This window comes from Nocardiopsis flavescens, assembly GCF_900141985.1.
Classification (GTDB): domain Bacteria; phylum Actinomycetota; class Actinomycetes; order Streptosporangiales; family Streptosporangiaceae; genus Nocardiopsis; species Nocardiopsis flavescens.
Genome location: NZ_FQZK01000024.1, coordinates 1 through 57671 on the forward strand (window position 1 = coordinate 1; position 57671 = coordinate 57671).

A 57671-nucleotide genomic window follows, 5' to 3' on the forward strand; every position below is an offset into this window, starting at 1 on the left:
CGCAAGCCGTTCTCGGTGGTCCTGTTCGACGAGATCGAGAAGGCCCACAACGACATCTTCAACTCGCTCCTCCAGGTGCTGGAGGAGGGACGTCTCACCGACGCCCAGGGTCGCAACGTCGACTTCAAGAACACGGTCATCATCATGACGACCAACCTGGGCACCCGGGACATCTCCAAGGGCGTGGCCATGGGCTTCGCCAAGGAGGACGACGCCCAGACCAACTACGAGCGGATGAAGGCCAAGGTCGGCGAGGAGCTCAAGCAGAACTTCCGGCCGGAGTTCCTCAACCGCGTGGACGACATCATCGTCTTCCACCAGCTGACCGAGGGCGAGATCTTCCAGATCGTGGATCTGATGATCACCAGCCTCGACAACCGCCTCAAGGAGCGGGACATGGGCATCGAGCTCCGTCCCGCGGCCAAGAAGCTGCTGTCGGAGCGGGGCTTCGACCCGGTCCTGGGCGCCCGGCCGCTGCGCCGGACGATCCAGCGGGAGATCGAGGACCAGCTCTCGGAGAAGATCCTGTTCGGCGACCTCAAGGCCGGCCAGATCGTCGTGATCGACGCCGAGGGCGAGGGCACCGACGCCAAGCTCACCTTCAAGGGTGTGCCCAAGCCGGCGGCCGTCCCGGACACCCCCGAGGTCGAGGAGTCGGCCGCGGGCAAGGCCGAGTGACGCACGCGGTGTAACGCACTCCGTCAGCGGGGGCGCCCTTCGGGGCGCCCCCGCCGCCGTTCCCGGCCCCGGGCCCGGTGCGGGGGACCGGCTAGGGTGCGAGGGTGACTCAGCCGCATGATCCCCGCCACGACCCCCACGACCAGGGCCCGCAGCCGCAGCAGGGTCCGCCGCCGGGCCAGGGCCCCTACGCCGCGGGCCCGCCCGGCCCGCCGCCGGGACCTCCGGGACCGCCGGGCCCGCCCCTGGGCGGGCCGCCCGGGTACGGTCCCGCACCGCAGCAGCCGGGCTACGGGCCGCCCCCCGGCCACGGCCCCTACCCCGGGTACCCGCCGCAGCCCGGCGGGTACCCGCCCCCCGCGAAGAAGTCCTCGGCCGGACTCGTCATCGGCCTCGTCGCCGGCGCCCTGGTCCTGGTGCTGGTCATCGCGGGCGGCGGGCTGTGGCTCTACGCCTCCTCGCGCACCGCGCCCCCGTCCGACGCGGCCTCGGGCGGGGACGTGCTCACCTTCGAGGGCCTGTCCGCCGACCACGTCGAGGTGGGCGAGACCGTCGAGTACGACGTCTTCCCGCCGGCGGGCGGACCGCACTACCCCACCTGGCAGGACTGCGGCGTGTACACCGAGCCGCTGCGCGCGGAGTTCGCCGTGCACTCGCTGGAGCACGGCGCGGTGTGGATCACCTACGACGCGTCGCTCTCGCCCGACGAGGTCGCGGTCCTGGAGGGGCTCTACACCTCCGGCGACTACCTGCTGATCAGCCCGATGGACGGGCTGCCCTCCCGCGTGGTGGCCTCCGCCTGGGGCTCGCAGCTCCGGCTGGAGGACCCCGCCGACCCGGCGCTGGCGGGCTACCTGCGCGAGTACGTGCAGGGCCCGGCCACCCCGGAGCCCGGAGCGCCGTGCAGCGGAGGGGTCTCCGAGAGCGGGGACGCCGCGGAGGCGCTCGCCACCACGGGGACCGCCGCCTGAGGCCTCAGGAGGGCAGGGCGTAGCGGCCGTCCTCCAGCGGGTCCACGAGGCCGTCGGCGACCAGGCCGTCCAGGGCGCGCTCGCGCTGGACGCCGTCGTCCCAGACGGCGTCCAGCGCGGGCTTGGCCACCGGTTCCGCCGAGTCGCGCAGCACCGCCAGCAGGCGGCCGCGCGCCTGGCGGTCGGTGCCCGCGTAGGTCTGGCCGCGCCGGGGCGGTCCGCTGTACGCGGGCCGCCCCGCAGCCGTCCAGGCGCACTGGACGGCGATGGGGCAGTCGGCGCACGCGGGGGAGCGGGCGGTGCACACCAGGGCCCCGAGCTCCATCACGGCCACGCCCCAGCGGGCCGCCACGGACGGCTCGGGCGGCAGCAGGGACTCGGCGAGGGTGACCTCGGCCTTGGTCTGGGTTTTCGGCGGGTACTCGACGCCTGTTTCGGCCCTGGCCAGGACCCGGCGCACGTTGGTGTCCAGAATGGCGTGGCGCTGGCCGAAAGCGAAGCTCGCCACGGCCGCCGCCGTGTACGCGCCGACACCGGGCAGCGACAGCAGGGTGGCGTGGTCGTCGGGCACCACCCCGCCGTGCTCCCCCGTGATGGCCGTCGCGCAGGCGTGCAGGCGCAGCGCCCGGCGCGGGTAGCCGAGCCGGTTCCACATGCGGACCGCCTCGCCCGGGGAGTCCTCTGCCAGGTGGGCGGGGGTGGGCCAGCGCTCCATCCAGGCCCGCCAGGCGGGCAGCACCCGCACGACGGGGGTCTGCTGGAGCATGATCTCGCTGACCAGGATCGACCAGGGGGATGCCCCGGGGGCCCGCCAGGGAAGATCGCGGGCGTTGGCCTCGTACCAGGCCAGAACGGCGGTGCTGTAAGGGTTATCGCTCATCTTTAAACCGGGGATCGGCGGGTTGACTAGGTGGCGCGCCCGCAAAACCGCAATACTACGGCCCATGGCGTCAAGTACCGGACATCCCGTCAGTCCCGAGACCTACTGGAAGCGGCGCGCACTCGTGCTGGCCGGGGTCATGTTGGTGCTCACCCTCATCGTCTTCGCCTGCCGGCCGGGTGGCGGGGACGAGGGGGAGACGACCCGGTCCGACGCGAGCATGGGCGAGGACGCCTCCCCCAGTGTGGCACCCGAGGACGCCTCCGCGTCCCCGGAACCGGAAGAGGAGCCCTCCGAGGGCGAGGCATCTCCGAGCGCGGACCCCTCCGCCTCCGACGACCCCTCCGACGCCGAGGCGTCCGAGGGCGGGGAGGGCGGCTCCGGCGGGGAGGGCGGTTCCGGCGGCGGTGGCGTCGCGGCGCCCGAGAAGCCCGAGGACCGGTGCCGGCCCCAGGACGTGGTGGTCAGCCTCGACTTCGCGGAGTCCGACAAGGAGGTCTACGGCGCCGGCCAGAACCCCGCCTTCAAGGTCACCGTCGTGAACACCGCCGAGCAGACCTGCACCGTGGACGTGGGCAGCGAGGCCATGGAGCTGCGCATCCACTCCGGGGACGACCGCATCTTCTCCACCGCGGACTGCGTCGAGGGCGAGAGCCGGGTGGACCGCCAGGTCAGCCGGGGCGTCCCGCACGAGTTCGAGATCTCCTGGGACCGGGTGCGCTCCTTCAGCGACTGCCGCGGCGGCCGGTCCGACGCCAGGCCGGGCTGGTACCGCGCCAACCTCCACGGGGACTACGCGGGCTCGACCGAGCAGCAGGTGTTCCAGCTGAAGTCCTGAGCGGGACCGCGCGAACGCGGACACGGACGGCACTCATGTGATTACGATGAGTGTCGTCCGTGTTTTTCCGACCGGGAGTGAAATCCACCGTGAAACGCCTTGCCGCCTGCGGCCTCGCCCTGCTCACCGCCCTCGCGCTCACCCCGGGGACGGCCTCGGCCGAGCGCTACTCCGCCCGGTACGTCCTCGCCGTCACCGACGACTCCACCGGTGAGCGCTCCGTCACCACGCTGAACTGCGCGCCGGCGGGCGGCGCGCACCCCGGGGCCCGGGCGGCGTGCGACGCCATCGCCGAAGCCGGGTCGATCGAGGCGATCGCCCCCGCCGACGGCGTCTGCACCATGGAGTACCGCCCGGTCACCGCCACGGCCCACGGGCACGAGCAGTTCGAGGCGACCTTCGGCAACCCCTGCGTCCTGCGCCTGGCCAAGGGCGAGGTCTTCGCGTTCTAGCCGCTCCGGCGGCGTGCGCGGACGGCCCGGGAGGGGCGCGCGGTACCGGCAGACCCGGTGCGGCCACCCGTCGTCCACGACGCGGCGGCCCGGCCCGGCGCCCGGCGGGTGCCGGGGTGGCGCCGGGGACTTCCCTGCGGACGGCCCGGGAGACGGCCGCGGCCACGGGGCTCCCGCCGCGTGCGCACCGGGCCGCCGCCGCGGGCCCGGCGGGCCCCGGAGCGCGGTGGCGGGTCCGGGAGGGGGCGGGTCCGGTCCCCGGAGCGCCCTGCCGCGCCACCGGGGGCCGGTCCGGCGCCCGGTGGGTGCGAGGGAGGCGGCGGGGCGCTTCGGGGGTCCCTGGGACCGGCGCGGATGCCGCCGGGCACCGCGGCCGGCTAGCCGCGCCGGCGGGCCACGCGGACGAGGGCCTCGCTGAGCTCCTCCACCTCGTGGAGGCGGATGCCCGGCACCGGGTCGCCGAAGTGCTTGGGCACGATCGCCTCGGTGAAGCCCAGGCGCTGCGCCTCGGACACCCGGCGGCGGGCGCCGGTGACCGTGCGCACGTCCCCGGCCAGGCCGACCTCGCCGACCACCACCAGGCCCCGGGGCAGGGCGACGTCGTTGTGCGAGCTGCCCGCCGCCATCGCCAGCGCCAGGTCGATCGCGGGCTCGGTCAGGCGCACGCCGCCCACCGTGGAGGCGTAGACGTCCAGGCTGGCGAGCTTCATGCCGGTGCGCTTCTCCAGCACCGCCAGGATCATGTTCACCCGCGAGGTGTCCAGCCCCGAGGTGGCCCGGCGGGGCGCGGGCAGCGGGGTGGGCGCCACCAGCGCCTGCACCTCGGCGATGATGGGCCGCCGCCCCTCCAGCGCCACGGTGATGCAGGTGCCCGGGACCGGGTCGCTGCGCTCGGTCAGGAACAGGCCGCTGGGGTCGGCCAGGCCCACGATGCCGCTCTCGGTCAGCTCGAAGCAGCCGATCTCGTCGGTGGGGCCGTAGCGGTTCTTGACCGCGCGCAGCAGCCGCAGCTGGGAGTGGCGCTCGCCCTCGAAGTGCAGCACCACGTCCACCAGGTGCTCCAGCAGCCGCGGACCCGCGATGGAGCCGTCCTTGGTCACGTGGCCCACCAGGACCGTGGCGATGCCGCGCTCCTTGGCGATCTGGATGAGCGCGCCGGTCACCTGCCGTACCTGCGTGACGCCGCCCGGAACGCCGCTGGTGTCGGGGGACATCATGGTCTGCACGGAGTCGACGATGATCAGGCCCGGGGACACCGCGTCCACGTGCGAGGCCACGGTGGCGATGGAGGTCTCCGCCGCCAGGTACAGCTTGTCCGACAGCGCCCCCAGGCGCTCGGCGCGCAGCCGGACCTGCCCGGCGGACTCCTCGCCCGTCACGTACAGGACGGGGCCGGCCTGGGCGCGCTTGGCGGCCACCTCCAGCAGCAGGGTGGACTTGCCGACACCGGGCTCCCCGGCGAGCAGGACCACGCCGCCGGGGACGGCGCCGCCGCCCAGCACCCGGTCGAGCTCGTCGATGCCGGTGGGGACGGCCTCCGCGCTCTCCACGCTGATCTCCGTGATGGGCCTGGCCCGGGAGGTCACCGCGGCGGGGGCCACCGCCATGGGCGCCGGGGCCCCGGCCTCCTCGACCGTCCCCCACGCCTGGCACTCCCCGCAGCGGCCGACCCACTTGAGGCTGGTCCAGCCGCATTCGGCGCACCGGAACGTCGTCTTCGCTTTGGCCATGTCCGACACGCTAACGCGTACCGGGGACGCTCGGCCCGGGCCCGGGGCCCGCCGGGAACGACACAGGAAAGTTACCTACGAGTCAGCTATCCGCGGGCGTAGGTTCTGTTACACAATGGCCTTGGTCCGTAACGCAGCGGTACGCCGCCGCGCCCGCGGGCCCGACCAGCTCTTCCGGCCCCCGCTCCTCGGAGAGGAACCCCCCTGTGACCTCTGCTCCCCTGCGCGGCCTCGCGCTCCGCGCCGCGTCCCTGCTCGCCGTCGCCCTCGGCGCCTCGGCCGTCCTGCCCGCGACCGCCTCGGCCGACGAGGCCTCGGCCGCGGCCTACGACCACTACGTCTCCATCGGCGACTCCTTCGTGGCGGGCCCCCTCGTCACCTCCGAGCGGGTGACCACGTCCGTGCCGCTGTTCGGCTGCATGCGGTCCTCGTCCAACTACCCGGCGATGCTCGCCGAGCGGCTGGGCGTGACGGAGTTCACCGACGCCAGCTGTTCGGGGGCGGTGATCGAGGACCTCTACGAGCCGCAGTTCTCCGACGTGCTGCCCCAGCTCGACGCGCTGACCCCGGAGACGGACCTGGTCACGGTGGGCATCTCCGGGAACGACTTCGGGTTCTCCAGCGTGTTCGTCGAGTGCGCCAAGCAGAGCCTGAGCAACCCCCTGGGCAACCCGTGCGAGCGCCACTACGGCGACGAGCTGTCGCAGCGGGTCGAGAACCTGCGCGGCGAGGTGGCGACCGTGTACGCGGACATCGCCCAGCGCAGCCCGAACGCCACGGTCCTGTCCGTCGGCTACCTCCAGATCCTCCCCGAGAGCGGCGGCTGCTGGCCGAGCACCCCGGTCGCCCGGGGCGACGTTCCCTTCCTGGACCGGGTCCAGACGGAGCTGAACACGATGATCGCCCAGGAGGCCGCCGCCCAGGGGGCGGTGTTCGTCGACGTCATGGAGCGCGGGCACGACGTCTGCAAGGGTTCCGGCACCCGCTGGGTCGAGGGCCTGATCCCCGAGAACGGGGCGCCGATCCACCCCAACCGCCTGGGGATGGAGGCCACCGCGGACTTCGTCGCGCAGGAGCTGGGCGTGCCGGTCCAGGACGCCGCCTGAGGCGCGTCCGGCCGGCTTCTCCGGCCGGTCGGTGACCGGCGGTGACCCGTTCCGGCCGCCGGTCCCGGAGGCCGGCGGGCAGAAGTGAGGGCGCCGGGGGCAATCGCCCCCGGCGCCCTTTTCGTCCGCGGGGGTAAAGCCAATCTTTACCGGTTTCCCTGCCGTGTTGCATTACTGAGAGTGACAATTGGAAGACTTTGTGTGACGAATGAAACGTGTGTCGTGGCGGACCCATCCGCGTCGCGGTGACGCGGACGCCACGGCGGACCGATATCCGGTATGTGGAGGACCAGTGCTTCTACCGCGACACCGTGAGAAAACGCAGGCCTGCCGTCCCGTGGAACAGGGGCGACAGGCCTCACCCTTGTGCCGGCCCCGGTCGGGGGTGCGCGCCCTCGCGGTCGCCGCCCTCGCCGCGGTGCTGGCCCTGGGCGCCGCACCCGGACCGGCGCAGGCGGCCCCCGCCGCCCGCGCGGTCCAGGGGGAGCGCGTCCACCAGCTCTCCTCCTCCGCCGCGGAGAAGGCGATCGAGGCCGCCGAGGGACAGAAGGGGACCCCCTACTCCTGGGGCGGCAGCAAGCCCGGCGGGTTCGACTGCTCCGGGCTCGTCCAGTGGTCGTTCAAGCAGGCCGGCGTGAGCCTGCCCCGCGTCGCCCAGGACCAGGTCTCCGCCGGGACCAGGGTGAGCTACTCCAACGCCAGGCGGGGCGACCTCCTCTACTGGGCCGACAGCGGGGGCTACGCCTACCACGTGGCCATCTACCTCGGCGACGGCCGCATGATCGACGCGCCCCGGTCGGGCGACAAGGTCCGGGAGCGGGACGTCACCAGCTACAACCTCGCCGGAGCCGTGCGGCTGTGACGCCGCCCCCGCGGGCCGCGCGCCGGACGCCGACGGCCGCGGGCCCACGCTCTCCCGGGGGGTGACCCCGGCGGCCCGCACCCCTGAACGGGTGCTCAGTACCTCCGCCACCAGAGATTGACCGCGTAGTCCACCGCGGTCCCCGGGTGCGCCGCGATGATCTCCGCGGCCAGGGCCGGAGGGAACTCGATCCCCACCACCGCCTCGAAGGAGCGGCGGTCGGTGAAGTCCCAGCGCATCGTCAGGGCTTCGCGCTCGAAACCGTGGGAGGACCAGAACCTTTCGACGGCGGCCGGGTCGTAGGACGGCAGCGACCGTCGGAACCAGCCGCCGAACGTGGACCGGGTCGCGTCGTTGTCGATCACGAACGCGACCCCGCCGCGCCGCATCACCCGGTCGAGTTCGACCAGCCCGGGTTCGCACCCGGGGCCGAAGAAGTAGGCCCAGCGCGCGTGCGCGACCTCGACGACGGAGTCGGGGACGGGCAGCCGCTGGGCCGCTCCGGCCAGTACCTCGGCGTTGGCCAGCCCCGCCACCCGGGCCCGGGCCCGGGCCGCCAGCGCGGGGTGGGGCTCCACCCCGGTCACCCGGGCCGCGCTCCGCGCGAACCGGGGCAGGTGGAACCCGGTGCCGCAGCCGATGTCCAGCACCCGGGCGCCCGCCGTCGGGCGGATGCGCCCCATCGCCGCCTCGATCACCCCGTCCGGGTCCGCGGCGAGGTTCTCCAGCTCATAGACGTCGGGGTGGCGCCAGATGTTCGGGCTGGGAACGGCCTCCCTGGGGATCATGACCGCAGAGCCTACCGGCGGCACGCCACGTTCACACCGCGGCTACGCACGGGGGCGGTCGGAGCGCATACCCTGTCCACGTGAGCGCTATCCAGGTACCAGACGCGCCCGTCGTGCTCTCGACGGCGTCGGTCTACCCTGAGAAGACCCCGGCCGCCTTCGAGATCGCCGCGAAACTGGGGTACGACGGCATCGAGGTCCTCGTCTCCTCCGACCCCGCCAGCCAGGACGTCGACCTGCTGCGACGTCTCTCCGACTACCATCAGATCCCGGTCACCGCGGTCCACTCCCCGTGCCTCGTCCTCACCCAGCGGGTGTGGGGGCGCGAGCCCTGGGGCAAGCTCGTCCGCTCCAAGGAGATGGCCGAGGCCCTGGGCGCCACGACCATCGTGGTCCACCCCGCCTTCCGCTGGCAGCGCGACTACGCCCGCGAGTTCGAGATCGGCGTCGCCCGCATGCAGGAGGAGACCGACGTGGTCTTCGCGGTCGAGAACATGTACCCGGTGCGCGTGCGCGACCGCGAGGTCGTGCCCTACGCGCCGAGCTGGAACCCCCTCGACCGCGACTACGCCGACGTCACCCTCGACATGTCGCACACCGCGATGTCCGGCTCCGACGCCATGGACATGGCCAAGCGGCTGGGCGACCGCCTCTCCCACATCCACGTCGCCGACGGCTTCGGCGGGCAGAACCTCGACGAGCACCTCATCCCGGGCCGCGGCCGGCAGCCGGTCGCGGAGGTCCTGGAGTACCTGGCGGGCGGAGGGTTCGAGGGCCAGCTGGTGCTGGAGGTGAGCACCCGCAAGGCGCCCGACCGCGCGGCCCGGATGCGGGAGCTGGCCGAGGCGCTGGCCTTCACCCGGCTGCACTTCGCCCGCCCGGCCGAGCCCGCGGCGGCGGGGCGGCCCCGCGACCGGCGCGAGCGGATCGCCCTGCTGCGCCGCCGTGCGCCCTCCCCGCCCCGCCTGTTCGAGGTGGACTCCACGGGGACGGTCGAGGGCGGCGACGACGACTGACCCGGTCCCGCGTACCACGTGGTGAGACGCCGTGTCCGCCCCGGCTCCCCGGGGCGGCTAGCGTTGCGGGGGACCGCAGAGAGGACCCTTTTCATGATCGCGATCATCGGTGCCGGGAAGATGGGCGAGGCGCTGCTCGCCGGGATGCTGGCCAAGGGCCACGCCCCGGAGGGCGTCCTCGTCACCGAGCCGCGCTCGGAGCACGCGGCCGAGCTGCGCGGGCGCTACGGCGTGGAGGTCGTCCCCGCCGACGAGGCCGCCAAGCGCGCCGGGACGCTGCTGCTCGCGCTGAAGCCGCAGGACATGGTCTCCCTGCTGGACGACCTCGCCCCGCACCTGTCGCCGGACCGGCTCGTCATCTCCGTGGCCGCCGGCCTCACCACCGCCGTGCTGGAGGAGCACCTGCCCGCGGGCACCCCGGTGGTGCGGGCCATGCCCAACACCCCGGCCCTGATGGGCCAGGGGATGACGGCCGTCGCAGGCGGCGCCCACGCCGGCGCCGGGCACCTGGAGCGCGCGGAGGCGCTGCTGGGCACGGTCGGCGAGGTGATCCGGGTCGGCGAGCAGCACATGGACACCGTCACCGCCATCTCCGGCAGCGGGCCCGCCTACTTCTACTTCATCGCCGAGACGATGATCGAGGCGGGCGTGGCGATGGGCATGCCGCGCGCCACCGCCCAGAAGCTGGTGGGGCAGACCATCACCGGCGCCGCCGCCATGCTCAACGGCTCGGGGGAGCACCCGGTGGTCCTGCGCGAGGCGGTCACCTCGCCGGGCGGCACCACCGCGGCGGCGCTGCGCGAGCTGGAGCGGCACGGGGTGCGCGCCGCGTTCACGGACGCGATCGAGGCCGCGCGGGACCGCAGCAGCGCGCTCTCGGGGAGCTGAGCGCCCGGGGTTCGGGCGTCCGAGGTGCTGAGACGCACCGGAGGGGCTGCCGGTTCCCCGTTGAAGTGGCCGAAAACGGTCGGACTGCACGAAGGTCCTGAACGGGTACATAGGTAGTGTTCAGAGGGAGGGTGGAAACGCCCTCCACCAGGTCCTGCCGTCTCCCAGGAGGCCGGGCCGTCTCCCCCGTCACCCGACCCAGGGCCATTCCATGAGTCTTCCCCCTTCCTCCCCAGACCCGTCCCGGCCTCCGGGCGGGCCCGTGCCCCCGCCGGGCGGTCCGCCGCCCGGCGGCGACCAGGGCACGCCCCCCGGGCAAGCCCCGTCCGGCCCGCAGCCGGGTGGCGACCCGGCCCACGGTGCCGTGCCCGCCGCGGGTGCCCCCTCGGGTCCGCAGCCGGGCGGGAACCCGTCCTACGGTGGTGTGCCCTCGGGTCCGCAGTCGGGCGGGAACCCGTCCTACGGTGGTGTGCCCTCGGGTCCGCAGTCGGGCGGGAACCCGTCCTACGGTGGTGTGCCCTCGGGTCCGCAGTCGGGCGGGAACCCGTCCTACGGTGGTGTGCCCTCGGGTCCGCAGTCGGGCGGGAACCCGTCCTACGGTGGTGTGCCCTCGGGTCCGCAGTCGGGCGGGAATCCGTCCTACGGTGGTGTGCCCTCGGGTCCGCAGTCGGGCGGGAATCCCTCGTACGGTGGTGCTCCCTCGGGCCCCCAGACCGGCGGGAACCCGCCCTACGGCGGCGCGCCCACGGGCGGCGCGTACTCCGGCGGCGTCCCGGGCGGCCCCGGTGTCCCCCCGGGCCCCGGCGGCCCGGCCGGACCGGGCGGGCCCTTCGGTCCCCCCGGCGGCCCCGGCGCGCCCTTCGGCCCGCCCCCGCCCCCGCCGCCCCGGCGGCTGGGCCTGTTCTCCTCGCCCACCGCGCTGCACACCGCCGCCCTCAACGCCACCGGCACGGGCGCGGGCTACCTCCGCATCAAGCGGTGGCCGTTCTTCGCCGCGGCCCTGGCCGTCACCCTCGTCCTGCTGGTCGCGGCGGCCGTCCTGGGCGCCGCCGACAACCTGCTGCTGTGGACCCCGCTCCTCCTGGTCTGGTTCCTCGCCGCCGCGGTGCACGGCCTCTTCGCCGGCCGCGCCCACGACGAGCGGATCCTCGCCCAGGGCGGCACCCCGCCCCGGAGCGCGCTGCCCTACCTGACCGCCGGCGGCCTGGCCGTCGCCCTGGTCGTCTCCCTGACCGGCGTGTGGCAGCTCGGCGAGTGGCGGCTGCGCGTCGCCGACGCCGCCCACGCGCGCGGTGACTGCGGCCCCTCCGAGGCGGTCGCCGCGTACGAGTCCGTCGAGGACTTCTTCCAGCTGTCCTTCTCCTCCTCCCTGATGGACCGCGCCCGCGCGGGGATCGCCGCCTGCGGGCTGCTGGAGCGGGCCCAGGGCGACGTCGACGCCGAGGACTACGAGCAGGCGCTGGACTCCTACGCGACCTACTTCGAGCACCCGGCCGCCCGCTGGCAGGACACCGACGGCGAGGTCGCCGACATCCACTTCTCCTACGCCGCGGACCTGCTGGAGAACGCCGACGCCGCCTTCGGTGGCGAGGTCACCCCCGAGTACACCGAGGACGTCCGGCGGGCCCACGAGGTCTTCGCCATCATCCCCGTCGACTACGAGGGCACCGAGGCCGCCGGCCGGGTCCCCGAGGCCCTCGTCGACCTCTACGACACGGGCACCAACCGCCTGGGCTCGCAGTGGTGCGTGGGGCTGGACCAGATCGACCTGCTGGCCGACCTGGACTGGGCCGCCGCCCCCGACATCCCCGACCGGATCGCCGAGGAGCGGCCCGAGGCCGCCCTGGAGTGCGGCTGGGAGTCCGTCGACTCCCAGGAGTTCGACCAGGCCGACGCCATGGTCGAGATCCTGGAGGCGGAGTACGCCGACTACGAGGCGGACGACGTCGAGAAGATGGTCACCCACATCGGCGCCGGGCGCATCGAGCAGGAGATGGACCTGCTCACCGTCGTGGGCGACACGTCCCTGGACACCACGCCCACCGGCGGCTCCGGCAACGACAAGTTCGTCTTCGAGATCGTCAACCACTCGCCGCACGAGCTGCGCTTCCTCTACGTCGGACCGGACAAGGTCCACGGCGAGGTCACCGCCGCCCCGTGCGACGACTGCGACTCCTACCCGCCGGACTCGCCGCCCTCCTACGACTCGTGCTTCGGCGAGGGCGAGACCCTCAAGGTCGAGCTCGACCCGGGCGAGTACCGCATCGTGGTCGCCAACAGCGACTCGCTGTTCACCCGTCCCATGCACGGAACGGTGAAGCTGGGCGGCGGCGACCTGTCCGAGAGCTGCTACTACGTCACCACGGGCCTCTAGCGCGCGTGCGGGGGCCGGGCCGGTGCGGACATCCGTACCGGCCCGCGCCGTGTCCGCCCCCCGGGGTTCCGGGTACACCCCGCCCTTGCGTACTGTGTGCTTCGGAACACGCACACCTGAAACGGGGGTCACCGACATGGGAGGGCGTACGTCCTGCTCGCTCCGGGTGGCATGGGATGACGGGCTGACCGCCTACGACTTCGGGCCGATGCACCCGATGGCGCCGATCCGGGTCGAGCTGACCATGGCGCTCGCCCGGGAACTGGAGGTCCTGGGAGCCCCCGGGGTCTCCCTCCTGGACGTGGAGCCCGCTTCCGACGACCTCCTGTCCCTGGTGCACGACCGCTCCTACATCGAGGCGGTCAAGCGCGCCGGCCGCACGCTGGAGCCGGACGACGCGCACATGCTCGGCACCACCGACAACCCGGTGTTCAAGGACATGCACGACGCCGCCGCGCTCATCTGCGGCGCCTCGGTCGCCGCCGCGCGGGCGGTGTGGACGGGGGAGTCGGTGCACGCCGCCAACATCGCGGGCGGGCTGCACCACGCCATGCGCGGCAACGCCTGGGGCTTCTGCGTCTACAACGACCCGGCCCTGGCCATCGCCTGGCTGCTGGAGCAGGGCGCCAAGCGCATCGCCTACGTCGACGTCGACGTCCACCACGGGGACGGCGTCCAGCGCGCCTTCTACAACGACCCCCGGGTGCTCACCATCAGCCTGCACGAGTCGCCGGTCACCCTGTTCCCGGGCACCGGCCAGGCGGGGGAGACCGGCGGGCCCGACGCGGAGGGCTACTCGGTCAACGTCGCCCTGCCCGCCGGGACCGGCGACAGCGGCTGGCACCGGGCCTTCGACGCGGTGGTCCCGCCGCTGCTGCACGAGTTCCAGCCCGAGATCCTGGTGACCCAACAGGGCTGCGACACGCACGCCCTCGACCCGCTCGCCAACCTGACGCTCAGCGTCGACGGCCAGCGGCGCGCCTACGCCGAGCTGCACAAGCTCGCCCAGCGCACGGCCGGCGGACGCTGGCTGCTGTTCGGCGGCGGCGGGTACGGGCTGGTGCACGTGGTGCCCCGCGCCTGGACGCACCTGCTCGCCGAGGCGGCCGGCCGTCCGGTGGACCCTGACACCGAGACGCCGCAGCGCTGGCGCGACTTCGTCCGGGAGCGCACCGGGGAACTGGCGCCGCTGTACATGACCGACGGCCGCGACGTGGCGTTCGCGCGTTTCGAGGAGGGGTACGACCCCGGCAATCCGGTGGACCGCGCCATTAACGCGACCCGGACCGCGGTGTTCCCGAGCCACGGCATAGACCCCAGCCTCTGACCTCCGAAGACCCCGGTCTCCGGGGTCTTCGGACCGTCTTCTGATGAAGACACCCTTTCGTTCCGATCTCTTCTATTTTCTAACCGGATGTCCGTGATCCCGGTATCGTTTCCCGGTGAGCGATGTCGCCCGGTGAGCGCTGGGGTGAATTCCCGTCCACGGGGCGTGGCGCGCGTCCAGCGGGTAGGAAGAGGTTGAATACCGGGCGAACGGGAGCAGGCGCCGTGGTGGCCGCACGGCGCGTCACGTGTTCGCCCCGACGAGGAAGGGGAACACCTGGTGACGCCGCCGACACGTGCTGAACTCATCTCCCATCTGGTACGGACGGGGATCGCCGGACACGTCGATACCTCGCGCCAGAACAACCTTCGGCACTACCGGCGCCTGGTCCAGAAGGACCCCTACCACCAGTTCGGCCTCACCTTCTCCCACGACTGGACCTTCTCCGAGGTCCTCGCGCTGATGAGCAAGCGCTGCGGTGTCGTCGGCGACGAGGAGTACGTCTGGGGCATCGACACCATCGACCCCGACCTCACCGTCGACGCGCTGGAGGCCTTCGCCGACCGGCTGGCGCTGGCCGCCGAGCGCGGGGAGCGGGTCATGTTCGCCACCGGGCACCCCGACAAGCTCCAGGGGACCTACCGGGTCTGGAAGGACGCCCTCGCGGCCCAGGGCTGCCCCATCGTCACCGCTGCGGGCGGCTACACCTACGAAGTGACCACCGAGCGGCCACCCAACCGCCGTTTCGTGGTCTGGCGGGACGAAGTGGCCATCGTCATGGACGGCCACCTGGCCCGGCACAGCCACCACCCGTTCGCCATGCGGGCGATCCTGGGGGACCTCTCGGACCGCGGGCAGGCATGGCCGCAGTTGGTCATCGCGGACCACGGGTTCGCGGGTGCGGCAGGGGAGGCGGGAGTGCCGACACTGGGCTTCGCCGACTGCAACGACCCCGCCCTCTTCCTCGCGGAGCACGAGGGGAAACTACTGGTCACCGTCCCTTTGGACGACGGTTATCTGACGGAGGACTACGCCCCGCTACGCGATTACGTTCTCGCCCGAGCGGGCCTCGGTTGAGCGGTGGCGGCCATTTATACCCACCGTTAAACCTCACCCGGCGCGCCTTCCGGGTATTACTCGGAAGACAGCACGAACGACCTTTCGCAGACGGGAACTCCGCTCTACTCTGAAAACGGACGTGTCAGTAGTGACAGCATGACACGCCGGCGTGGCGTTGGGACGGGGCACATACCGGGGTCGCCCCCTACCGGCACCGCGTTGGGCCGAACCATTGGCAATACTCACGTCCGGGAATGAGGGCGTCGGAAGATGAACGGGAGCAAACCGCCTCTTGAAGAGGTCAGGTTCCTGACCGTGGCGGAGGTCGCCACGATCATGCGAGTGTCCAAGATGACCGTGTACCGCATGGTGCACTCGGGAGTTCTCCCCGCGATCCGCGTGGGGCGTTCTTACCGGGTCCCCGAGAGGGCCGTCCACGACTATCTCCGTGAGGCGTTCGTCGAGGCGGGATGACCGGAGAACGGCCGGACCGGGCCGGGGCGTCGAGCCCCTCCCGGCCGGCCGCCGGAACGCGCAGGGCGGGACACCCGGGCCCCCACGGGTGATCCCGTCCTCGTGAGGTCCCGCCCCCTCACCAGGGGCGTACGGCTCTTGCGCCGGGGCGGCGGAACGGGTCCCAGGGTGTCTACTACACTTTGTCGTTGTCGTAGTCCGCCCAGTTCACACCCCGTTCGCGAGGTCTCCTCGATGCCCAGTGCCAGAATCGGCGCGCGGTCCCGCCGCGCTGTGACGCGCCTCGCCGCGGTCGCGGCGGTCTCCGTACTCGCCCTCACCGGATGCGCCGGCGGCAACGAGATCGAGGCCGGGGGCGAGGACGACCGCTTCATCTCCGGTGACGGCACCGCCACCTCCTTCCCCGCGGACGAGCGGGTCGAGGCGCCCGACTTCTCCGGAACCACCCTCGACGGCGACGCGATCGCCCTGGCCGACTACGCGGGACGCGTCGTCGTCCTCAACGTCTGGGCCAGCTGGTGCGGGCCCTGCCGCACGGAGCAGCCGGTCCTGGACGAGGTGCACGCCGAGTACACCGGCCTGGGCGTCGACTTCCTGGGCGTGAACATCAAGGACGACGACACCGCCGCCCGCACCTACCTGGAGACCAAGGGCGTCGAGTACCCGAGCCTGTACGACCAGCCCGGCGAGGTGCCCCAGGCGTTCCGCGGGACGGTGCCGCCCCGCGCCATCCCCAGCACCCTCGTCATCGACCCGGACGGGCGGATCGCCGCCCGGGTCATCGGCCCCACCACCTACGGGCAGCTGACCGGCCTGCTGGACCCGGTCGTCGTCGAGTTCGGCCTCGGCGACCCCGAGGAGCGGCCCCGGGTGGCCGAGGAGGAGATGCGGGAGCAGGAGTCCGCGGAGCCCGGGGAACCCGGGGAGTCCGCGGAGCCGACCGGGGCGCCGGGCCCCGACGGGGACGACGCCTGATGGACCCCGTCGGCACCACCGTCCTCACCGGATCCCTCCTCATGGCCGTCCCGCTGGCGGTCGCCGCCGGGCTGGTCTCCTTCCTCTCCCCGTGCGTGCTCCCCCTGGTCCCCGGCTACCTGTCGTACGTGACCGGGATGAGCGCCGCCGACGTGCGCAGGCGCACCGCGGTCGGCGGCGGCACCGCCACCATCGCCGACGTCGACGAGGAACTGGCCGCCCGCCGCTGGACCATGGTCACCGGCAGCGTCCTGTTCATCGCCGGGTTCACCCTGGTGTTCGTGGCCGTGGGCGGCTTCATCGGCTGGCTCGGCGACCTGCTGGTCGAGTACACCGACCCCATCACCCGGGTCCTGGGCGCGCTGACGATCGTCCTCGGCCTGGCCTTCATGGGCGCCCTGCCCGGGTTCGCCCGCGAGTTCCGCTTCCAGCGCCTGCCCCGCGCCGGGCTGCTCGGCGCGCCCCTGCTCGGCGTGCTGTTCGGACTCGGCTGGACCCCCTGCATCGGACCCACCCTGGCCGCGGTGCAGACGCTCGCGTTCGTCGAGGGCGGCGCCGGGCGCGGCATGCTGCTCTCCCTCGCCTACTGTGTGGGCCTGGGCCTGCCGTTCATCGCCGCCTCGCTCCTCTACCGGCGCGCGCTCACCGCCTTCGGGCGGCTCAAGCGCCACACCCGCACGGTCACCGTGATCGGCGGTGCCATGCTCGTCCTGGTCGGCCTGGCCATGGTGACCGGTCTGTGGACCCAGTGGACCATCGCCATGCAGGGCTGGGCCGCCGACTTCCAGACGGTGATCTGATGAGTACGACCACGACCGACACCGGCGCGGCCCCGGCGGAGGGCTCCCCGCGGGGTCCCAAGGGGCTCGGCGCCCTGGGGTGGGCGCGCTGGGCCTGGCGCGTCCTGACCTCGATGCGCACCGCGCTGATCCTGCTGTTCCTGCTGGCGGTCGGCGCCATCCCCGGGTCGATCCTGCCGCAGAACGTGGTGAGCGTCGACGAGGTGAACATCTACTTCCGGGAGAACCCCGAGCTGGCCCCCTGGCTGGACCGGTTCCACCTCTTCGACGTCTTCTCCTCGCCCTGGTACGCGGCGATCTACCTGCTGCTGTTCGTGTCCCTGGCCGGCTGCGTCTTCCCGCGCGCCCTGGTGCACGCCCGCGCGGTCCGCTCCCGGCCGGTGCGCACCCCCCGCAACCTGGGGCGCATGCCCTACTCCGCCAGGTTCACCACCGGCGCCTCCCCGGAGGCGGTGCTGGAGCAGGCCCGGGGCGTGCTCAAGGGGTACCGCGTGGAGCGCTACGGCGACTCCGTCTCCGCCGAGACCGGCTACCTGCGCGAGGCCGGCAACGTCCTGTTCCACCTGGCCCTGCTCGGGCTGCTCGTGGCGCTGGCCGCCGGGTCGTTCTTCGGCTACCGGGGCAACATGCTGGTCGTCGAGGAGGACGGGTTCGCCAACACGCTGCCCTCCTACGACGCGATCTACCCCGGGCACTGGACCGACATGGACTCCATCGCCCCCTTCACGATCCACCTCGACGACTTCGAGGCGGGCTTCATCGAGGAGGGGGACCTGCGCGGCCAGGCCGCGTCCTACGTCGCGGACCTCACCTACACGGAGGAGCCCGGCGGCCCGGAGATGACGCACCGGCTGGAGGTCAACCACCCGCTCAGCGTCTCCGGCGTGCAGGTCTACCTGCTCGGCCACGGGTACGCGCCCGAGTTCGTCGTGCGCAACGGCGACGGCGACGTGGTGTTCGACCAGGCCGTGCCGTTCCTGTACCGGGACACCATGAGCTTCGTGTCCGACGGTGTGGTCAAGGTCCCCGACACCGGGGCCGGGGACGACGCGCAGCTCGGCTTCGTCGGGGTCTTCCTGCCGACCGCCGCCCAGACCCCCGACGGCGAGCTGACCTCCAGCTTCCCCGGCGCGACCGAGCCGCGGGTGACCCTGGAGGGGTACACGGGCGACCTGGGCATGGTCGACCCGCAGTCGGTCTACCAGCTGCGCACCGAGGGCATGGAGTCCCTGGGCGAGTCCCCGGTGCTGGCGGCCGGCGACGTCTGGGAGCTGCCCGACGGCGCCGGATCCATCGAGTTCGCCGGCTACAAGGAGTACGTCAGCCTCCAGGCCAACCGGGACGGCGCCCGGCTGCCGGCGCTCCTCACCGCGGCCACCGCCGTCGGCGGCCTGCTGCTGACCCTGTTCATCCGTCCGCGCCGGGTGTGGGTGCGCGCCGCCCGCGGCGAGGACGGCCGGACCCGCGTGGAACTGGCCGGACTCGGCAAGACCGAGGTCGCGGGCAACAACGCCGAGTTCCACGAGATCACCACCGAGCTTGCCGCACGACTCCGGAACGAGTCGGACGACAACCCCCAGAACCCTTCCGACACGAGGAGTGACCGGTGACGTACACTCTCGCCGCGCCGGTGAACGAGACCATGGCGTCGGCCAGCGACACGCTGGTCATCGCCATGATCGTGACCTACGCCGCGGCCCTGTTCCTGTTCGCGATCGAGGCCGCCTACGGGCGTCGGACCAACCTGAAGGCGGGGCGGCTGATGCCCGTCTCCGCCGGTGCGGCCGGCGGGGGCGCCGACGGCATCGAGGTCGACGTCCGCACCACCGAGGGGGAGGCCAGGGCCTCCCAGAGCGTGCTCGGCGCGATCGCGCTGGGCGTCACCGCCCTCGGCTTCCTCATGGGCCTGGCCCAGATCATCACGCGGGGCGTGGCCGCCGGCCGCTGGCCCTGGGGCAACATGTTCGAGTTCGTGGTGGCGATGTGCCTGGTCGCGGTGGGCGTGCTGCTGTACGCCTCCTTCCGCTACCAGGCCCGCTTCCTGGGCGCCTTCGTGCTGGTCCCCGTGCTGATCCTGCTGGGCATCGGCGTCAAGTGGCTGTACGTCGACCCGGGCCCGCTGATCCCGGCGCTGCACTCCTACTGGGTGCCGATCCACGTCACCGCGGCCATCCTCGCGGGCGGCGCGTTCATGGTCTCCGGCGTCACCGGCGTCACCTACCTGGTCTCGCACCGCTCCGACGTCAAGCGGGCCCGGGGCGAGCAGGTCGCCGGCATCGCCGGCCGCCTGCCCAGCCCCGAGCTGCTGGACCGCATCTCCCACCGGCTCATCCTGTTCGCGTTCCCGCTGTGGACCTTCGGCATCATCGCCGGGTCGATCTGGGCGGACGAGGCCTGGGGCCGGTTCTGGGGCTGGGACCCCAAGGAGGTCTGGTCGTTCATCTCCTGGGTCATCTACGCCGCCTACCTGCACGCGCGGGCGACCGGCGGGTGGCGCGGACCCAAGGCCACGTGGATCAACGTGCTGGGCTTCGCGACCATCCTGTTCAACTTCTTCGCGGTGAACTACATGTTCAGCGGCCTGCACTCCTACGCCTGAGCGGGCCGGGAGGGCGCGGGTCCCGTCGACCCGCGCTCGACCAGGCGGGTGCCCAGGGTGACGGTCCCGGCGCCCGCGCCCCCCAGCAGCAGGTCCACGGCGGCCCGGCCCGCGTCCCCCGTCGGCATCGCCACGGTGGTCAGGGCGGGCCGGGTGTGGCGCGCGGCCGGGGTGTCGTCGACCCCCACGACGCTCAGCCGCCCCGGGACGGGGACGCCCCGATCGCGGGCCGCGGCCAGCAGGCCCAGCGCCACCAGGTCGTTGTGGGCCAGTACGGCGGTCGCCCCGACCGCGGCCACGGCGCCGAACGCGGCGGCCCCGCCCTCCTCGGTCGGCGGGTACGGGCCGACCCGGTGCACCCGCGGCCCGTGCTCCCGGGCGGCCGACGCGGCCGCCCGCGCCGCGCTCCGCCCCGTCCACGAGGCCGCGGGGCCCGACACCAGCGCGATGTCCCGGTGGCCCAGGCCGGCCAGCAGGGCGACCGCGCCGCCCACCCCGCGGCCGACGTCCATCAGCACGCAGGGCAGGCCGCGGAGCCGGCGGTTGACGATCACGAGCGGCACCTGGGCGGCCAGCTCCCTGATCCGCTGCTCGGGCGCGCGGGGGGAGACCAGGACGAGCCCGTCCACCTGGCCCGCGAGCGAGCGGACCGCCTCCTCCTCGACGTCGGCCTGCTCGTCGGTGTCGGCGATGAAGACGTGGTGGTCCCGCTCCCGCGCCCGCTCCTGGGCGGCCTTGACCAGCGGGGGGAAGAACGGGTTGGCGATGTCGGCGACGACCACGCCGAGGTTGCCCGTCCGGCGGGTGGACAGCGCCCGGGCCGCGCGGTTGGGGCGGTAGCCCAGGTCCCGGGCCAGGGCCAGCACCCGCTCCCGGGTCGCCGGGTTGACCAGGTGCGGCGCGGAGAACGCGCGCGAGACGGTCGACACGTGCACCCCGCCGATCCGGGCCACGTCCTTGAGCGTCACGGCCATCGCGCCACCTCTCCGCGGACGCCGGGGCGGACGGGGGCGGGGGAGCGCGTCCGCGGGTCCGGATCTTTCCCATCTTTCCACGGGCGGGGGTGTTGCTTCTTTCCGGCGTGTGGACGAGTTTGTTGCAAACGTTTGCAGTCTCATCCCCCAGGAGTGACCATGCGCCGGCACCTCGCCCCCGCACTCGCCCTCGCGCTGACCGCGGCGCTCACCGCGCCCCCGCCCGCGGCGGCGGACGACACCGGACGGGAGGTGCTGCCCGCCGGCGACGGCTGGGCCTGGGCGGGCGGCGGCACGACCGGAGGGGCGGCCGCCACCGCCGGGAACGTGTTCCGGGTGTCCACCCCGGCCGCGTTCCGGGCCGCCATCGCCGGGGACGAGCCCAAGATCGTGTACGTCGACGGCCTCATCGACGCCAACACCGCCCCCGACGGAACCCCGCTGGGCTGCGACGACTACGCCGTGGACGGGTACTCCCTCCAGGAGTACCTGGAAACCTACGACTCGCTGGTCTGGGGCCGGGAGGACCCCTCCGGCCCGCTGGAGGAGGCCCGGGACGCCTCGCGCGCGGTGCAGGCCGAGCGCATCCGCTACCGGGTCGGCTCCAACACGACGATCGTCGGCGCCGACGGCGGCGGCGAGCTCACCGGCATGAACCTGCTCGTCCAGGACGTGCGCAACGTCATCCTGCGCGACCTCACCTTCTCCGACACCCACGACTGCTTCCCCGGCTGGGACCCGGGCGACGGGGAGACCGGTAACTGGAACGCCGAGTACGACCACGTCGAGGTCTCCGGCTCCAGGAACGTGTGGATCGACCACAACACCTTCGACGACGGGGAGCGCCCCGGCGCGGCGCAGCCCGAGTACTTCGGCCGCAAGTACGAGGTGCACGACGGCCTGCTGGACATCGTGCGCGCCGCCGACCTCGTGACGGTGTCGTGGAACGACTTCGACGGCCGGGACAAGGCCCTGCTGCTGGGCAACAGCGACGGCCGCACCACCGACCGCGGGTACCTGCGGGTGACCTGGCACCACAACCACTTCGACGGGCTGGGCCAGCGCGCCCCGCGGGTGCGGTTCGGCCAGGTGCACGTCTACAACAACCTCTACACCGTGCGCGGGGACCTGCACCAGTACAGCCTCGGCGCGGGGGTCGAGTCGCAGCTCCACGTCGAGAACAACCTGTTCGACCTGCGTGACGGGCACACCGCCGACACCCTCCTGTACAACTGGGGCGGCACGGACGTGGCCGGCTCGGGCAACGCCCTCATGACCGGGGGAGGGGGCCGGATCTCGGGCGTCGACCTCGTCGCCGAGCACAACGCGGCCAATCCGGACCGACCGCTGGGGTCCGAGGCCGCCTGGGTCCCGCAGTACACGACGGGGGTCCAGCCCGTGCACGCCCTGCGCGGCCTGGAGAGGAAGGTGGGCGCGGGTCTGCTGTGACACAGGACGACACAGGGGGCCGCTCCGGGATACGGAGCGGCCCCCTGTGCCGCCGGACCCTTGCGGGCCCCGCTGTCGGGCGTCCTACTCGTCGGGGTCGATCCGGCGGTCGAGTCCGCGCAGGAAATCGGGGTCGTCGTCCGGGCCGAGCGGGTGCGGACTGTTGGAGGGCTCGGCGAAGTCCGACGGGTCGAGGTCGTCGATGGAGGCGGCGGCCTGGGCCGGGGAGGCCGCGGCGCCCCACACGGCCGCGGACTTGCGGGGACGTCCTAGGAACAGCCACAGGATCGAGCCCACGGGCATGAACAGCGCGATGACGACCAGCCAGAGGACCTTCGGAAGGTTCCGGGCATCCTGGGCCGGGGTGGTCAGCGCGTCGAAGAACGCGTACACCCAGAGAACGATCGACACGAGCGTGATCAGGCCACCAAGCCACACCATGATTCCAGCCTATCTCTCGCTGTCCACTCCCCATGGTCGGGCCGACTCCCACGGCCGACACACCGCCGCGCCGAGCGCGGCGAGGGGACCGCGGACACCGGGGGCTGCGACCCGGGTGCGGTGCGGTTCCGGCGCATCGGCGCGATGTCCCGGAACCGGAAAGGGGTGCGGCTCCCTTCCCCTGAGGCCCGTGCCGGACCTCGGGATGCCTCTCGGGATCGGGTCCCCTGGGGTCAGGAGGTGCTCTCGCTCGGCTCGCCGAGCAGGAGGGCGCGGACTTCGGACTCGCGGAAGCGGCGGTGGCCTCCCGGGGTCCTGATGCTGCTGATGCGCCCGGAGGCGGCCCAGCGTGTGACGGTCTTGGGATCAACCCGGAAGAGTGAGGCCACTTCCCCGGGGGTCAACAGGCGTTCGCTTGCTCGTTCCACCTTCACATTCCCCCAATCGTGCCCGCCTCGGACTGTGGGGGCGGCGGGCGTTTGATCCCCTAGTGTGCATGAGTTGGTCCGTTTCCTCCCTAGTTTTCGGAGAAATTGCGGTGTTGGGGGGAGGAGTACGGGATATGTGACCGGAACGTGATGTTCGGGCCCTGCTGTCGGGATTGGAAACATCCCATGACTATCTGAATCCATGGCAGGGGCCCGATCCCCCCGCAGGGAGGGACACGCGCCGACCCGGTGCGGGCTCCCGGGCACTCACCCTTAATCTGGAGGTGAGAGCACATGAGTGCGCCGACACCGGCCCCCGTTGAGAGGCCGAACCCCCCGGAAACCGCGAAAGCGGACCGGTCGTCTCGTGCGCTGATGGGCGTAGCGACCAATCTAGTCCAGGTAATCATCTGTTGTGAGGCTTTTCGATGCGTAGCTGGCTGCCCTATACCGCCGCCCGCGTAGGGCTGTTCCTGGCGGCGTTCGGAGTGGTGTACCTGTTCGGTGCCCGATCGTGGATGGCGCTCATCCTCGCCTGGCTGATCAGCGGCCTGGCCTCCTATGTTCTGCTGTCCTCCCTGCGCGACCGGATGTCGGCCTCCGTGGTCGACCGGATCGAGAAGAACCGCGGCTCCCTGGTGGGCGACCGCCTGGACGGCGGCGCCGCCCGCGAGGACCACCTCCAGGACGCCCCCGCGGACGCGCCCGCCGCCGGGGACGCTCCCGGCGACGCCCCCGCCGCGGACGGGACCGGCACGGACCCCGCCGGCACGGACGCGGCCGGCACGGCGGCGCAGGCCGCCCCCAAGGACTCCTAGGCCCCGCCGGCGGGCCGCCGCGCCCCGGGGCGCCTCCCGCCGCGTCCACGCCCGCGCCGATGCCCGGGGGCCCGTTGTGGGGCAGCGCCGGCCCGCCGGGCACCGCGCCCTCGGAGCGGCTTCACGCGCCGTCCGGCGCGGGCCCGGCGGGAAACCGCTCCCGCCCTTCGGCGCGGGGCCGCGCCCCGTCGGAGCACCTGCCACACGCGCCCCCGCCCGGCGCGGGGCCGCACCCGGTCCGTGCTCCGGTCGGACCGTCGCGACCCGCCCGGCCGGGCGGGCGGACGCGGGGGGCCTAGGCGGACGGCTCGGGTGCGGGATCGGGCCGGTCCAGCCCCCGCGCGGCCCGCCCGAACAGCGGTGCCAGCGCGGCGAGCAGGTAGATCCCGGCGCCCGCCAGCACCACCGGGGCGACGCCCGCCGCGGCCAGCGCCGCCCCCGCGACCGGCCCGCCCAGGGGCGAGGCCAGCCGCGTCAGGGCGCCGATCGTCGCGGTGCCCCGGCCGACCGCCCCCGGCGGCAGCCGCTCGAACAGCACCGCGCCCAGGACCGGGTTGAGCAGCCCGCCGAAGAGCCCGCTGACCGCGAAGACGGCCAGCACCGCCCCCAGCGGGACGTCCAGGGCCAGCACCGCGATGTGCGGCGGCCCCGCGAGCGCCAGGGCGACGAGGAACGTCGCCCGCCGGGGGAGCCGGTGCCCCACCGCGGTCGCCGCCAGCGAGCCCAGCACCGAGGCCGCGCCCAGCGACCCGGCGACCATCCCCACCACCTCGGGTCCCATCCCGTTCCCGTGGACCCAGACCGGCAGGACCAGCGAGGAAACCGCGGTGCCGATCGCGTTGGTCACCGCCAGCACCAGCACCACGGTCCGCAGGGTCGGGTCCCGCCAGACCACCCGGAAACCGGTGAACAGGCGGTCCAGGTACCCGGACCCGTCGTGCGCCCCCGGGGGCGCCACCCGGACCGCGCCCAGGACCAGCGCGGCCAGTGCCAGGAGCACCGCGTTGGCGTACAGCGCGGGCAGCGCGCCCACCGCCGCCACCGCGCCGCCCGCCGCGAGCGGTCCGACGGTCTGCGACAGCCGGTCCACGGTTCCGGCCAGCCCGGTCACCCGCTCGATCCGCACCCCGGCCGCCGCTGCCGCAGCGGGGGCCAGCGACACCTTGGCCGCCTCCGCGGGGCCGGTGGCCAGGCCGATGACCGTCACCAGCGCCAGCAGCAGGGGGAACGACAGCATTCCGGCGGCGTGCGCCAGCGGTACGCACAGGACCGCGGCGGACGCCGCCGCGTCCGCGCGCACGCTCACCGCGCGCTGTCCCCACCGGTCCAGCAGCGGCCCGCCCAGCAGCCGGGCCAGGGCGTAGGCGCCGACCTCGCAGAACAGGACCAGGCCCATGCGCGCTGGGCTGCCGGTGGTCTCCAGCACGAACCAGGGGACGGCGACCATCGCCAGCCGCGTCGCGGTGTAGCACAGCGCCTGGGACAGGACCAGCCCCGCGACGGGGTTCACCGACCGCCCGGGTCCGGGAAGGCGGCGAACCGGACGTGCACGGGCCGGGTGCCGGGGGCGGGGTCCTCGCACGCGTACCGGTCCAGCAGCGCGCGCACCTCCCGGCGCAGCCCCTCCAGCTGCTCCAGGGTGAGGTGCGCCGAGCGCCCCGCCATCACCTGGGCCTCGCGCCAGCCCTCCGGCTGGGCCGCCCACCCCTCGACCGCGGCCGCCAGGTCGCGGCCCCAGCTCGCGGCGAGCGCCGTGCGCACGGCGGTGCTCAGCTCCGGCTCGTCGGTGTCCAGGTGCTCGGGGAACCGGAAGCCCCGGTGGCTCGCCCGCCACCAGCGCTCCCGGGAGGTGCCCAGCTCCGGGTCCTCGTGGATGAACCCGTGCGCCTCCAGCCGGCGCAGGTGGTAGCTCGCCGACGCTGAGGAGATCTCCAGCCGCTCCGCGAGGGCCTTGCCGGTGGCCGGGCCGTGCGCCTGCAACAGGTCCAGGATGTGCATCCGGAGGGGGTGCGCCAGCCCGCGCAGCGAGTGCGCGTCCAGGTGCTTGGCGTTCTCGAAGGGGTCCCGGGGGGTCTCATCGCTCATGCCCGCACCCTAGACACCCAAGACCTCTTGGCCAAGAGGTGTTGGCCAAGAGGTCTTGGGCTTTTCCCGCGCCGGGTTCAGCCCAGGGGGAACATGCCCAGGCGCGCGTGGTACTCGCCCGCCAGGCGCTCGGTGTCACTGCCGACGTAGAGGCCGTCGGGCGTGGCGTGCAGCGCCTCCACGCCGTGCCCGCGGGAGCGGCCCGGGTTCCAGGCCAGGGCGCGGCCGGTGCGCGGGTCCAGGGCGGCGATGCCCTCCCGGGCGACCGAGCCCGGGCCCGGGTTGAGCGCGCCCTGCTCGTTGTCCATCCAGCGCTGGTGGCCGCCCGCGTACACCGCGGCCCCGGTCGCCTCGACCGCGTACAGCGAGTCGCCGCCGGTCTTGTTGACCCAGGTGGGCTCGGCGTTCGCCGTGTCGTTGTTCTCGAACCGCACCACCGACTTGCACAGTCCGGGCTTGACCTGCGGACCGCCCCCCGTCACCAGCACGAAGTAGGACCCGTCGGGCGCGAAGTCGATCTGGCGCATGTAGGTGTACACCCGCGAGTAGTCGCACTCCGGCTCGAAGGCCCGGGTGGACCACCGCGTCGGCTTCCCGGTCGCGGCGTCCAGCATCGCGATCTGGTACCGGTCCAGCCCGTCCACCTTGGTGAACGTCCCGTCGATCACCAGCCGCCGCCCGTCCGGGCTCAGCGCCAGGTCCTGCACCCGCAGGTTTCCGCGGCGCTGCTCGGCGACCTGCGGGGCGAACGCGGTGTCCACCGCACCGGTGACCGGGTCCAGCCTCGCCAGGGTCGGGCGCGCGGTCCCGCCGATCCCGGGGAAGGACCCGCCGACGTACAGCCGGGAGCCGTCGGTGGCCAGCCGGTTGGCGGACCCGCCGTCCAGCGTGGCCGTGAACGCCGCGACCCGCGAGCCGTCCGTCAGCCGCATCCGGGCCAGCCCGCGGGCGTCGGTGTCGTTGACCGTGCGGAAGGAGCCGCCGATGACCACGGTGCCGTCGGGGCCCGGGACCACGGAGTTGACGGTCCCGTCCACCCGGGGGGAGAACTCGCGCAGGATCCGCCCGGTGCCGTGCTCGAACGCGAAGATGTTGGGCAGCCGGTGGGTGCGCCCTCCGTCGGCCTCGGCGACGGAGTCGAACTCCCCGGCGACGACGACGGTGTTCCCGACGCGCAGGATGTCCTTGACCGCGCCGTCCAGGACGTGCGGCGTCCACTGGACCGGGCGCTCGCTGACCGCGGACCGGTGCGCGGTGTGGTCGGCGGCGGCGGGGGCCGCGGCCCCGAGCGGGACCAGCAGGGCCAGGCCCAGCGCCAGGGCGGTGAACTTCGGTTTCACAGGACGTTCTCCTCGGTCGCGCGATGGGAGGGGACACGACCGATTCTTGCAAAGAGTCGCACCCTAATCACATACAGTAACCAAGGTGGCGCGGAAGGGTGCCCTCCCCGCGGCGCGGCGGCGCCGGGGCGGCCGTACTCTGGTGGGCATGGCCCGCGCTGAACTCGACAAGAAGCCCCAGGACGTCGCGGCGATGTTCGACGGTATCGCCGACCGTTACGACCTCGTCAACGACGTCATCTCCCTCGGTCAGGACCGCGCCTGGCGCCGGGCGACCGTCAACGCCGTCGACGCCCACAGCGGTGAGCTGGTCCTGGACCTGGCCGCGGGCACCGGAACCTCCTCGGAGTCCTTCATCCGCAAGGGCGCCAGGGTGATCGCCTGCGACTTCTCGCTGGGCATGCTGTCCACGGGCGTGCGCCGCCGCGGGGGCGCGTCCCGGGGCGGGGTCACCTTCGTCGCGGGCGACGCGCTGCACCTGCCCTTCGCCGACGGGACCTTCGACGCGGTGACGGTCTCCTTCGGCCTGCGCAACGTGAACGACGTGGACCTGGCCCTGCGCGAGCTGCTGCGGGTCACCAAGGTCGGCGGCCGTGTGGTGATCTGCGAGTTCAGTCACATCCCGGTCGGGTTCGTCGACCGCCTGTACTCGACCTACCTGATGGCCGCCCTGCCCAAGATCGCGGGCGCGGTGTCCGGCAAGGGCGAGTCTTACGACTACCTGTCGGAGTCGATCATGGCCTGGCCCGCCCAGGCCGACCTGGCCCGGCACCTCCAGGACGCGGGCTGGTCCCGGGTGGCCTGGCGCAACCTGTCCTGCGGGATCGTCGCCCTCCATCGCGGCTTCCGCGAGCAGTAAAACCGACATAAGGCGCTTTGTGTCAACTTCTTCTTAAATAGCTTCAAAGCTCGCAAAACCCGGAGAACTCCTGTGTTCTCCGGGTTTTTGTTGTGCCCACTGTGGCGGGTGTGGTGATGAAAAGAGTGATGAGCTGCGTGCTTGTCGGCATGTGGTGTCTTTGGTGGCTCTCGTGTGCCTATGGGGCGATTGAGAATGTTTCGCTCCGTATACCCCCCGGGGCTCGCAACCCGACGCGCAGGGGGCTAGACTGCCGAAAAGAAGCTTGTGAAGTGCTTCACAAGGGCACGAGGGATGGGGCACATGACCCTATGTCCGACATGACATAGGTCCCCAACCGTACAAAGCACGTGGTCACGGCCCCCGCACACAGAGCCACGCGGCGGACCGTAACCCCGGACACCCCGTAACACCGAGAGAACACGACACAGGACAGCCCCCCGTGAGCGGGTCGGAACCCCGCACAGGCCCGCCACGGTGCACCCGCGCGAGCAGTCGAGGACACACCCGTGAGCGAGACAGCCACCTCCTCTCCCGACCTCAGAGGCCGAGGCCGGGACCGCATCGAGTACGACGCCGACGTCATCGTCGTCGGCGCCGGACCGTCCGGCTCCACCACCGCCTACTACCTGGCCCAGGCCGGGCTGGACGTCCTCCTGCTGGAGAAGACCGCCTTCCCCCGGGAGAAGGTCTGCGGCGACGGCCTCACCCCCCGGGCGGTCAAGCAGCTCACCTCCATGGGCGTCACCTTCGAGGACGAGGGCTGGGTCAAGAACCACGGCCTGCGCATCGTCGGCGCCGGCGCCCGCCTCGAACTCCCCTGGCCCGACCTGGCGGCCTACCCCGGGTTCGGGCTGGTGCGCACCCGCTTCGACTTCGACCAGATCCTGGTCGACCGCGCCGTGACCGCGGGCGCCAAGCTCCTGGAGCGCACCACCGTCACCGGCCCCCTCATGGACGAGCGCAGCAACCGCATCGTCGGGGTCCAGGCCAAGAACGCCGACCGCGAACCCGTGTCCTTCCGGGCGCCGCTGGTCGTCGCCGCCGACGGCAACTCCTCGCGCCTGTCCGTCGCCATGGGCATCCGCAAGCGCGACGACCGCCCCATGGGCGTGGCCGTGCGCACCTACTTCACCAGCCCCCGCCACGACGACGACTACCTGGAGTCCTGGCTGGAGCTGTGGGACAGGAGCGGCGACAAGGACGTGCTCCTGCCCGGCTACGGCTGGATCTTCGGCGTGGGCGACGGCACCAGCAACGTGGGCCTGGGCATCCTCAACTCCACCGCGTCCTTCCAGGACGTCGACTACCGCAAGCTGTTGCGGCGCTGGACCGACTCCATGCCGCCCGAGTGGGGCTTCACCGAGGAGAACCAGACCACCCCGATCCGCGGCGCCGCCCTGCCCATGGGCTTCAACCGCGTCCCGCACTACTCGCGCGGCCTCATGCTCGTCGGCGACGCGGGGGGCATGGTCAACCCCTTCAACGGCGAGGGCATCGCCTACGCCATGGAGGCGGGCAACATCGCCGCCGACGTGATCGTGCAGGCGCACGGGCGCACCACCCAGCAGACCCGCGAGCGCGCCCTGCTGCGCTACCCGCAGGTCCTCGCCGACACCTACGGCGGCTACTACACGCTGGGCCGCTACTTCGTGAAGATGATCGGCCAGCCCGAGTTCATGAAGTACGCCACCAAGTACGGCCTGCGCCAGCGCACCCTCATGAAGTTCGCGCTCAAGATGCTCGCCAACCTCACCGAACCCACGCAGGGCGACGCCATGGACCGGGTCATCAACGGCCTGTCCAAGATCGCCCCCGCGGCATAAGCGGCCCCGCACCCCGGTGCGGCCGCCCGCAGCCGTGACCGGGGCCGGGACGGATCAGAGAAGAGCCCGCACAAGTGAAAGCAATCACAAGCGCGACGCCCCGCGCCCGCGCCGACCAGCCGGAAGGAGGGTGACCGGTGGAGCTCTACACACCGATCTTCGTGCTCGGCGGAATCGGCGCCGCGTTCGTCGTGGTGTCCATGGTCGCCGGGGCGCTGCTGGGACCCAAGCGCTACAACCGAGCCAAGATGCAGGCCTACGAGTGCGGTATCGAGCCCACTCCGCAGCCCGCCGGCGGCGGCCGTTTCACCGTCAAGTACTACCTGACGGCGATGATGTTCATCGTCTTCGACATCGAGATCATCTTCCTCATCCCCTGGGCCGTGCACTTCGACGCCCTCGGCTGGTTCGGACTGGTCGCGATCGTCCTCTTCCTGGTGAACGTCTCCATCGCCTACGCCTACGAGTGGCGCCGCGGGGGCCTGGAATGGGACTGACCCCGCGACCCCCCGCACCCCGCGTCCGCACCCCGCAGCCCCGCCCGGAGGAGGTCCGCAGCTGATGGGACTCGAAGAGAAACTGCCCAGCGGTGTCCTGCTCGGAACCGTCGAACAGGTCGTCGGGCTCGCCCGCAAGAGCTCGATGTGGCCGGCCACCTTCGGCCTGGCCTGCTGCGCCATCGAGATGATGGCCGTCGGCGGCCCCCACTACGACCTGGCCCGGTTCGGCATGGAGAAGTTCGGCGCCACGCCGCGCCAGGCCGACCTCATGGTCGTCGCCGGGCGGGTGAGCCAGAAGATGGCCCCCGTCCTGCGCCAGATCTACGACCAGATGCCCGAGCCCAAGTGGGTCATCGCGATGGGCGTGTGCGCCTCCAGCGGCGGCATGTTCAACAACTACGCGATCGTGCAGGGCGTGGACCACATCGTCCCGGTCGACATCTACCTGCCGGGCTGCCCGCCCCGCCCCGAGATGTTCCTGGACGCGGTGCTCAAGCTGCACGACAAGGTGCAGAACACCAAGCTCGGCGCGCACCGCGAGCAGGAGATCACCGAGACCGAGGAGCGCATGCTCCGCCGGTCGCTTCCCCTGGTGAGCAAGGACTGACATGAGTACCGACAACGAGCGCGAACGCGACGAGGAGGCCGCGCGCCTCCCCGACCGGATGGGCGAGGAGCGCCTGGCCGCGCCGATCAAGCGCACCGGCATGTTCGGCACGGGCACCTCCGGGGACACCTCCGGGTTCGGGCTGCTCCAGGTGCGGGGGAGCGCTCCCGTCTCCTCGCAGCGGCCGTTCACCGACCCGGACGACCCGCGCACCGCCGACTTCGACCGCGTGGCCGACGACCTGGAGGCCGCCCTGGGCGACTCCGCCGGGGCCGTGGAGCGGGTGGAGGTCTCCCACGGGGAGATCACCTTCCACGTGCTCCGCGAGGCGCTGCCGGAACTGGCCCGCGTCCTGCGCGACGACCCGGCCCTGCGCTACGAGCTGTGCCTGGGCGTGACCGGCGTCCACTTCCCCGACCGGGAGGGGCGCGAGCTGCACGCGGTCTACCAGTTCCGCTCGATCACGCACAACAGCGAGATCCGGGTGACCACCACCTGCCCGGACACGGACCGGCACATCCCGTCGATCGTGGCGGTCTACCCGACCAACGACTGGCACGAGCGCGAGGCCTGGGACTTCTTCGGCATCGTCTTCGACGGCCACCCGGCCCTCACCCGCATCCAGATGCCCGACGACTGGCACGGCCACCCCCAGCGCAAGGACTACCCGCTGGGCGGCATCCCCGTCGAGTACCGGGGCGCCACCGTGCCCCCGCCCGACCAGCGGAGGTCGTACACATGACCAGGTTCGGCACCCTTCGGAAGGGGGGCACGGCATGACCGTCACCGAGGACTACATCGACGCCTCCGGCGGCGACTGGGACGACGTCATCGAGAAGGCGCAGGCCACCAGCGCCGAGCGCCTCGTCGTCAACATGGGGCCCCAGCACCCGTCCACCCACGGCGTGCTCCGCCTCATCCTCACCCTGGACGGCGAGACCTGCACCGAGGCCCGGGTCGCCATCGGCTACCTGCACACGGGCATCGAGAAGAACATGGAGTTCCGGACGTGGACGCAGGGCACCACGTTCGTGACCCGCATGGACTACCTGACGCCGCTCTTCAATGAGACGGCGTACTGCCTGGCGGTCGAGAAGCTGCTGGGCGTCGAGGACCGCATCCCGGACCGCGCCAGCGTCATCCGCGTGATGATGATGGAGCTCAACCGGATGGCCTCGCACTTCGTGGCGATGGCGACGTTCGGCATGGAGCTGGGCGCGACCACCGTCATGACCAACGGGTTCCGCGAGCGCGAGATGATCCTGGACGTCTTCGAGCTGGTCACCGGGCTGCGGATGAACCACGCCTACGTCCGTCCCGGCGGGGTCGCCCAGGACCTGCCGCCCGGCGCGGTCGGCAAGGTCCGGGAGCTGCTCAAGGAGATGCCCGAGCGCATCAAGGTCATGCGCAAGCTCCTCGACGAGAACCCCGTCTACCTGGCCCGCACCAAGGACGTCGCCTACCTCAACCTGCCCGGCTGCATGGCCCTGGGCGTCACCGGGCCGCTGCTGCGGGCCTCGGGGCTGGCGTACGACCTGCGCAAGGCCAAGCCGTACTGCGGCTACGAGGGCTACGAGTTCGACGTCCCGGTCTCCGACGGCGGCGACGTGTACGCCCGCTACCGGGTGCGCATCGCCGAGATGGAGGAGAGCCTCAAGATCATCGAGCAGTGCCTGGACAAGCTGGCCCCGGGCCCGGTGATGATCGAGGACGCCAAGATCGGCTGGCCCGCCAAGCTGGCCCTGGGGCCCGACGGCATGGGCAACTCGCCCGACCACATCGCGCACATCATGAGCAGTTCCATGGAAGCGCTGATCCACCACTTCAAGCTGGTCACCGAGGGCTTCCGGGTCCCGGCCGGCCAGGCCTACACGGCCGTCGAGAGCGCCAAGGGCGAGCTCGGCTGCTACGCGGTCAGCGACGGGGGGACCCGCCCCTACCGCGTGCACTTCCGGGACCCGTCCTTCACCCACCTCCAGGCCGTCGCCGCCATGTGCGAGGGCGGCACGGTGGCGGACGTGATCGCGGCCGTGGCCAGTATCGACCCGGTGATGGGAGGCGTGGACCGGTGAGCGGACACGACCACGACCACGACCACGGCGCGCCCGCGATCCCGGAGGGGACCGACGCGTTCCCCGCCGAGGTCGTCGCGCGCCTGGAGCAGGACGCCAAGGAGATCATCGGCCGCTACCCGCGGCCCCGGTCCTCGCTGCTGCCGCTGCTGCACCTGGTGCAGTCGGAGGAGGGCCACGTCAGCCGGGCCGGGATGCGCTTCTGCGCCGACCAGCTCGGCATCACCCTCGCCGAGGTGAACGCGGTCGCCACGTTCTACACCATGTACCGCCGCCGCCCCGGCGGCGACTACCAGGTGGGGGTGTGCACCAACACCCTGTGCGCCGTGATGGGCGGGGACGAGATCTTCGCCGCGCTCAAGGAGCACCTGGACGTCGGCAACAACGAGACCACCGAGGACGGCAAGGTCACGCTGGAGCACGTCGAGTGCAACGCGGCCTGCGACTTCGCGCCGGTCGTGATGGTCAACTGGGAGTTCTTCGACAACCAGACCCCCGACTCGGCCAAGCGGCTCGTGGACGACCTGCGGCTGGGCAACGACGTCGCGCCCACCCGCGGCCCGGCGAGCCTGTGCACCTGGAAGCAGGCCTCCCGCGTGCTGGCCGGGTTCGACGACGGGCGCGCCGGAGAGGGAGTGCAGGCCGCCGGCCCCTCGCTCGCCGGACTCACCGTCGCCCGGGAACGCGGCTGGACCGCGCCCGACCCGGCGAACCTCCCCCGTCCCGCCCAGGGTGAGGAGGAGACCGAATGACCACCCTGACCCCGATCCTGTCCCACAACTGGGACCGGCCCGACTCCTTCACCCTGGAGGGGTACCGGGACGACGGCGGGTACCGTGCCCTGCGCAAGGCGCTGGACATGGAGCCCGCGGCCATCGTCGACCTGGTCAAGCAGTCCGGGCTGCGCGGGCGCGGCGGCGCCGGATTCCCCACCGGCATGAAGTGGGGGTTCCTGCCCGCCGACAACCCGAACCCGCGCTACCTCGTCGTCAACGCCGACGAGTCCGAGCCCGGGACCTGCAAGGACATCCCGCTGATGCTCGCCAACCCGCACTCGCTGGTCGAGGGCGTGGCGATCGCCTCCTACGCGATCAAGTCGAGCCAGGCGTTCATCTACGTCCGCGGCGAGGTCGTCCACGTCATCCGCCGCCTGCGCAAGGCCGTCGCCGACGCCTACGCCGCCGGGCTGCTGGGCAAGGACATCCTCGGCACCGGCTTCGACCTCGACGTGGTCGTCCACGCCGGGGCCGGGGCCTACATCTGCGGCGAGGAGACCGCCCTGCTGGACTCCCTGGAGGGCTACCGGGGCCAGCCCCGGCTCAAGCCGCCCTTCCCCGCCGTCGCCGGGCTCTACGCCTCGCCGACCGTGGTGAACAACGTCGAGTCCATCGCCAGCGTCCCCAGCATCGTCCTGGGCGGCGCGGAGTGGTTCACCTCGATGGGCACCGAGAAGTCCGCCGGGTTCGGCTTCTTCTCCCTGTCCGGGCACGTCACCCGGCCGGGCCAGTACGAGGCCCCGCTCGGCGTCACCCTGCGGGAGCTGCTCGACATGGCGGGCGGGGTCCGCGAGGGCCACAGCCTCAAGTTCTGGACGCCCGGGGGCTCCTCCACCCCGATCTTCACCGAGGAGCACCTGGACACCCCGCTCGACTTCGAGTCGGTGGGCGCCGCCGGGTCCATGCTCGGCACCCGCGCCCTCCAGATCTTCGACGAGACCACCTGCGTGGTCCGCGCCGTCGGACGCTGGATCTCCTTCTACGCCCACGAGTCCTGCGGCAAGTGCACGCCCTGCCGCGAGGGCAACTACTGGATGGTCCAGGTCCTGGACCGCCTGGAGCGCGGGGAGGGGTCCGAGGCCGACCTCGACAAGCTCCTGGACATCTGCGACAACCTGCTCGGCCGGTCGTTCTGCGCCCTGGGCGACGGCGCGACCAGCCCGGTCACGTCGTCGATCAAGCACTTCCGCCAGGAGTACATCGACCACGTGGAGCAGGGCGGCTGCCCCTTCGACCACGCCAGGTCCACCCTGTGGGCGGACCGCACGACCACGACGGGAGGGAACCCGTGACCGTCACGTCCAACACTCCGGGCGGAGCGGCCCCCGCGCCGCCGCCCGAGGACCTGATCACCGTCACCATCGACGGCTTCCGGATCCAGGTGCCCAAGGGCACCCTCCTCATCCGCGCCGCCGAACTCCTCGGGATCCAGATCCCGCGCTTCTGCGACCACCCGCTCCTGGACCCGGTCGGGGCCTGCCGCCAGTGCCTGGTGGACATCCCCGACATGGGCAACGGGCGCGGCATGCCCAAGCCGCAGGCGTCCTGCACCATCACCGTGATGGAGGGGATGGTGGTCAACACCCACCTCACCTCGCCGGTGGCGGAGAAGGCCCAGCGCGGCATCATGGAGTTCCTGCTCATCAACCACCCGCTGGACTGCCCGGTCTGCGACAAGGGCGGCGAGTGCCCCCTACAGAACCAGGCCATGTCCACCGGGCGGGGCGAGAGCCGGTTCATCGACGTCAAGCGGACCTTCCCCAAGCCGGTCCCGCTGTCCAGCCAGGTGCTGCTCGACCGGGAGCGCTGCATCCAGTGCGCCCGCTGCACCCGGTTCGCGGCGCAGATCGCCGGGGACCCGCTCATCGAGCTGATGGAGCGCGGCGCCAAGGAGCAGGTCGGCATCGCCGGCGGCGAGCCGTTCAACTCCTACTTCTCCGGCAACACCGTGCAGATCTGCCCGGTGGGCGCCCTGACCGGGTCGGCCTACCGGTTCCGGTCCCGCCCCTTCGACCTGGTCTCCACCCCCAGTGTCTGCGAGCACTGCGCCGGCGGCTGCGCCCAGCGCACCGACCACCGGCGCGGCAAGGTCACCCGCCGCCTGGCCGGCGACGACCCGCAGGTCAACGAGGAGTGGAACTGCGACAAGGGCCGGTGGGCGTTCGCCTACGCCACCCAGGGCGACCGGCTCTCCCGCCCGCTCGTGCGCGACGAGGACTCCCGGGCCCTGGAGTTCGCCTCCTGGCCCGAGGCCGTCTCGATCGCCGCCTCCCGGCTGGCCGCCGCACGCGGCCGGGTCGGCGTCCTGACCGGCGGGCGCCTCACCTACGAGGACGCCTACGCCTACGCCAAGTTCGCCCGGATCGCCCTGGGCACCAACGACGTGGACATGCGGGCCCGCGCCCACTCGCGCGAGGAGGCCGACTTCCTGGCCGCCCGCGTGGCCGGGACGCCCGTCGCCACGGACTTCACCGCCCTGGAGAAGGCCCCGGCCGTGCTCCTGGCCGGGTTCGAGCCCGAGGACGAGTCGCCCTCCACGTTCCTGCGGCTGCGCAAGGGCCACCGCAAGCGCCGGCTCAAGGTCTACTCGGTCGCCAGCCACGCCAGCCTGGGGCTCACCAAGGCGGGCGGCACCCTCATCGGCACCGCCCCCGGCGAGGAGGCCCGCGTCCTCAACGCCCTGGAGGACACCGCACCCGAGGCCGTCGAGGCCCTGGGCGCGGAGGGCGCGGTCATCATCGCGGGGGAGCGGCTGGCCGCCGTCCCCGGGGCGCTCACCGCCGCCGCGGCGCTGGCCGACCGCACCGGCGCCCGCCTGGTGTGGATCCCGCGCCGGGCCGGGGAGCGCGGCGCCGCCGACGCCGGAGCCCTGCCCGGGCTGCTGCCCGGCGGCCGGCCCGTCGCCGACGACTCGGCCCGCGCCGAGGTCGCCCGCGCCTGGAACGTCGGCGCCCTGCCGACGGAGCCCGGTCGCGACACCGCCGCCATCATCGAGGCCGCCGCCCGCGGCGACCTCGACGCGCTGGTCATCGCCGGGGTCGAGCTGGACGACCTGCCCGACCCCGAGGCCGCCCGCGCGGCCCTGGCCCGGGTGCCGTTCATCGTCAGCCTCGAACTGCGCGCCAGCGAGGTCACCGACCGCGCCGACGTGGTGTTCCCCGTGGCGGCCGTCGCCGAGAAGTCCGGCACCTTCGTCAACTGGGAGGGCCGCCACCGGCCCTTCGGCGCCGCGCTCAAGGTGCCCGGGGCCCTCTCCGACCTGCGGGTCCTGGCGGCCCTCGCCGACGAGATGGACGTCCACCTGGGCCTGCCCGACGCCGCCTCCGCCTACCGCGAGCTGCTCGAACTGGGCCTGTGGGCGGGGGAGCGGGGCTCCGGTCCCGCCGTCCGCCCGGCGGACGCGGTGCGGCCCCGCTCCGGCGAGGCCCTGCTGTCCACCTGGCGCCAGCTCCTGGGCACCGGGCGGATGGAGGACGGCGAGCCGTTCCTCGCCGGCACGGCCCGGCCCGCCCGCGCCTACCTGTCCAAGGCCACGGCCGACGAGGTCGGGGTGCCCGACGGCGGATCGCTCCGCGTCACCGGCACCCGGGGCTCGGTCACCGTCCCCGTGGTCGTCACCGACATCGCCGACCGGGTCGTCTGGCTCCCGGCCAACGCACGGGGCTGCGACATCCGTCGCGACCTCGGCAGCGGCGCGGGCGAGACGGTCCTGCTGTCGGCGCCGACCACCGCCGGGAGGCACCAGTGACCCCCGTCGCCACCAGCGTGGCGCACCTGGCGTCGGAGGAGACGCTCAGCGCCTTCGGCAACGACCCGTGGTGGATCACCACCATCAAGGCGCTCGCCATCTTCGTCTTCCTGATGGTCTGCGTCCTGATGATGATCATGGCCGACCGCAAGGTCATGGGCCGCATGCAGCAGCGGCACGGCCCCAACCGGATGGGCCCCTGGGGCCTGCTCCAGTCCCTGTTCGACGGGATCAAGCTCTCCCTCAAGGAGGACCTGATCCCCGAGGGGGTCGACCGGTTCGTCTACATCGCCGCGCCCCTGATCGCCGCGGTCCCGGCGTTCATCGCCTTCGCGGTCATCCCGATCGGTCCCGAGGTGAACCTGTTCGGGGTCATCACCCCGCTCCAGCTCACCGACCTGCCCATCGCCGCCCTGGTCGTCCTGGCCACCGCGGCGCTGGGGGTGTACGGGTTCGTGCTCGGCGGCTGGGCCTCCCAGTCGCCCTACGCCCTGCTCGGCGGCCTGCGCGCCTCCGCGCAGGTGATCAGCTACGAGATCGCGATGGGCCTGTCGTTCGTCGCGGTCTTCATCATGTCGGGCACGCTCACCACGTCCGGGATCGTCGAGGCCCAGCGCGGCCTGTGGTTCGCGGTGCTGCTGCTGCCGTCGTTCCTCATCTACCTGGTCACGATGGTCGGCGAGACCAACCGCCTGCCGTTCGACCTGGCCGAGGGCGAGGGCGAGATCGTCGGCGGCTTCATGACCGAGTACGGGTCCATGAAGTTCACGATGTTCTTCCTCGCGGAGTACGTGAACATGTGCACGGTCGCGGCCGTGTCCGTCACGCTCTTCCTCGGCGGCTGGTACGCCCCCTTCGGGATCGGCACCGCCTTCCCCGGGGCCAACGAGGGCTGGTGGCCCGCCCTGTGGTGGCTGCTCAAGTTCGTCGGCGTCATGTTCCTGTTCATCTGGGCGCGCGGCAGCCTCCCCCGGGTCCGCTACGACCAGCTCATGCAGCTGGGCTGGAAGGTCCTCATCCCCATCCAGCTGGTGTGGATCACCGCGGTCGCGGTCGTGCGGATGCTCATCCTGGACGACGCCTCCCCGATCGTCATCGGCGCGGTCGTCGCGGCGTTCAGCGCCGCCACCCTCGCCGCGTTCTACGCCTGGCTCCGCTCGGTCCGCAGGGCCAGGGAGCAGGAGGCGGTCCGGCGCGCCGAGAACACCCGCCGCGCCCACGAGGACTCCGCCTTCGGCGGCTTCCCGGTGCCCCCGAGCACCGCACCGCACTACGGCAGCAGCGTGCTCGCCGAACCGCCGCGGACGGCTGCCGCCTCCGCGACCCAACGCGTCAAGCAGAAGGGGGAGGTCACCGGTGCTTGATTGGCTCAATCCCGTCAAGGGTTTCGGCGTCACCTTCCACACCATGTTCAAGAAGGTGCCCACCGTCGAGTACCCGGAGGTCAAGCGCCCCACGGCGCCGCGCTTCCACGGACGGCACCAGCTGAACAGGTGGGCGGACGGGCTGGAGAAGTGCATCGGGTGCGAGCTGTGCGCCTGGGCCTGCCCCGCCGACGCCATCTACGTCGAAGCCGGTGACAACACCGACGACGACCGCTACTCGCCCGGCGAGCGCTACGGGCGGATCTACCAGATCAACTACCTGCGCTGCATCCTGTGCGGGCTGTGCGTGGAGGCGTGCCCGACACGCGCCCTCACCATGACCAACGAGTACGAGCTCGCGGACGACAGCAGGCAGAGCCTGATCTGGACCAAGGAGCAGCTCCTGGCCCCCCTCAAGGAGGGCATGGAGGCGCCGCCGCACCCCATGCGCCTGGGCGAGACCGACCTGGACTACTACGCCACCGGCCGCGGCCAGCACGGCTCCCAGGACGGGCACCACGAGGGCACGGAGGCGGTCCGATGACCTCCGCCGTCCCCCTCGCCGCGCCGCACGAGGTCCACCTCGCCGCCCCCATCGGCGGCGGGGAGGCCGCGGCCTTCTGGATCCTGGGCGCCGTGGTCCTGCTCGGCGCCCTAGGCGTCGTGTTCTCCCGCAAGGCCGTCCACTCGGCCATGTCCATGGCGCTGACCATGGTGGGCCTGGCGATCTTCTACGGGATCAACGCCGCGCCCTTCCTCATGGTCGTGCAGATCGTCGTCTACACCGGCGCGGTCCTCATGCTGTTCCTGTTCGTCCTGATGCTCGTCGGCGTCAGCTCCGCGGACTCCCTCAAGGAGACCCTGGGCGGGCAGCGGCTGCTCACCGCCGTCGTCGCCCTGGGTTTCATCGGCGCCCTGGCCACCGGCATCACCCGCATCTCCGTGGGCGACCCGGTCGGCCTGGCCGCCGGGACCGCCGCCGCGGGCGGCAGCATCCCGTGGATCGCGGGCGAGCTGCTGCTGCGCTACGTGGTCGCCTTCGAGGCCACCGCCGCGCTCCTGGTCACCGCGGTCCTGGGCGCCCTGGTGCTGGCCCACACGACCCGCACCAAGAAGCGGCGCACCCAGCGGGAGATCTCCGAGGACCGCATCCGCGGCGACCACCCCACCCCGCTGCCCGGGCCCGGCACCTACGCCCGGCACAACGCGATCGACATGCCCGCGCTGCTGCCGGACGGCCAGGTCGCCCGGCTCTCGCTCAACCCGGTGCTCACCGCCCGCGACCCCGAGTACCAGTCGCGGGTGCCCGAGGACGTCCGGGCGGGGCGCCCGCCGCTGCCCGGCGGCGGGTCGGACCCGGCCCGCTCCGAGGAGGGCGGACCCACCGCCGGGGACCACCCGCGGGAGGCGGACGCCGACACCGCGGACGGCGTCCGCGAGAACGGCGACGGCCAGGAGGTGGAGTCCACATGGACCCGATGAACTACATCGTCCTCGCGGCGCTGCTGTTCACCATCGGCGCGGTCGGCGTGCTCGTCCGGCGCAACGCGATCATCGTCTTCATGTGCGTCGAGCTGATGCTCAACGCCTGCAACCTGGCGTTCGTCGCGTTCGCCCGCATGCACGGGGACATCGAGGGGCAGGTCATCGCCTTCTTCGTGATGGTCGTCGCCGCAGCCGAGGTGGTGGTCGGCCTCGCGATCATCATGCAGATCTTCCGAACCCGCAGGTCGGCGTCGCTGGATGACGCCAACCTGCTCAAGCACTAGAAGGCGACGTGGCAGTGCAACATCACACTCACCTCGCCGCCGAGACCGGGACGGCGGTGGCCGCGGACGGCGCGGTGCTGTCGAACGCCTGGCTGCTCGTCGCCCTGCCGCTGGTCGGCGCGGCGGTGCTGCTGCTGGGCGGCAAGCGGACCGACTCCTGGGGCCACCTGCTCGCCACGGCGCTGCCGGTGGGCTCCTTCGTGTGGGCGCTCCTCATCCTGTTCGACCTCCTGGGCCGGGCGGAGGACGCGCGCAGCGTGTCGGTGCCCGTCTACGAGTGGTTCTCGGTCGGCACGTTCAACGTCGGGGTGGACCTGCTGGTCGACCCCCTCTCCATCAGCTTCGTCCTGCTGATCACCTTCGTCGGATCGCTGATCCACGTCTACTCGATCGGCTACATGTCCCACGACCCGGGGCGGCGGCGCTTCTTCGCCTACCTCAACCTGTTCGTGGCGGCCATGCTGGTGCTGGTCCTGGCGGACAACTTCGCCCTGCTGTTCCTGGGCTGGGAGGGCGTGGGCCTGGCCTCCTACCTCCTCATCGGGTTCTGGCAGTACAAGCCGTCGGCCGCCGCCGCGGCCAAGAAGGCGTTCGTGATCAACCGGGTGGGCGACATGGGCCTGCTCGCCGCGATCATGATCATGTTCACGGCCCTGGGCGCGGTGAGCTTCAGCGAGGTCTTCGCCGCCGTCCCCGGCGCCGGGAACGGCGTCCTGGTCGCCATCGGCCTGTGCCTGCTGCTCGGCGCCTGCGGCAAGTCGGCGCAGCTGCCCCTCCAGGCCTGGCTGCTGGACGCGATGGAGGGCCCGACCCCGGTGTCGGCGCTCATCCACGCGGCGACCATGGTCACCGCGGGCGTCTACCTCATCGTCCGCGCCGGGCCGGTCTTCGAGGCCGCGCCCGCCGCGCAGACCACCGTCGCGGTGGTCGGGGCCGCCACCATGCTCGCCGGCGGGATCATCGCCTCCGCCAAGGACGACATCAAGAAGTCCCTGGCCGGTTCGACGATGAGCCAGATCGGCATGATGGTGCTGGCCGCCGGGCTCGGCCCGGTCGGGTACGTCGCCGCCATCGCCCACCTGATCACGCACGGCTTCTTCAAGGCCGGGCTGTTCCTGGGCGCGGGCTCGGTCATGCACGCCATGGACGACGGCGTCGACATGCGCCGCTACGGCGGCCTGGCCCGGGTCATGCCCGTCACCTTCGCCACCTTCGGACTCGGCTACCTCGCCATCATCGGCGTCCCGCTGCTGTCCGGCTGGTGGACCAAGGAGAGCATCATCACCGAGGCGTTCGGCGTCGGCGGCACCCAGGGCATGGTCCTGGGGTCGGCGATCATCGTCGGCGCCGGGCTCACCGCCTTCTACATGTCCCGGATGTTCTTCATGACCTTCCTGGGCGAGAAGCGGTGGGACGAGGGCGTGCACCCGCACGAGTCGCCGGTGAGCATGACCGCCCCCATGGTGGTGCTGTCGATCGGCTCCGTGTTCCTGGGCGCCTTCCTGGTGTTCGGCGACCGGTTCGCGAACTTCCTGGCGCCCGCCATCGGCGCCCAGCCGCACCACTTCGACCTGGCGCACGCCTTCACCTCGCCCTACGGGCTCGCCGCCCTGGGCGTGCTGGTCGTCGGGGTGGCGGCGGCCTGGGCCGTGTACCTGCGCCGCCCGGTCGCGCGCACCGCCCCCGAGGGCAACCCCGTCACCGTCGCCGCCAGCCGCGAGCTGTACGGCAACGAGATCAACGAGGGGCTGTTCGTGGGCCCGGGCCGGGTCCTCACCCGGGCGCTCGTCGTCATCGAGGAGAAGGTCATCGACGGGGTCGTCAACGGGCTCGGCGCGGGCGTGCGCGACTCCTCCCGCGGGCTCGGGCGGGCGCAGACCGGGTTCGCCCGGTCGTACGCGCTCACCATGCTCTTCGGCGCCGTGATCGTCGCCGCGACGCTTGTTGTGAGGTTGTAGACAATGATCCCCTGGCTCACCATCGCGATCGCGCTCCCCGCGGTCGGCGCCCTGCTCGTCTGGGCGCTGCCGCGCACCGGGGCGGGCGGGCGGGAACAGGCCGCGGCCTCGGCCGCCGCCCAGGCCCGGAGCGGGGGCGGTACCGCCACGGCGGTCCGCGCCCCCGCGGCCGCGGCCACCGGCGCGGCCTCCGCGGAGAACGCCAAGCGCATCACGCTCGGCGTCTCCCTGGCCACGCTGGCCGTGCTCGTCGTCATGACCCTGCGCTTCGACCCGTCGAACGCGGGCTCCCTCCAGTTCGTGGAGGAGTACCCGTGGATCCCGCGCTTCGGGGTCCACTTCGCCGTCGGGGTGGACGGCATCGCCCTCGCCCTGATCCTCATGTCGGCGATCCTGGTGCCGCTGGTCGTCCTGGCGGCCTGGCGGGAGCACGACCACCGGGAGGACGGCGGACGCGGCTACTTCGCGCTCATCCTGGCCCTGGAGGCCATGATGATCGGGGTCTTCGCGGCCACCGACGTCTTCCTGTTCTACGTGTTCTTCGAGGCCATGCTCATCCCGGTCTACTTCATGATCGGGCGCTACGGGCGCGGGGACGAGCGGGCCAAGGCCGCCGTCAAGTTCCTGCTCTACAGCCTCGCCGGCGGCCTCATCATGCTGGTCGCCGTCATCGGGGTGTTCGTCCACGGCGGCACCTTCCTCTGGGCCGACCTGGTCGGGGAGAACGGGGCGCTGGCCGGCCTCGACCCCTCCACCGCCCGCTGGCTGTTCCTCGGCTTCTTCATCGCCTTCGCGATCAAGGCGCCGATGTGGCCCGTGCACACCTGGCTGCCGCAGGCCGCCGGGTCCTCCAGCCCCGGCACCGCCGTGCTGCTGGTCGGCGTCCTGGACAAGGTCGGCACCTACGGCATGCTCCGCTTCTGCATGGAGCTGTTCCCGTCGGCCGTGTCCTGGTTCGTGTGGCCCGTGGTGGCGCTCAGCCTGGTCAGCATCGTCTACGGCGCGATCCTCGCCATCGGGCAGACCGACATGATGCGCCTGGTCGCCTACACGTCGGTCTCCCACTTCGGGTTCATCACCCTGGGCATCTTCGCGCTGACCCCGCAGGCCCAGACCGGGGCCGCGCTGTACATGGTCAACCACGGGTTCGCCACCGGCGCCCTGTTCCTGATCGTGGGCCTGCTCGTGGCCCGCCGCGGGTCCTCGCTCATCAAGGACTTCAGCGGCGTGCAGAACGTGGCCCCACGGCTCGCCGGGGTCTTCCTGGTGGCCGGCCTGGCCGGGCTCGCCCTGCCGGGGCTGGCGCCGTTCGTCAGCGAGTTCCTGGTGTTCGTGGGCGTGTACGCGTTCAGCCCGGCGCCCGCCCTGATCGCCGTCATCGGCGTCGTGCTCGCCGCGCTCTACATCCTGTGGATGTACCAGCGCACCATGACCGGGCCCACCGCCGACGGCGTGGCCGGGTTCAAGGACCTGTCCGCGCGCGAGGCGTGGGCCGTCGGTCCGCTGCTCGCGCTCATCCTCGCGTTCGGGCTGTACCCGCAGCCGCTGCTCGACGCGATCGAACCGGCCGCGGAACGCACCGTGGTGTCCACGGTCGGCTCCGCCGAGGAAGGAGGCGCGGAGTGATCCCCCAGGACCTCCCCGTCATCACCCAGGAGGCACCGGTCCTCGACTGGTGGCTGCTGGCGCCGCTGCTCACGCTGTTCGGCGGCGCGATGCTGGCCGTGCTGTTCGAGGCGTTCGTACCCGCCGCGCGCCGGCGCCTGCTCCAGATCGGCGTGGCCGCCCTGTCGCTGCTCGCGACGTTCGTGCTCATCGTGCTCCAGGTCGGGTCGCTGCCCGACGGGCAGGCGGGGGTGACCGTCGGCGTCGGCTCGCTGGCCGTCGACCGGACCGTGCTGTTCTTCCAGGGCACCATCGCGGTGCTCGCCCTGGTGAGCCTGCTGCTCATCGCCGAGCGCCGCGACGGCCGGGACGCGTTCGCCGCCCAGGCCGCCGCGGTCCCCGGCAGCGAGGAGGAGCGCGCGCACATCCTCGCCGGGACCCAGCACACCGAGATCTACCCGCTGGTGCTGTTCGCGGTGCTGGGGATGCTGATGTTCCCCGCCTCGAACGACTTCCTCACCATGTTCATCGCCCTGGAGGTGATGAGCCTCCCGCTGTACCTGATGTGCGGGCTCGCCCGCAGGCGCCGCCTGTTCTCGCAGGAGGCCGCCGTCAAGTACTTCCTGCTCGGGGCGTTCTCCTCGGCGTTCTTCCTGTTCGGCGCCGCCATGGTGTACGGCTACGCCGGGTCGGTGAACTTCGGCGAGGTGCGCGCCGCCGTGGAGAACGGCGGGGCGGCGATCTTCCAGGACGGCGACGGCCGGGCACTGCTGCTCATGGGCATCGGCCTGGTCGCGGTCGGCCTGCTGTTCAAGGTCGGCGCGGTGCCGTTCCACAACTGGAAGCCGGACGTGTACCAGGGTGCTCCCACCCCGGTCACCGCGCTCATGGCGTCCTGCACGCTGGTCGCCGCGTTCGGCGCCCTGCTGCGGGTGTTCTTCGTCCCCTTCGGCGGCAGCGCCGGGGACTGGGAGCCGGCCCTGTGGATCGTCGCGGTGCTCACGATGGTGGTCGCCGCGATCGTCGCGGTGTCCCAGCGCGACATCAAGCGGCTGCTGGCCTACTCCTCGGTGGTCCACGCCGGGTTCATCCTCACCGCCGTGGTCGCGGGCAGCACCGACGGCCTGGCCGGGGCGATGTTCTACCTGGCCGCCTACGGGTTCACCACCCTGGGCGCGTTCGCCGTGGTCACCCTGGTCCGCACCGCCGACGGCGGGCAGGAGCAGGGCGACCTGGACCGGTGGGCCGGGCTGGGCCGCCGCCACCCGCTGCTGGCGGGGGCGCTGGCCCTGTTCCTGCTGGCGTTCGCGGGCATCCCGCTCACCAGCGGCTTCATCGGCAAGTTCGCCGTCTTCCAGGCCGCCGTCGCGGCCGGGGCCACCCCGCTGGTGGTCGTCGGCGTGCTCAGCAGCGCGGTCACGGCGTTCTTCTACGTCCGGATCATCGTTGTGATGTTCTTCCGGGATCCGGAGGCCGACGGGCACACGGTCGTGCGGGCCGGCGCCGCCACCGGCGGGGTCATCGCCATCGGCGTCGCCGCCACCCTGCTGCTGGGCGTCTACCCCGGCCCGGTGCTGGACAACCTGCTGCCCTCGCCGGACGGCTCGCAGGAACCGGTATCGGTCATGGTGGACCAGGCCTCCACCGAGGCCGGATAACCAGGGAAGATCACGGTCCGGGCCGGTTGAGCTGCGGTTTCATTCCGGTCCGGACCGTATCCGGGTGTGGCTTTGGATGATCATTCCCGGTCGGATACCGTGGCAAGTCGGATCATGTTCATGTGCTGAGCACGCGGCGCCCGCCGAGCGGTCGCCGCCGTGCCCGTTCGACAGGTGGAGCTTTACGGTGAGCGGTGCTGTCCCGAGCGGGTTTCTCGCTCTGCCGAGAGTCGACTCGACCCTCGCCCGGGAGGTCCAGGACGGTCTCGAAAAGGTCGAGGACCTCCTGAGGGAGTCGGTCCGGTCGAGCGACCCCATGCTGACCGAGGCCGCCTCCCACCTGCTGGAGGCCGGGGGCAAGCGGTTCCGGGCGATGCTGGTGCTGCTGGCCGCCCACTTCGGCGATCCCGACATGCCCGACCTCGTCCCCGCCGCCGCCGTGGTCGAGCTGACCCACGTCGCGACGCTCTACCATGACGACGTCATGGACGAGGCGGAGCTGCGCCGCGGCCGGCCCAGCGCCAACCAGCGCTGGGGCAACACCATCGCCATCCTCACCGGCGACTACGTCTTCGCCAAGGCGTCGGAGATCCTCGCGGACCTGGGCACCGAGGCGGTCCGCCTCCAGGCCCAGACGTTCGGCCGCCTGGTCCAGGGGCAGATCCTGGAGACCTCCGGCCCGCCCGAGGGCGTCGACCACCTCGACCACTACCTGCGGGTCATCGGGGACAAGACGGCCTCCCTCATCGCCTCCTCCGCCGAGTTCGGCGGCATGTTCGGCAAGGTCGACCCGGAGACCACCGCGACCCTGACCCGCGCCTGCGACGCGCTGGGGATGGCCTTCCAGCTCGCCGACGACCTCATCGACGTGGCCGCCGAGTCCCGCGAGTCCGGCAAGGTGCCCGGCACGGACCTGCGCGAGGGCGTGCTGACCCTGCCGATGTTCTACGCGCTGCGCTCCACCGACCCGGCCGACGAGCGGCTCAAGTCGCTGCTGGGCCGGCCGCTGGACGACACCGAGGCCGAGGAGGCGCTGGAGCTGCTGCGCGCCCACCCGGCCATGGCCGAGGCGGAGAAGACGCTCCGCGGCTGGTCCGACAAGGCCCGCGCCGAGCTGGCCACGCTGCCCGCGGGCCCGGCGCGCGACTCGTTCGAGGCCCTGTGCGACTACGTCGTGGAGCGCTCCGGCTGACCCCCGGGCCGCCGCGCCCTGACGCACCGCCACGGCGCCGCCCCGCGAGGGGCCGGCGCCGTTCCCGTTCCGGGCGCCCCGGGCCCGGCGCAGTCCCGCCCTCCGCGCCACCGCGCGGCCCCCGTGGAGGCCCGTCCCGCCGCGGCCCGGCGACACCTCCCCGGACACGCCGACGGCGCCGCCGGAGCGGCGCCGTCGGGCCTGCGGGAAAGAGCGGTGGGACGCCCCCGGGCGCGTCGGGGGCGCCCCGGTCCCGGGCGGGTGCGGTGCCCGGGGGGAGCCGCCTAGCTCACGAGGGGCAGCGCCTCGGAGCCGGGCAGCGGGTTCAGGAAGGTCGGGTGCGACACCATGCCCTCGGGGGTGGGCGGGGCCTCGGCGGTGCCGCCCTCGATGGCGACGAGGTCGCTGGTGTCCAGGTCCTCCAGCAGCGCGGGGCCGCGGCTCAGCCCGGCCACCAGGTCCTCCACCGTGGTCATGTCCGGCCCCTCCGCCAGGGTGGGCAGCGACGAGGTGTCGGCCAGCTGCGGCAGGGTCTCGTCCACGGCGGGCACGCCGGTGCCCACCCGGGGCAGCTCGGCGTCGGCCAGCGGGCCGTCCAGGGCGACGGTCTCGGCCGAGCCCAGGTCGGAGGCGCCCGTCATCAGGGCGTTGGTGAGGTCGGTCAGCCCCGGCACCTGCTCCGCGTCGGGCATCTGCGCGACGGAGGGCGTCTGCACGACCGCCGGGCCCCCGGACAGCTCGGGCAGCTGCGGCCGGCTCTGCTGCTCCCGCACGGGCAGCGAGGTGATGCTCTCGTCCAGGTTGCGGTTGCCGACCGCGCCCAGGACCTCCTCCTCGCCCAGGCTCACGTAGTTGTCGTCGGTGACCGGGTTGGACTCCACCACGTCCTGGAGGGCCTTGGGCGTCTCCAGCCCGAACGCGTGGGCGAAGTCCCACATGTTCGGGACGACGGGCGCCTGGGCGTCCTCGGCGCTCTGCCGCACGGTTCCCGGGGCGGGCAGCGCGGGGGCCACGTCCAGGACCTCGTTGATCCCCAGGCTGTTCTCGCGGGTCAGCGCGGTGGGGTCGGACAGGTCGACCGACTCGGTGACGGCGCCGGCGTCGGGCAGCCGGGAGGCGTCCAGGCCCTGCACCAGCTCCGCGGGCCGGGGCAGGTCCGAGACGGTGGGGACGCCCATCTCGTCGCGGAGGTCGTGCACCGCGACCACCGTGTGGGGGAGCACCTCCGAGGCGGTCTCCTCCAGGGACCCGCCCGCGCTCTGCGCCGTGGTCCCGAACTCCTCGCCCGCCTCGGTGGCCCGCCGCTCGACCGCCGCGCCCAGGTCGTGCCCGATGGTGTCGTGGGGGTTGCCGTCCAGGCCGGTGGCGTCCTGCGTCGCGGCGACCGCGTCGGCCAGCGCAGCGGTCGGGTTGGCGATCCCGCCGAGCGGGGTGGCGATCTCCGACTCACCGGCGGGCAGCGCCGCCGCCAGGTCGGGGGCGGGCTTCTCGGGGTTGCGGGAGGTCTCCTGGAGCTCGGCGAGCGCGGTCCCGGCGACCGGGCCCACCCCGCCGGGGAAGGCGGTGTTCATGGTCGGGGCGACGCCCTCCACGAGCGTCCGCTCGACGACGGGGGCGAGTTCGGCGACCGGGGAGGAGAGCGCCTCGGCGCCCGAGACACCGGCGCCGAGGGCGACGAAGCCCGCCGTTCCGGCGGCGAGCAGGACGGCCCTGGCTGAGATGCTCTTGGCCTGCGACATGGGATTCCTTTCGGAAGGCTCTGTGGTTGCGGAGTGGTTCGGGGCCGCCGCGACATCGGGTCGCGGCCTGCCGGGAGCCGGTGGACCACCGGCTGACGTGAATCACGTGAGCGGGACCGCGGCGGGGCGGTACGGGGCACGGGACTCAGGTCAGCTCCCAGAGCGTGGAGCGGCTGGGAACGGGTCCTCGGAAGGGGACCGTCCCTAGTCGGGGGAGACCGTGGGGTCGTCCGCGGCGCCCGCGGGCACCGGGTGCACGGCGTCGATCGCGGTCGAGAGCGCGTCGGCGGCGGGTGCGGTGACGGGGACCACGGTCAGGTACCCGGCGACGGCGGGCGCCCCCGCGGCCCCGGAGGGCGCGGCGGACCCGGTGGAGAGCTTGGGCGCGGCGGAGACCTCGCGCTCGGCCGGCGCGGCCGGGCGGTGCTCGTCCACGGCCGCGGCGTCGGCGACCGCCCCGGCGGGGCGGTAAGGGGCCCCGAACGCGGGCACCGTGCCCGCGGCGGTGTGCCCGTCGGCACCGGCGCCGGTCCGGTCCCCGCCGTGTTCCCCGCGCCCGGCGCGGTCCGCGGCGGGGCGGGCGGTCCCGCCGCCGTCGGCCGCGGCGGCCTCCGGCTCGGCGGGTGCCACGCGGGTGGAGGCGATGTGCGCCACCAGGTTCTCGGCGCGGTCCTGGTCGGCCGCCTCCAGTTCGCGGACCACCCGGCGGGCGCCCTCGCGGACCCCCTCGCCGACCTCGGCGACGGCGGGGTCGGACAGCACGGAGGGGGCCGAGGAGGTCCGCTCCTCCAGGCTCCGGTGGACGGTGCCCAGGGTGTTCGTGACGGGCGCGGTGACCTCGGCGACCCCGGACTCCAGTGAGGGCTCCAGGCCCCCGGTCAGCCCGGCGCCCAGGGAGGCCGCGCCCCGGTCCAGGCCCAGCGGCCCGGCGGTGTCGGCGTGGGCGGACGGCGTGCCCGCCAGCCACAGGGCGGCCAGGGCCGCCCCGAACAGCAGGGGCAGCAGCAGGAGGGAGGGCGCGCGCACCACCGCGGCAGCGCGCGGGGCGCGTGCCGTGCGGCTGGTGCGGGACATGGGAGTGCCCTCCGTGACGTGCGGACCGTCGGGAACCGGAAGGGGCCCGGTTCGCGACTCGACGTTAGCACAATGTCACGGATCGTAGTTTCGGTTCTCCGGAACCGGGGAAACCCGGGTCAGTCGCAGGGTTCCGCGGCGGGCCGGTCCGTCGGCCGGCCCTGCGAGGGGTCTGGCTCCGGCGCGGATCCCCGCCCCGGCCCGTCCTCCCCGGCCGGCCCGTCCTCCCGCTCGCGCGTGCGCTCCGCCTCGCGCTCCCTCCGGCGCAGCACCGACCGCGCGCGGGCGCCGTGCAGCTGGTCGAACACGAACACGCACAGCGCCAGCCACACCAGTGCGAACCCGGCCCACCGGGCGAGCGGCATCTCCTCGCCCTGCACCAGCCAGCCGATCAGGAACATCAGGGTGGGGGCGATGTACTGGAGCATCCCGATCACGCTCAGCGGCACCCGCCGGGTCGCCACCCCGAACATCAGCAGCGGCAGCGCCGTCACGAAACCGCCGCCGACCAGCAGCGCCGTGTGCGCGGGCGACACCGAGAGCGCCGTCCCCGCCCCGGAGGACTCCAGGTACAGCACGTAGCCCAGCGCGGGCAGGAACATCACCAGGGTCTCCACGGTGAGGCTCTGCACGCCGTCCAGGTCCACGTACTTCTTCACCGCGCCGTAGGCGGCGAACGACGAGGCCATCACCAGCGCCAGCCACGGCGTGACGCCGTAGCCCACCGTCATCACCACGACCGCGAGCCCTCCGAGTCCCACGGCGACCCATTGCGCGGCGCGCAGCCGCTCGGAGAACACCAGCACGCCCAGGCATACCGACATCAGCGGGTTGATGAAGTACGCCAGCGAGGCCTGGAGGGTCTGCACGGTCGACACCGCGTAGATGAACCCCCACCAGTTGACGGCGATGAGCACCGCGGCGGCGGCCACCGGCAACAGGCGGCGCGGGCTCCGGATCACCCCGGGCAGCCACTTCCAGCCGCGCCGGGCGAGCACGAGGACGACCGCCATCGCCAGCAGCGACCACACCATGCGGTGGGCGAGGATCTCGGCGGGTGCGGCGGCGGAGAGGAAGGGCCAGTAGAGGGCCGCGAAGCCCCACAGGAGGAAGGCGCCCGCCCCGAGGGCGACGCCGCGGTTGGATTCCGGCACGCCTGCAATCGTAGGACGAATCGTCGGGCATGTCTGTATCCCGAGGGTCACACCGCTTTGCCGTTCGGCCCCCCTCGTTCCCCGTCCGCCACAGCGGAACCCCTGTTCCCAGAGGGGAGGGGAAAAGCCCCGGGCGGCCTGTGTCAGAGGCGGCATCGGCGTCTTTCCGCACGGGGTAGCCTCGCCCCTATGCCTCCTGTCACAGACGCCGCCGACCCCGGACCCACGGCCGGGGGAGCCGTGGACTGGGATGGGCGGATCGGCGGGATCAGGCAGGGTCGCAGCGGTGATACACGCGCCCCGCACAAGCCCCTCCTGCTGCTGTACGCCCTGGGGCACCACCAGCGCCACGGAGCCGCGCCCATCCTCTACAGCGCGGCCGAGGACCGGCTGCGGCTGCTGCTGGAGGAGTTCGCCCCTCCGGTCAAGCGCCCCAACCCGGCGCAGCCCTTCCACCACCTGGCCCACGACGACGGCCTGTGGCGGGTCGCCACCGACGACGGGCGGGACAGTCGGCCCGACCCCTCCGCCCTGCGGGCCGGCGGCGCGCGGGGGAGCCTCACCCCGGAGTTCTCCCGGGCCCTGGAAGCGGACCCGGGCCTGCGCACCCGCGCCGCCCGCCTGCTGCTCGATGCGAACTTCCCGGCCTCCCTGCACGGGGAGGTCCTGGCCCTGGCCGGGCTCGCCCTGGTCCCCGGGCGGTGGGCGGCGTCCGCGGACCGCGACCCGCGGTTCCGGGAGGCGGTGCTGGCGGCGTACGGGCACCGGTGCGCGTTCTGCGGCTACGAGGGGCTGATGGACGGCGTCCCCGCCGGACTGGAGGCCGCCCACGTGCGCTGGTGGTCCCAGGCCGGACCCGACACCGTCGACAACGGCCTGGCCCTGTGCGCCAACCACCACCTGCTCTTCGACCGGGGCGTCATCGGCCTCACCCCGGACCTGACCCTGGACGTGTCCCCCCGGTTCGAGCCGCGCTCCGCCGAGGCCGAGCGCATCGTCACCGGCCTCGCCGGCCGGGGCCTGCTCCTGGCCGAGGGCACCCCGCCGGTCGACGCCGACCACGCCGGATGGCACCGCCGGGAGGTCTTCAAGCACCTCGTCCGCGCCGCCTGAGGGGCACCCGCGCGGTCCCCGGTCCCCGGTCCCCGCGGGCTTTCCGGCCTCGTGCGTCTCCCGGCCCCGCGGGCTCCTCTGGTCCGCGCGCCCCCGGTTCGGCGTGGCCCCGGCCTCCGCGCGTCTCCCGGTGATCCCTTCCCGGCCCCGCGGACATCTCTGCCCCGCACGCCTTTCGGACCGGTGTGCCTCCCGGTTCCCCGTTTTCCGCTTTCCCGGGGACTCCCGCCTCCGCTCGGCCCACGGGCCCGCTCGGCCCGGGGGCCGCCCCGCCGCCCCGCTAGGCGTCCGCTCCAGCGGACCCGTCCCCGTACCGGGCGGCCAGCGCCGCGGCGCGCTCGCGCAGGGCGGCGCGCAGCGACGGCGGGGCCAGGGCCTCCACGTCCGTGCCGAGCCGCCACAGCGCCCACTCGGCGTGCCGCGCGTCCTGGAAGGTCACCTCCAGCAGCAGCCCGCCGTCCGCGCCGGGCTCCTCCGCGCGCACCGCCACCGCCGTGTCCAGCAGCTCCTCCCGGCGCGCCGGGTCCACCCGGACCCGGACCGCCAGGTGGTCCCCGGACAGGAAGCGGGCGCACCGCTCCCGCCACGCCTGTTCCAGGTCGACCGCCTCCGGTCTGCGCGCCGGTTCGGCGAGCCGTGCGGCGTCCGACACCCGCGACAGCCGGTAGGTGCGGTCCGCGCCCGACCGCGTCGCCAGCAGGTACCTCCGGCCGCGAACGGTGACCAGGCCGAGCGGGTCCACCGTGCGCCACCGCGGCTCCTGGTCCGCGGCGGCGTAGCGGATGCGCAGCCGGTTCCCGGACAGGACCGCGCGCCGGACCTCGCCCAGTACCGGCCCGGGCACCGGCTCGACGTCCGTCGGCCGCGAGAGCAGGTCGGTCTCCGGCTCGACGAGGAAACGCCCGGCCCCCTCGCTCGCGGTGGCCCGGTGGCGCTCGGGCAGCGCGTCCACCACCTTGCGCAGGGCCGAGGCCAGCTCCGGGCCCAGGCCCAGGTCCCGGCCGCCGCGCGCCGCCCCTGCGGTGAGCAGGGCGAGGGCCTCGTCGTGGTTCAGCCCGGCCAGCTCGGTCCGAAAGCCCGGCAGCAGCGCGAAGCCGCCGTGGCGCCCGCGCTCGGAGTACACCGGCACGCCGGACGCGGACAGCGCCTCGATGTCGCGCAGCACGGTGCGCGTGGACACCTCCAGCTCGCGGGCCAGGGCGTCCGCCGTCATGCGTCCGCGCTGGCGCAGCAGCAGCACCAAGGAGATCAACCGGTCCGCGCGCATACGCGGAATCTACCGAATACACGACCGAGGACGTCGTGATTTTCCGGAAGCCTCGTCCGCACGGCCCCGGAGCCGGCGCACGCCGGTACGGAGGGGCCGTGATCCCGCTGTCGTGACGCATCGAAGGGAGCCGACGCGATGGAACGCACCGCGGTCAATCCGGTCAAGTGGTCGTTGGAGATGGGGTTCAACCAGGGTGAGCTGGTCTCGGGGCACACCCGGACCCTGTACTGCTCCGGCCAGACCGCCATGGGCGCCGACGGCGCGCCGCTGCACGAGGGGGACATGGCGGCACAGCTGGCGCTGAGCCTGGACAACCTGGAGGCCGTGCTCGGCGGGGCCGGCATGGCCCTGGCCGACCTCGTCCGCCTCAACGTCCACACCCTGGACGTGGACCTGCTGCTCCGGCACTACGGCGTGCTGGCGTCGCGGCTGGGAGCCGCGGGTGCGGCCCCGCCCACCACGATGCTCGGCGTGACGAGGCTCGCGGTGCCGGGCCAGCTGGTCGAACTGGAGGGCACGGCCGTGGCGTGACACGGCCCCGCCGCCGCCCGCCCCGCCCCGGGCGGGCGGCCCCGGCCCGGACGCGCGGGAAACGGACACGAGGGAAAAGGGACCGGCGCGCCCCCGTTCGGGAGGGAAACGCACGGCTCCCGGGGTCACTCCCGGCCGGGGGCGTCCCCGCCGATGTTCCTCATCCACGGCCCGTCCGCCGTCAGCCAGTGCGGGACCAGGGTGAGGGCGAAGGGGAAGTCCGTGGTGAAGACGTCCTCCCCGTGCGCCTGGGCCGCCTCCTGGTACCGGCCGTCCTCCAGGCGCAGCTCCACCAGGCCAGCCTTGTCGGACAGCGGGTTGACGATCCAGTACGTGGGGATGCCGAAGGCGGCGTACTCGGCCCGCTTGGTGTGGGTGTCGCGGATGACGCTCTCGGGGGAGACGATCTCCACCACCAGGAGCGGCGGGACCGAGAAGTACCCCCTCTCCGGGAGCGGCACGTCGAACACGGCGAGGTCGGGGAGGCGGTGCCGGGTCCGGTCCCCGTTGAGGTCGATGCCGGGGGCATCGTGGATCTCAAGTTCGCCGTTGCAGCCGTTGTTCAGATGTGCGGACAGACGGCTGGCCGCACGGGTGTGGATCGGTTTCGGGGCGGGCGACACGTCAAGCCGCCCGTCGGCCAGTTCGTACCGCCGCCCGTCGTCCGGCGTGCGTTCCAGGTCGTCCGCGGTCAGGAGCCGTTCCGGGGTGTCCTGGTGCCTGGTGGTCATGACAGACCTACTGCCTCCTCACGCTCATGGCGGCCAGTATCCCGGTGTACCTCCGGTCCCGGTGGGCGAATCCGGAAAACGGCTTTTCGGGTTCGGACCCCTATCGCCGATCCGGTTCCGAAAAAAAGGCGCTTCCCCCGGGAGAGGAGTTGATACGCCCGTTTCGTTGGTTGTGCGGTCCGCGGGGGCCGGCCCCCGCGGACCGGGGATGCAGTGCCGACGGCCCCGGGCGGGCGGCCCGGCCCGGCCGCGCGGGAAACGGACACGAGGGAAACGGACACGCGGGAAAAGGGACCGGCGCGCCCCCGTTCGGGAGGGAAACGCACGGCTCCCGGGGTCCCCGGCCCGGGGCGCCTGAGCCGTTACGCTGCGGGTCCCCGACGGCCCTGCCCAAGGAGACACCGTGACCGCACTGTCCGGCGCGACCATCGACCACCTGGGTTTCCACGTGGCGGACGCGGACAAGTCCGCGCACCGCATGCGCGAGGACTACGGGATGGCGGTGCTCGCCGAGGGGTCCCGCGCCGAGGGGGAGCGCTCCGTCCTGGTCGGTGCCGGGACCGTCCGGATGCTGTTCACCCAGCCCCTCACCGACGACCACCCCGCCGCCCGGTACGTGCGCGAGCACGGCGACGGCGTCGCCGACATCGCCCTGCGCGTCGCCGACCCGCGCGCCGCCCACGACCTCGCGGTCGCCCGCGGCGCCCGCTCCCTGGCCGCCCCCGCCGAGCGCGACGGCGTCGCCACCGCGGCCGTCGCCGGGTTCGGCGACGTCGCCCACACCCTCGTCGCACGGGCGCCCGGCCGGGACCTGCCGCCCGGCCTTACCCCCGTCGCGGGAGTCCCCGCCGACCTCGGCCTGGAGGCAGTGGACCACGTCGCCGTCTGCCTGCCCGCCGGGGAGCTGGCCCCGACCGTCGCCCGCTACCGCGAGGTCCTGGGCTTCTCCACGATCTTCGAGGAGCGCATCGCCGTCGGCGCCCAGGCGATGGTCTCGGCCATCGTCCGCTCCGACGGCGGCGACGCCACCCTCACGCTCATCGAGCCCGACCCCGGCGCCGAGCCCGGCCACATCGACGGGTTCCTGCGCGACCACCGCGGGCCGGGCGTCCAGCACATCGCCCTGGGCACCGCCGACATCACCGGCACCGTCGGGCTGCTGCGCGAGCGCGGCGTCTCCTTCCTGGACGCCCCCGACGCCTACTACCGGCTGCTCGCCGAGCGCCTGGACCTGCGCCGACACACCGTGGAGGCCCTGCGCGGCCTCGGCGTCCTGGTGGACGAGGACCACGACGGGCAGCTCTTCCAGATCTTCGCCCGCTCCACCCACCCCAGGAACACGGTCTTCTTCGAGGTCATCGAACGCCTGGGGGCCACCACCTTCGGCAGCGGCAACATCCGCGCCCTCTACGAGGCCGTCGAGCGCGGGCGCGCGGACTGACCGGGGCGACGGGGGCGCCCGCGCGGCCGTCCCGCCGACCGGTGCGCGCGCCCGCGCCGACCCTGGCGCCCCGCCCTCCCAGGGGGTAGGAAGAGGGGGACCGAGGGCGGAGGGGGACACCGACATGGGCTGGTCCGCACACGAGGGCACGATGGAGCGGCTGCGTCCGCGGCTGGACTTCGCCCGGTTCGACCGGCTGCGCTCCTACGGGGTCGAACAGGAGGTCGCGGCGGGCGACGTGCTCACCCGCTCCGGCGACTTCGAGCACGACCTCGTCGTCCTGGACGAGGCCCACGTCGAGATCGTGCGCGAGGCGTCCTTCGACCGCCCCGAGGAGGTCGTCATGACCATGGGGCCGGGGGACTTCCTGGGCGAGGTCAACCTCCTCGGCAACTACATGGCGTTCGTGACGGTCCGGGTGGTGGCGCCGGGGCGCGTCCACCGCCTCTCCAAGGACCGCTTCCGCACGATGATGGCGGAGGAGGTGGAGCTGTCCGACATCGTGCTGGAGGCCCTGCTGGTCCGCCGGGAGTACCTGCACGAGGTCGTCCGCCCCGTCGACGTGGTCGGGCACCACATGTCGTCCGCCACCCTGGCCCTGCGCACCTACGCGGCCCGGGTCCGGCTGCCCTACGCGTGGCACGACGCCGACTCCCCGGACGGCCGGCGGCTGCTCGACACCGTCGGCCTGCGCGGCGACGACCTCCCGGCGGTGGTGTTCGCCGGGCAGGTGACGCGCAACGTCACCCCCGGCATCCTGGCCGAGCGCATCGGCAAGGCCTACCGCCCCAGCTGCAAGGACGTCGACCTCGTGGTGGTGGGCGCCGGCCCCGCCGGGCTGGCGGCCGGGCTCTACGGGGCCTCGGAGGGGCTCAACACCGTCGTCCTGGACGCCCTGGGCGCCGGCGGGCAGGCGGCGTCCAGCTCCCGGATCGAGAACTACCCGGGCTTCCCGCACGGCATCGCGGGAGAGGAGCTGACCCGGCTGTCGTCGATCCAGGCGCTCAAGTTCGGCGCCGAGATGTACATGCCCTGCCGGGTCGAGCGGCTCGACACCACCGGCCCCGACCCGGTGCTGTACCTGGCCGACGGCAGCCGCATCGACACCAGGGCGGTGGTGGTGGCCTCCGGCGCGCGGTACCGCACCCTGCCGCTGGAGGGGTGGGCCGACTTCGAGGAGTCGGGGTGCATCTTCTACGCGGCCACGGAGCTGGAGGTGCGCTCCTGCTCCCGGCACCCGGTCACCGTGGTGGGCGGCGCGAACTCGGCGGGGCAGGCCGCCCTGTACCTGGCGGGCCGGGGCAGCCGCGTCGACCTCGTGGTCCGCGGGCC

Annotated in this window: 53 protein-coding genes (1 of these 53 running past the window's edge); 39 read left to right on the top strand and 14 right to left on the bottom strand. The window is 73.0% G+C overall.

The features are described 5' to 3' along the window. Positions 1-678, top strand: a 678-nt coding sequence (locus tag BUE45_RS26135) for an AAA family ATPase (RefSeq protein ID WP_178378658.1), incomplete at its 5' end; no start/stop codon positions are given. A gap of 104 nt (positions 679-782) precedes the next feature. Continuing rightward, complete coding sequence (locus BUE45_RS26140) at positions 783-1649, top strand: DUF3105 domain-containing protein (RefSeq protein ID WP_245833482.1); 867 nt, start codon at positions 783-785, stop codon at positions 1647-1649. Between the two features lie 4 nt (positions 1650-1653). Here BUE45_RS26140 and BUE45_RS26145 read toward each other — a convergent pair whose 3' ends face one another. Beyond that, the gene (locus BUE45_RS26145) at positions 1654-2529 is read right to left on the bottom strand and encodes an HhH-GPD family protein (RefSeq protein WP_073383058.1); all 876 of its coding nucleotides are present in this window, start codon (positions 2527-2529) and stop codon (positions 1654-1656) included. A 64-nt stretch (positions 2530-2593) separates the two neighbouring features. On the opposite strand from BUE45_RS26145, the gene BUE45_RS26150 reads away from it, so the two are divergent. Both BUE45_RS26150 and BUE45_RS26155 read left to right on the top strand, forming a co-directional pair. Beyond that, complete coding sequence (locus BUE45_RS26150; protein ID WP_073383061.1) at positions 2594-3367, top strand: hypothetical protein; 774 nt, start codon at positions 2594-2596, stop codon at positions 3365-3367. 89 nt (positions 3368-3456) lie between these two features. Further along, positions 3457-3819: an SSI family serine proteinase inhibitor gene (locus BUE45_RS26155; RefSeq protein WP_073383065.1), complete on the top strand. Its 363-nt coding sequence runs from the start codon at positions 3457-3459 to the stop codon at positions 3817-3819. Positions 3820-4196: 377 nt separating this feature from the next. On the opposite strand, the gene radA is transcribed toward BUE45_RS26155, so the two are convergent. Then, the gene (gene radA, locus BUE45_RS26160; protein ID WP_073383223.1) at positions 4197-5549 is read right to left on the bottom strand and encodes a DNA repair protein RadA; all 1353 of its coding nucleotides are present in this window, start codon (positions 5547-5549) and stop codon (positions 4197-4199) included. A 206-nt stretch (positions 5550-5755) separates the two neighbouring features. On the opposite strand from radA, the gene BUE45_RS26165 reads away from it, so the two are divergent. Further along, positions 5756-6655, top strand: a complete 900-nt coding sequence (locus tag BUE45_RS26165; protein WP_073383067.1) for an SGNH/GDSL hydrolase family protein — start codon at positions 5756-5758, stop codon at positions 6653-6655. Between the two features lie 292 nt (positions 6656-6947). Then, positions 6948-7517 (top strand): C40 family peptidase, encoded by a 570-nt coding sequence (locus tag BUE45_RS26170; protein WP_073383069.1) that lies wholly within the window; start codon positions 6948-6950, stop codon positions 7515-7517. A 95-nt stretch (positions 7518-7612) separates the two neighbouring features. Here the strand turns inward: BUE45_RS26170 and BUE45_RS26175 are convergent, their stop codons facing one another. Further along, on the bottom strand, positions 7613-8305 hold the full coding sequence (locus BUE45_RS26175) for a class I SAM-dependent methyltransferase (RefSeq protein WP_084737905.1): 693 nt from the start codon (positions 8303-8305) through the stop codon (positions 7613-7615). 80 nt (positions 8306-8385) lie between these two features. Between BUE45_RS26175 and BUE45_RS26180 the strand changes: the two genes are divergently transcribed. The 10 genes from BUE45_RS26180 (at position 8386) to ccsB (ending at position 19817) form a co-directional block, all read left to right on the top strand. Next, a complete protein-coding gene (locus tag BUE45_RS26180) occupies positions 8386-9321 on the top strand; it encodes a sugar phosphate isomerase/epimerase family protein (RefSeq protein WP_073383072.1) in 936 nt (311 codons plus the stop codon). A 93-nt stretch (positions 9322-9414) separates the two neighbouring features. After that, a complete protein-coding gene (gene proC, locus BUE45_RS26185; RefSeq protein WP_073383073.1) occupies positions 9415-10209 on the top strand; it encodes a pyrroline-5-carboxylate reductase in 795 nt (264 codons plus the stop codon). 649 nt (positions 10210-10858) lie between these two features. Next, a complete protein-coding gene (locus BUE45_RS26190) occupies positions 10859-12583 on the top strand; it encodes a DUF1109 domain-containing protein (RefSeq protein WP_245833483.1) in 1725 nt (574 codons plus the stop codon). Positions 12584-12749: 166 nt separating this feature from the next. Further along, positions 12750-13910 carry an acetoin utilization protein AcuC gene (locus tag BUE45_RS26195; RefSeq protein WP_073383075.1) on the top strand — a complete coding sequence of 387 codons (1161 nt, stop codon included), beginning with the start codon at positions 12750-12752 and terminating at the stop codon, positions 13908-13910. A 279-nt stretch (positions 13911-14189) separates the two neighbouring features. After that, complete coding sequence (locus tag BUE45_RS26200; RefSeq protein ID WP_073383077.1) at positions 14190-14987, top strand: phosphatase; 798 nt, start codon at positions 14190-14192, stop codon at positions 14985-14987. A gap of 252 nt (positions 14988-15239) precedes the next feature. Further along, entirely contained in the window at positions 15240-15443 is a 204-nt protein-coding gene (locus BUE45_RS26205) for a helix-turn-helix domain-containing protein (RefSeq protein WP_013155995.1), read from the top strand. A gap of 234 nt (positions 15444-15677) precedes the next feature. Continuing rightward, positions 15678-16418 (top strand): TlpA family protein disulfide reductase, encoded by a 741-nt coding sequence (locus BUE45_RS26210; RefSeq protein ID WP_073383079.1) that lies wholly within the window; start codon positions 15678-15680, stop codon positions 16416-16418. Continuing rightward, entirely contained in the window at positions 16418-17218 is an 801-nt protein-coding gene (locus BUE45_RS26215; RefSeq protein ID WP_073383082.1) for a cytochrome c biogenesis CcdA family protein, read from the top strand. Before BUE45_RS26210 ends, BUE45_RS26215 begins: the two co-directional genes overlap by 1 nt. After that, entirely contained in the window at positions 17218-18828 is a 1611-nt protein-coding gene (resB, locus tag BUE45_RS26220) for a cytochrome c biogenesis protein ResB (protein ID WP_073383084.1), read from the top strand. Before BUE45_RS26215 ends, resB begins: the two co-directional genes overlap by 1 nt. Beyond that, positions 18825-19817: a c-type cytochrome biogenesis protein CcsB gene (gene ccsB / locus BUE45_RS26225; RefSeq protein WP_073383087.1), complete on the top strand. Its 993-nt coding sequence runs from the start codon at positions 18825-18827 to the stop codon at positions 19815-19817. The genes resB and ccsB overlap by 4 nt, the downstream gene beginning before the upstream one ends. Here the strand turns inward: ccsB and BUE45_RS26230 are convergent. Continuing rightward, entirely contained in the window at positions 19808-20791 is a 984-nt protein-coding gene (locus BUE45_RS26230) for a LacI family DNA-binding transcriptional regulator (protein ID WP_073383090.1), read from the bottom strand. The genes ccsB and BUE45_RS26230 overlap by 10 nt on opposite strands. Positions 20792-20950: 159 nt before the next feature. Between BUE45_RS26230 and BUE45_RS26235 the strand changes: the two genes are divergently transcribed. Further along, positions 20951-22240: a pectate lyase family protein gene (locus BUE45_RS26235; protein WP_073383093.1), complete on the top strand. Its 1290-nt coding sequence runs from the start codon at positions 20951-20953 to the stop codon at positions 22238-22240. Between the two features lie 84 nt (positions 22241-22324). Here BUE45_RS26235 and BUE45_RS26240 read toward each other — a convergent pair whose 3' ends face one another. Both BUE45_RS26240 and BUE45_RS26245 read right to left on the bottom strand, forming a co-directional pair. Next, positions 22325-22681 (bottom strand): PLD nuclease N-terminal domain-containing protein, encoded by a 357-nt coding sequence (locus BUE45_RS26240; protein WP_073383096.1) that lies wholly within the window; start codon positions 22679-22681, stop codon positions 22325-22327. A 233-nt stretch (positions 22682-22914) separates the two neighbouring features. Continuing rightward, positions 22915-23115, bottom strand: coding sequence for a BldC family transcriptional regulator (locus tag BUE45_RS26245; RefSeq protein WP_073383097.1), 201 nt, complete (start codon positions 23113-23115; stop codon positions 22915-22917). Between the two features lie 422 nt (positions 23116-23537). Between BUE45_RS26245 and BUE45_RS26250 the strand changes: the two genes are divergently transcribed. Beyond that, positions 23538-23927 carry a DUF4229 domain-containing protein gene (locus BUE45_RS26250; protein ID WP_073383100.1) on the top strand — a complete coding sequence of 130 codons (390 nt, stop codon included), beginning with the start codon at positions 23538-23540 and terminating at the stop codon, positions 23925-23927. A gap of 295 nt (positions 23928-24222) precedes the next feature. On the opposite strand, the gene BUE45_RS26255 is transcribed toward BUE45_RS26250, so the two are convergent. The 3 genes from BUE45_RS26255 to BUE45_RS26265 form a co-directional block, all read right to left on the bottom strand. Beyond that, the gene (locus tag BUE45_RS26255) at positions 24223-25437 is read right to left on the bottom strand and encodes an MFS transporter (RefSeq protein WP_073383102.1); all 1215 of its coding nucleotides are present in this window, start codon (positions 25435-25437) and stop codon (positions 24223-24225) included. Continuing rightward, positions 25434-26012, bottom strand: coding sequence for an ArsR/SmtB family transcription factor (locus BUE45_RS26260; RefSeq protein WP_073383105.1), 579 nt, complete (start codon positions 26010-26012; stop codon positions 25434-25436). Before BUE45_RS26260 ends, BUE45_RS26255 begins: the two co-directional genes overlap by 4 nt. A gap of 77 nt (positions 26013-26089) precedes the next feature. Next, positions 26090-27352, bottom strand: coding sequence for a TolB-like translocation protein (locus BUE45_RS26265; protein ID WP_073383108.1), 1263 nt, complete (start codon positions 27350-27352; stop codon positions 26090-26092). 148 nt (positions 27353-27500) lie between these two features. Between BUE45_RS26265 and BUE45_RS26270 the strand changes: the two genes are divergently transcribed. The 17 genes from BUE45_RS26270 (at position 27501) to BUE45_RS26350 (ending at position 47286) form a co-directional block, all read left to right on the top strand. Beyond that, positions 27501-28211 (top strand): demethylmenaquinone methyltransferase, encoded by a 711-nt coding sequence (locus BUE45_RS26270; RefSeq protein WP_073383110.1) that lies wholly within the window; start codon positions 27501-27503, stop codon positions 28209-28211. A 509-nt stretch (positions 28212-28720) separates the two neighbouring features. Beyond that, a complete protein-coding gene (locus BUE45_RS26275; protein WP_073383113.1) occupies positions 28721-30037 on the top strand; it encodes a geranylgeranyl reductase family protein in 1317 nt (438 codons plus the stop codon). 137 nt (positions 30038-30174) lie between these two features. Beyond that, entirely contained in the window at positions 30175-30534 is a 360-nt protein-coding gene (locus BUE45_RS26280; RefSeq protein ID WP_073383115.1) for an NADH-quinone oxidoreductase subunit A, read from the top strand. Between the two features lie 64 nt (positions 30535-30598). Next, positions 30599-31144 carry a NuoB/complex I 20 kDa subunit family protein gene (locus BUE45_RS26285; RefSeq protein WP_073383117.1) on the top strand — a complete coding sequence of 182 codons (546 nt, stop codon included), beginning with the start codon at positions 30599-30601 and terminating at the stop codon, positions 31142-31144. 1 nt (position 31145) lies between these two features. Beyond that, entirely contained in the window at positions 31146-31886 is a 741-nt protein-coding gene (locus BUE45_RS26290; RefSeq protein ID WP_073383120.1) for an NADH-quinone oxidoreductase subunit C, read from the top strand. A gap of 34 nt (positions 31887-31920) precedes the next feature. Further along, entirely contained in the window at positions 31921-33216 is a 1296-nt protein-coding gene (locus tag BUE45_RS26295; RefSeq protein WP_073383123.1) for an NADH-quinone oxidoreductase subunit D, read from the top strand. A 38-nt stretch (positions 33217-33254) separates the two neighbouring features. Continuing rightward, complete coding sequence (gene nuoE / locus BUE45_RS26300) at positions 33255-33968, top strand: NADH-quinone oxidoreductase subunit NuoE (RefSeq protein ID WP_143173492.1); 714 nt, start codon at positions 33255-33257, stop codon at positions 33966-33968. Continuing rightward, complete coding sequence (nuoF, locus tag BUE45_RS26305) at positions 33965-35284, top strand: NADH-quinone oxidoreductase subunit NuoF (protein ID WP_073383128.1); 1320 nt, start codon at positions 33965-33967, stop codon at positions 35282-35284. The genes nuoE and nuoF overlap by 4 nt, the downstream gene beginning before the upstream one ends. Beyond that, the gene (locus BUE45_RS26310) at positions 35281-37740 is read left to right on the top strand and encodes an NADH-quinone oxidoreductase subunit G (protein WP_073383231.1); all 2460 of its coding nucleotides are present in this window, start codon (positions 35281-35283) and stop codon (positions 37738-37740) included. Before nuoF ends, BUE45_RS26310 begins: the two co-directional genes overlap by 4 nt. After that, entirely contained in the window at positions 37737-39104 is a 1368-nt protein-coding gene (gene nuoH, locus BUE45_RS26315; RefSeq protein WP_073383130.1) for an NADH-quinone oxidoreductase subunit NuoH, read from the top strand. Before BUE45_RS26310 ends, nuoH begins: the two co-directional genes overlap by 4 nt. Next, a complete protein-coding gene (nuoI, locus tag BUE45_RS26320) occupies positions 39097-39648 on the top strand; it encodes an NADH-quinone oxidoreductase subunit NuoI (protein WP_073383132.1) in 552 nt (183 codons plus the stop codon). Before nuoH ends, nuoI begins: the two co-directional genes overlap by 8 nt. Continuing rightward, positions 39645-40586, top strand: coding sequence for an NADH-quinone oxidoreductase subunit J (locus tag BUE45_RS26325; protein WP_073383134.1), 942 nt, complete (start codon positions 39645-39647; stop codon positions 40584-40586). The genes nuoI and BUE45_RS26325 overlap by 4 nt, the downstream gene beginning before the upstream one ends. Continuing rightward, positions 40574-40873 carry an NADH-quinone oxidoreductase subunit NuoK gene (nuoK, locus tag BUE45_RS26330; RefSeq protein WP_013156051.1) on the top strand — a complete coding sequence of 100 codons (300 nt, stop codon included), beginning with the start codon at positions 40574-40576 and terminating at the stop codon, positions 40871-40873. Before BUE45_RS26325 ends, nuoK begins: the two co-directional genes overlap by 13 nt. Positions 40874-40887: 14 nt before the next feature. After that, positions 40888-42831: an NADH-quinone oxidoreductase subunit L gene (gene nuoL, locus BUE45_RS26335; RefSeq protein WP_073383136.1), complete on the top strand. Its 1944-nt coding sequence runs from the start codon at positions 40888-40890 to the stop codon at positions 42829-42831. 3 nt (positions 42832-42834) lie between these two features. Next, on the top strand, positions 42835-44457 hold the full coding sequence (locus BUE45_RS26340; protein ID WP_073383139.1) for an NADH-quinone oxidoreductase subunit M: 1623 nt from the start codon (positions 42835-42837) through the stop codon (positions 44455-44457). Further along, entirely contained in the window at positions 44454-46094 is a 1641-nt protein-coding gene (gene nuoN / locus BUE45_RS26345) for an NADH-quinone oxidoreductase subunit NuoN (RefSeq protein ID WP_073383142.1), read from the top strand. The genes BUE45_RS26340 and nuoN overlap by 4 nt, the downstream gene beginning before the upstream one ends. A gap of 187 nt (positions 46095-46281) precedes the next feature. Then, the gene (locus tag BUE45_RS26350; RefSeq protein WP_073383144.1) at positions 46282-47286 is read left to right on the top strand and encodes a polyprenyl synthetase family protein; all 1005 of its coding nucleotides are present in this window, start codon (positions 46282-46284) and stop codon (positions 47284-47286) included. 284 nt (positions 47287-47570) lie between these two features. Here BUE45_RS26350 and BUE45_RS26355 read toward each other — a convergent pair whose 3' ends face one another. The 3 genes from BUE45_RS26355 to rarD form a co-directional block, all read right to left on the bottom strand. Next, the gene (locus tag BUE45_RS26355; RefSeq protein WP_073383147.1) at positions 47571-49025 is read right to left on the bottom strand and encodes a hypothetical protein; all 1455 of its coding nucleotides are present in this window, start codon (positions 49023-49025) and stop codon (positions 47571-47573) included. 204 nt (positions 49026-49229) lie between these two features. Further along, the gene (locus BUE45_RS26360) at positions 49230-50099 is read right to left on the bottom strand and encodes a hypothetical protein (RefSeq protein WP_073383149.1); all 870 of its coding nucleotides are present in this window, start codon (positions 50097-50099) and stop codon (positions 49230-49232) included. Between the two features lie 119 nt (positions 50100-50218). Then, on the bottom strand, positions 50219-51253 hold the full coding sequence (gene rarD, locus BUE45_RS26365) for an EamA family transporter RarD (protein ID WP_073383152.1): 1035 nt from the start codon (positions 51251-51253) through the stop codon (positions 50219-50221). 240 nt (positions 51254-51493) lie between these two features. Here rarD and BUE45_RS26370 point away from each other — a divergent pair, with 240 nt between their 5' ends. Then, positions 51494-52366 carry a phosphorothioated DNA-binding restriction endonuclease gene (locus tag BUE45_RS26370; RefSeq protein ID WP_073383155.1) on the top strand — a complete coding sequence of 291 codons (873 nt, stop codon included), beginning with the start codon at positions 51494-51496 and terminating at the stop codon, positions 52364-52366. 280 nt (positions 52367-52646) lie between these two features. On the opposite strand, the gene BUE45_RS26375 is transcribed toward BUE45_RS26370, so the two are convergent. Then, positions 52647-53633, bottom strand: a complete 987-nt coding sequence (locus BUE45_RS26375) for a helix-turn-helix transcriptional regulator (RefSeq protein WP_073383157.1) — start codon at positions 53631-53633, stop codon at positions 52647-52649. A gap of 138 nt (positions 53634-53771) precedes the next feature. On the opposite strand from BUE45_RS26375, the gene BUE45_RS26380 reads away from it, so the two are divergent. Continuing rightward, entirely contained in the window at positions 53772-54167 is a 396-nt protein-coding gene (locus BUE45_RS26380; protein WP_073383159.1) for a RidA family protein, read from the top strand. Between the two features lie 125 nt (positions 54168-54292). Here the strand turns inward: BUE45_RS26380 and BUE45_RS26385 are convergent, their stop codons facing one another. After that, a complete protein-coding gene (locus BUE45_RS26385) occupies positions 54293-54898 on the bottom strand; it encodes a Uma2 family endonuclease (RefSeq protein ID WP_073383162.1) in 606 nt (201 codons plus the stop codon). Positions 54899-55301: 403 nt separating this feature from the next. Here BUE45_RS26385 and hppD point away from each other — a divergent pair, with 403 nt between their 5' ends. After that, entirely contained in the window at positions 55302-56339 is a 1038-nt protein-coding gene (gene hppD, locus BUE45_RS26390) for a 4-hydroxyphenylpyruvate dioxygenase (protein ID WP_073383165.1), read from the top strand. Between the two features lie 124 nt (positions 56340-56463). Further along, positions 56464-57671: the 5' portion of an FAD-dependent oxidoreductase gene (locus BUE45_RS26395; RefSeq protein WP_084737907.1), read on the top strand. It continues 466 nt past the right edge of the window; 1208 of the gene's 1674 nt are visible here — the first part of the coding sequence; it begins with the start codon at positions 56464-56466; its stop codon lies off the right edge, out of view.

Excerpts from the sequence above, each read along its gene's own strand:
- BUE45_RS26145 (WP_073383058.1), bottom strand. The coding sequence starts at position 2,529 with ATGAGCGATAACCCTTACAGCACCGCCGTTCTGGCCTGGTACGAGGCC.
- BUE45_RS26150 (WP_073383061.1), top strand. The coding sequence starts at position 2,594 with ATGGCGTCAAGTACCGGACATCCCGTCAGTCCCGAGACCTACTGGAAG.
- radA (WP_073383223.1), bottom strand. The coding sequence starts at position 5,549 with ATGGCCAAAGCGAAGACGACGTTCCGGTGCGCCGAATGCGGCTGGACC.
- BUE45_RS26175 (WP_084737905.1), bottom strand. The coding sequence starts at position 8,305 with ATGATCCCCAGGGAGGCCGTTCCCAGCCCGAACATCTGGCGCCACCCC.
- proC (WP_073383073.1), top strand. The coding sequence starts at position 9,415 with ATGATCGCGATCATCGGTGCCGGGAAGATGGGCGAGGCGCTGCTCGCC.
- BUE45_RS26205 (WP_013155995.1), top strand. The coding sequence starts at position 15,240 with ATGAACGGGAGCAAACCGCCTCTTGAAGAGGTCAGGTTCCTGACCGTG.
- BUE45_RS26210 (WP_073383079.1), top strand. The coding sequence starts at position 15,678 with ATGCCCAGTGCCAGAATCGGCGCGCGGTCCCGCCGCGCTGTGACGCGC.
- BUE45_RS26215 (WP_073383082.1), top strand. The coding sequence starts at position 16,418 with ATGGACCCCGTCGGCACCACCGTCCTCACCGGATCCCTCCTCATGGCC.
- resB (WP_073383084.1), top strand. The coding sequence starts at position 17,218 with ATGAGTACGACCACGACCGACACCGGCGCGGCCCCGGCGGAGGGCTCC.
- BUE45_RS26230 (WP_073383090.1), bottom strand. The coding sequence starts at position 20,791 with ATGGCCGTGACGCTCAAGGACGTGGCCCGGATCGGCGGGGTGCACGTG.
- BUE45_RS26235 (WP_073383093.1), top strand. The coding sequence starts at position 20,951 with ATGCGCCGGCACCTCGCCCCCGCACTCGCCCTCGCGCTGACCGCGGCG.
- BUE45_RS26240 (WP_073383096.1), bottom strand. The coding sequence starts at position 22,681 with ATGGTGTGGCTTGGTGGCCTGATCACGCTCGTGTCGATCGTTCTCTGG.
- BUE45_RS26250 (WP_073383100.1), top strand. The coding sequence starts at position 23,538 with ATGCGTAGCTGGCTGCCCTATACCGCCGCCCGCGTAGGGCTGTTCCTG.
- BUE45_RS26260 (WP_073383105.1), bottom strand. The coding sequence starts at position 26,012 with ATGAGCGATGAGACCCCCCGGGACCCCTTCGAGAACGCCAAGCACCTG.
- BUE45_RS26270 (WP_073383110.1), top strand. The coding sequence starts at position 27,501 with ATGGCCCGCGCTGAACTCGACAAGAAGCCCCAGGACGTCGCGGCGATG.
- BUE45_RS26285 (WP_073383117.1), top strand. The coding sequence starts at position 30,599 with ATGGGACTCGAAGAGAAACTGCCCAGCGGTGTCCTGCTCGGAACCGTC.
- BUE45_RS26290 (WP_073383120.1), top strand. The coding sequence starts at position 31,146 with ATGAGTACCGACAACGAGCGCGAACGCGACGAGGAGGCCGCGCGCCTC.
- BUE45_RS26295 (WP_073383123.1), top strand. The coding sequence starts at position 31,921 with ATGACCGTCACCGAGGACTACATCGACGCCTCCGGCGGCGACTGGGAC.
- nuoF (WP_073383128.1), top strand. The coding sequence starts at position 33,965 with ATGACCACCCTGACCCCGATCCTGTCCCACAACTGGGACCGGCCCGAC.
- BUE45_RS26325 (WP_073383134.1), top strand. The coding sequence starts at position 39,645 with ATGACCTCCGCCGTCCCCCTCGCCGCGCCGCACGAGGTCCACCTCGCC.
- nuoK (WP_013156051.1), top strand. The coding sequence starts at position 40,574 with ATGGACCCGATGAACTACATCGTCCTCGCGGCGCTGCTGTTCACCATC.
- BUE45_RS26340 (WP_073383139.1), top strand. The coding sequence starts at position 42,835 with ATGATCCCCTGGCTCACCATCGCGATCGCGCTCCCCGCGGTCGGCGCC.
- BUE45_RS26355 (WP_073383147.1), bottom strand. The coding sequence starts at position 49,025 with ATGTCGCAGGCCAAGAGCATCTCAGCCAGGGCCGTCCTGCTCGCCGCC.
- BUE45_RS26360 (WP_073383149.1), bottom strand. The coding sequence starts at position 50,099 with ATGTCCCGCACCAGCCGCACGGCACGCGCCCCGCGCGCTGCCGCGGTG.
- BUE45_RS26375 (WP_073383157.1), bottom strand. The coding sequence starts at position 53,633 with ATGCGCGCGGACCGGTTGATCTCCTTGGTGCTGCTGCTGCGCCAGCGC.
- BUE45_RS26380 (WP_073383159.1), top strand. The coding sequence starts at position 53,772 with ATGGAACGCACCGCGGTCAATCCGGTCAAGTGGTCGTTGGAGATGGGG.
- BUE45_RS26385 (WP_073383162.1), bottom strand. The coding sequence starts at position 54,898 with ATGACCACCAGGCACCAGGACACCCCGGAACGGCTCCTGACCGCGGAC.